Raw genomic sequence first — 55,770 nt, 5'->3', positions numbered from 1 at the left:
GTACAGGGAGGACTGGCCACCCGGCAGGACTTCGATGCGCTCGACGATGTCGATCGGAATGCCGCTGATGTTGTTGAACGCGTCGCCGCCGTTGTACAGCGCCGGGTAGGACATCATCGGGCGGCCGTTGATCAGGTACTTGGTGTAACCCGGATTCAGGCCGAACATGCCAGCGGCTTCAGCGCCCTGGGTGAACGAAGCGGAGGTCTGGCCACCCTGGATGCCGCCGGTGGTCAGCGAGGACTGCTGCAGCACCTCGGCGACGCTGTTGAAGCCGCGCGACTGGATGGCTTCAGCGCTGATGGTCATGACCGGGGTCTGGGTCTCGACCTGGGTCTGCGGGATCAGCGAGCCGGTGACGGTGATCTTGTCCAGATTGGTGGCCTTGTCCTGGGCCATTGCCGGCGAGGCGGCAACCAGGGCGGAGATCAAGGCGACAGCGAGGGTGTTGCGACGTGCAGAATTGCGAAGGTCTTTCATGTAGTTCCGTTCAGAGAGCAAATACGAGTACGGCACTGCGCATGCGCCATCGTGCGTGCCGTAGATCCAGCAACGCAGCCCAAAACCAGTGCTTAGCGAACGTAACATGAACTTAACAATCTGTGCACGAATCTGTAGCAATCCTGAATTTCAGTCAGCGTACGTCCAGCTAGTATGATGTTGGGTTCTTCTTGTCGATTCACCCGGAGCCCGCAGTGAACAGTTCTTCCCGTCGTCCGCATGCCAGCCAGGTGCAGAAGGGACTGGCGCCGCATGCGCGCATCCGCAACGTGATCGCGGTGGGCTCGGGAAAGGGTGGCGTGGGCAAGTCGACCACGGCGGTCAACCTGGCCGTCGCACTGCAGCAGCTGGGGGCGCGCGTRGGCGTGCTTGATGCCGAYATCTACGGCCCSAGCGTGCCGGCGATGCTCGGCCTGTCCGGTCGCCCGGAAAGCCCGGACAACAAGAGCATCGAGCCGATGCGGGCCTTCGGCGTGGACACCATGTCGATCGGTTATCTGGTCGAGGACGAAACGCCGCTGATCATGCGCGCACCGCGCGCGACGGCGGCGTTGACCCAGCTGTTCGAAGACACGCTGTGGGACGACCTGGACTATCTGCTGATCGATCTGCCGCCGGGCACCGGCGACATCCAGCTGACCCTGGTGCAGAAGATCCCGCTGGCCGGCGCGGTGATCGTCACCACGCCGCAGGACATCGCTACGCTGGATGCGAAGAAGGCGCTGAAGATGTTCGAGAAGGTCGAGGTGCCGGTGCTGGGCGTGGTCGAAAACATGGCCGTGCATACCTGCAGCAACTGCGGGCATGTGGAGCACCTGTTCGGCGAAGGTGGTGGCGAGCGCATGGCGGCGCAGTACGGCGTGCCGCTGCTGGGGTCGCTGCCGCTGCAGATCGGCATCCGCGAGCAGGGCGATGCCGGTACCCCGATCACCGCCGCGCAGCCGGAATCGGCGGCGGCCCAGGCCTACCACCGTGCCGCCCAGCGTCTGGTCGAGGAAGTGGGCAAGCGCCCGCGCGCTTCGATCCCGATCCTGTCCTCGCTGCTGTAAGGGCCCGCTGGGGGCTGCGGCGGCGACGCCCGGCCCCCTGCTAGAATCCTCGCGCCCCCTCGCACCCAGGACAGAGCATGAGCATCAAGAGTGACCGTTGGATCCGCCGGATGTCCGAACAGCACGGCATGATCGAGCCGTATGAGGCCGGGCAGGTCAAGCAGGCCAACGGCGAGCGCATCGTCAGCTACGGCACTTCCAGCTACGGCTACGACGTGCGCTGCTCGCGCGAGTTCAAGGTGTTCACCAACATCAACTCGACGATCGTGGACCCCAAGCATTTCGATCCGGGCAGCTTCGTCGATATCGTCGGTGACGAGTGCATCATTCCGCCGAACAGCTTCGCGCTGGCACGCACGGTCGAGTATTTCCGCATTCCGCGCGACACCCTGGTGGTGTGCCTGGGCAAGAGCACCTATGCGCGCTGCGGCATCATCGTCAACGTGACCCCGCTGGAGCCGGAGTGGGAAGGCCACGTGACCCTGGAATTCAGCAACACCACGCCGCTGCCGGCGCGCATCTACGCCAACGAAGGCGGGCCATGCCCGGCGTTTCCGTTTGTGGGTCCGCGCGCTGCGTTCGCCGGGCATGGCCCGGCGCTACCTTATTTGCCGCGACCGAACAGGATCGCGATGCCTACGGCCACCAAGCCGAGCGGCCACCAGGTCAACAGCAGGCGCGACAGGTTCAGGTTGGTCCAGCCCAGGTTGCTGGCCAGCATGAACAGGCCGATCAGGATCAGCAGGATGGCGGCGACGATATTGAATCGCATCGGGTCGGCACTGGCTCAGGAATGGGCTGGATATCCTAGCCGTTCCTTCCAGTAGGCGACATGCTGGTCCAGCGTGGCCGGCTCATAGCGGTGCGCCGGGCCACTGCCCCAGACCGGTCCCGGCCACGCCGGATCGCCGTCGTGGCGGCCGATCACGTGGAAATGCAGCTGGCGCACGATGTTGCCCAGCGCGCCGATGTTGATCTTCTCCACCCCGTCCGAACCGTGCAGGGCCTTGCAGGCGCGGTTGAGCTCGGTGCGCAGCTTGTCCTGCTGCTCGCCGTCCAGCTCGATCCACTCGGTCACCCCGGCCAGACGCGGCACCAGGACCAGCCAGGGGAATCGTTCGTCGTTCATCAGTCGCACTTGCGACAACGGGCCTTCGGCCACCAGTACGCTATCGGTGGCCAGGCGTGAATCGAGTTCGAAATCGCTCATCCAAGATGCTCCGAGAAGAAGTCCAGGGTGCGTTGCAGCGCCAGGGCGGCGCTGTCTGGATCATACGCATGTCCGACCTCGCGGTTGAAGGCATGGTCGGCCGGATAGACGTAGGTCGCCATCTGCGGCAGCTTCTCACGGTGTGCCTGGATCGCCTCCGGCGGGATGCTCTTGTCCTGCGCGCCGAAGTGGAACATAACGGGGGCCTTCGGCGTCTCGTCCAGGAACTGCACGTTGCGCGCGCCGTAGTAGCTCACCGAGGGCAGGCCCAGGCGCAGCGCGGACAGCAGGGCGACGCTGCCACCCCAGCAGTACCCAACCGTGCCGACCTTGCCGTGCGGGGCCAGCCGGGTTGCCGCGGCGCGGACCACTTCCAGTGCCTTTTCCATGCCCAGCGCGGTAACCCGTTCCAGCCCATCCTTCACGCCCTCGGGGGTGTAGGGCAGGGCATCGGGGTCGGCCTCGGGGCCGTCGACCAGGTCGAAGAACGAGGGGGCCAACACGGCGTAGCCCTGGGCGGCGAAGCGTTCGGCGACGCCGCGGATATGCGGGTTGGCGCCGAAGATCTCCTGCACCACCACCAGCGCGCCGCGGGGTTTGCCCTCGGGCAGTGCCTGCCAGGCGCGGACCGGGCCGTAATGCGTATCCAGGATGATCCATTCGGACATCGGGGTGTACCTCGTTGCAGGGAACAGAACGGTATTGTCGACGTTGTGAGGGTTAGCGCGATGTCAGCGGCTGTGCCGCATCGGGCGGCTATGGTGGGRCTGGCTGTGGTTTCCCAAGGCGGTGCAGGTACCGGTTTCCGTATTGACCGGTGCACACCCGAAGCCTAAGCTTTCAGCCACGATGACATACAAGCCTCCGGCGCGAGCCGGGGGCTTTTTTGTTGTCTGCGCGTTGCCCGAGGGCGACGTGGAAACAGGCGGCTGTGCCGGGCCAACCGCGACGAAGACATCCAGGCCGACCCGAGCCTGACAACCCCGAAACCCAGCCGCCGCAAGGCGGCTTTTTCATTTCCAGGAGATTCAACACCATGTCCATCAATCAAGCCATTTCCGCCCAGGACTCCGCGCTGTACGTGAAGGCCGGCACCGCCCCGACCGCGCCGAACAATCCGGCAGGCTATACCGAAATCGACGGCCTGACCGCCTTCCCGTTTGGCCGCGGCCAAGCCAACACTCTCGACGCCACCAACCTGCGTTCGAAGCAGATGGAGAACATCGCGGGTCTGTCCGGCGGCCAGGCCGTACAGGTGTCCGGCCATCGCTGGCCGGTGGGCAGCTCGGCGGGCCAGGAAATCCTGCGTGACGCCGATCCGGATGCCGACCTGCACTTCCTGATGGTGCTGCCCACCGGCGATGCCGCCACCTTCGTGGCCAAGGTCGCAGCCTTCAACGTCGCCCCAGGTACCAACCAGGTGCTGACCTTCACCGCCGATCTGTTGCCGCGTGATTTCGCCATCGTCACCGCTGCTGCCGGCGGCACCCCGTGATGCTGCTGGGCAAGCAGCAGATCCTGGACGCACAGGAWCGCCGCCACGAAGACATCGCCGTGCCCGAATGGGGCGGCAATGTGCGTGTGGCGATGATGTCGGCCAGCGACCGTGACCGCTGGGAGCAGGAGACCTATGGCGGTGATACGCCCAAGGTGGATGACTTCCGTGCGCGCTTCGTCGGCCTGTGCCTGGTCGATGAAATGGGGGCGCGCCTGTTCTCCGACCATGAGGTGGCCCAGCTGGGCGCGAAATCGGCGGCGGCGCTGGATCGCGTGTTCCGTGTCGCGCAGACGCTCAATGCGCTCGGCGATGCGGCCGTGGGAGAGCTGGAAAAAAACTGATCCGCCGGCCTGAGCGCCGGCTTCAGTTCCGGATCGCGTGGCGGCTGGGCCTCCCGCATCCGGACCACCTGTTGGCGGGAGTGACGTCCCGCCAGCTCTCGGAGATGTACGCGTTCGCACGGCTGGAACCGATGGATCAGCCACTGCAGGGGATGCTTGCGCAGCTGACCAGTGTGCTGGCCCAGGTGCATGGCAACGCGACCACGGCCGAGGACTTCCTGCTGGTGCGGCCGCGCGCCTCGCCGGAGAAGGCTGCCAAGGAACGCTCGCAGCAGCTGCTGGAGATGTTCGGCAGCGCATCGCGCCGCAACGCTGCGCCGTGATCCCAGGCGGGGCAGGGCATGGCTTCTCCGAGGTGTGGCATGCAATCGAACCTGGGGCCCTGCGGGGCCCCTCATCATTCTTGGAGGAACGCATATGGCGTCCACTAACCAGAATCTAGACGTAGTACTGCGGGTCAATACGACGGGCTTCCGTAACGCAATGGCGGAGGCCAGCCGCCTGGCAACGCAGAATCTCAAGACAATGCGGGCGGAGGCCGAGCGGACGGCAGCCGCGCTGGCGCGCGTGCATGCCGCACCTGAAGGCGCGGCGGCAAAGGCAGGGGCAAGCGCAAAAGGCGGGGAAGATGTACTCCGCAGCGGCGTGAAGGAGCTTGGCAACGGCCTGCTGACTGCTGCAGGCGGCCCATGGGGCATCGCCATCGCGTCGGTGCAGAAGCTCGGCGAAGCGTACATGGACATGGTCAAGGCATCCGAACGTGCCCGTGCCGAGTTCAATGAACAGATGCAATCGCTGAAGCTGATGTCGTTCACAATGGATGAAGTCGGCAAGGGTCTGCGGGATCGCAGCATGCCGATGGATGTCGCCGTCGCTTCGCTGCATGAGCAGGCAAAGGCCATGCGCGAGCTCGAAGCGCGCAAGCGCGCGCTGGAGGGGGCCGTCACCCATTGGGAAGGGCGCGTGGCCTATGGCCAGCAGTCGGGGCGGGAGGGCGCCGGCATGAGCGCGGGGGCCGACTACGCAGGGCTGAAGGCCGCGCAGGACGCCTTGAAGGAGTTTGAAGGCAAGACCGATCCGGTGCGGCGCCAGTTCCAGGAGCTGCAGGAACAGATCCGTGGCTCAATGGATCCAGAGCTGTTCAAGAGGGTCCAGGACGCCATCAACAATCTCGACATCCAGACGTTGGTCCAGCTCAAGGCAGAGGTAGGCTTGACGCGCTGGGAGGCACTGCAGGCCGGTTCGGCGATCTCGGGCATGCTCGGTGGCATGCGCGGAGAAGCGTGGCGAGACGAGGTCGAGTGGATCCGTCTAACCCGTGGCGAGTACGCGGCATGGTTGGCTGAACGCGGTGCGGAAATAAATGCCAACGGCGGGCCGGACAAGATGGACCCGGCCCAGCGCGCCGAGTTCAACAGGGACGCCGCACGCAAGAAGGCCGACATCGAACGCAAGGCCCAGTTCCGCGAACAGCAGCAGGCAGCCCAGCAGTCGGTCAGAGGCGTGAATGAACAGGCCGATGCGTACGCAGCACTGATGGATCGCATCGAGAAGCAGATGGCCCAGGACCGAGTGCGCCAGAAGCTGAAAGAGGGGATGACAGAGACGGAAAAGCTGCAAGTCACCCTCCTTGACGAGATGGAGCATGCCGAGAAGAAACTCGGCGAGCAGAAGCAACTGCGGGTGAAGGCCTCGCTGGTTGCAGCGGTGGCCCTGGCCAAGGAGGCGGCAGCTGCTGAAGCGTCGAAGAAGGCCCAGCAGGACCTGCTGAAGCTGCAGCGGGAGCTCCAGCAGGCGGCGCAGGCACAGCAGCGCGGCAACGACCAGGAACTGTTCGGCATCGGCCATGGCGCAGCGAGCGTGGATCGCATGCAACGCCGTTCCGCGCTGGATGAGGACCGCGACAACCGAAAGCGTGCGTTGGACGACGAGTCGCGCAGTGAAGACGGCAAGGTCATCGAATCGGAGCGCTACAGGACCCTGCTGGCCGAGCTCGATGCGTTCCATGAGCAGTCCCTGCAACGCGAGGCCGCGTTCCAGGAGAGCAAGAAGGCATACCAGTCCGATTGGAAGAACGGCGCGATGCGGGCCTTCGAGGACTACGCCGACGCTGCCGCCAACGCTGCCGAGCTGAGCCACGGCGTGTTCAGCAATGCCCTGGGGGGGCTGGAAGAAAGCCTGGTCAAGTTTGCCCAGACCGGCAAGCTGTCCTTCTCCGACCTGGCCGACTCGATCATCGCCGATCTGGCGCGCTTGGCAGCCAAACAGATGGTCAGTGGACTGATCAGGTCGGTCGGGCAGTTGTTCGGGCCGAAGATCACCGGCTTTTCCATCGGCGGTTACACCGGCCCTGGCGGCAAGTACGAACCGGCCGGCATCGTCCACAAGGGTGAAGGTGTACTCAGCCAGGAGGACATGGCGGCACTCGGCGGCCCATCGGCATTCTTTGCTCTGCGCACGTCGCTGCGAACCGGCAACGGCCTGGGCGGCGGCGAAAGCGGAGGCTATGCGCAGGTGCCGATCGCCCGTGCCGGCGAGGGTGGGATGAACGTGGAAATCAACAACTACGGCGAAGGCCGGGTCAACACCCGGGAAGAACGCCAGCGCATGCCGGATGGCAGCGAAGTGAGGCGACTGGTGATCGACATCGTGGGCGACAGCCTCAACGGTGGCGAGCTGGGCGCCATTGGACGGGCCCGATATGGATGGACGGAGGCAGTGGGATGAGCAGTTGGCCAGAGTATGCAGAGATTCGTTTCGCCGACTATGGCGAGGAGATCGTCGCGTCCGAAGAGCGGACCGACATGGAGCGCGGGCCGAGCAAGATGCGCGCGCTCAACAGCCGGGTGATGAAGAATGTGTACGCCTCGGTGCAGTTCCGCAGTGCGGCCGACGCCGAGGCGTTCGAGGAGTGGTACCTGCGCGATGTCGGTCGTGTCGGCTGGTTCACGATGGAGCACCCACGGACCGGGCAGCCGATCAGCGCCCGCTTTCCGCAGGGGATCGGTCGCCTGGTGCCGCTCAACACCCAGTTCCGTTTCTCCAAGCGTGATCTGGTGCTGGAGTACATGCGATGAGCTCGTTCCATGAACGTCGCCAGCGCCTGGCTGATACCCAGGGGCCGCTGATGCTGCTGGAAGTGTCGGCGCCATCGATGCCGGAAGTGCTGCGGATCGTCAACGACAACGTGAACTGGACCAGCAATGGCAGCGAGTTCATCGCCGCGCCATTCGGCTTTCAGCTTCCCGACGACGTCAGCGGGCAGGCTCCGCGTGCGCAGCTGGTGATCGACAATATCGGCCGCGCACTCACCGAAGACCTGGAAGCACTGGCCCCGGGCGAGATGGTGACCGCCCGGTTGATGCTGACCGACCGTGCCAACCCGGATGCCATCGAGGCCGAGTACGACCTGCCGATGACCCAGGTATCGGTCAACACGCGCACGGTCAGCGCCCAGTGCGGCGTCGATTTCCTGATGCGCCAGCAGGCCGTGCTGCTGCACGCCAATCCGTTCACGTTGCCGGGGATCTTCTGATGCGCCTGGTCGACGTCGAGCGATGGGTGGGCATTCCCTATGACGAAGCCGCGTGCGACTGCGCCGACCTGGTGGTGCAGGTGCAGCGGGCGCTGTTCGCCCGTGAAGTGGCGCTGCCCGGACGGCGCCCGCGCGGGCGGCGCGGCTCGGCCGAACTGGGCGCGCTGTCGCGCGCGCAGGCGGTAGCCCGCGAGGGCCCACCGCAGGACGGCGACCTGGTACTGATGATCGAACGCGGACAACACAACCCCGGCCATGCCGGGGTTTTCTTTTTCCTGGCCCACGAGGGCTGGGTTCTGCACAGCAATGAAACGAACGGCTGCAGCGTGCTGCACCGCGTTCGTGACCTGCCCGGATATGGGCTGAGGATCGAGGGATACTACGCATGGAACTGACCCCACAACCGGCGACCGACGGTCGCCTCATCATCACCCCGCATCCGGTGCTGCTGGATGGCCAGCGCAACGTGCCGGTCGACCTGCGCCCGGGCGAAAGCCTGTACGCCTTCCTCATGCGCCATATCGATGGCCTCGATGGGCAGGCCTGGCAGGTCTGCGTGGATGGTATCGATGTCCCGCGTGAGCAGTGGATGCAGGTGCGGCCGCGGCATGGGCAGCTGATCGAAGTCCGCAGCGTGGTCGGCAAAGCGGTGATCCCGTTGGTGGCGATGATCGCGCTGACCTACTTCACCTTCGGCATCGGCACGCTGGTGGCAGGCTCGGCCTGGGGTGCGGGCGCGGTAGCGGGGCTCAGCGCCACCTACGGCACTGCTCTGGCGTCAGCGGTGTACGTGGCCGGCAGCGTGCTGATCAACAAGGTGTTGGGCCCGAAGCCTCCCCGGCCCGGTGGTGGTGGCGTTGCCGATACCGCCTATTCGCTGGCTGCGCCTCGCAACCGCGTGCGCGCCTATGAGCCGCTGGGCCTGCTGTTCGGCTCCACGCGCGTGGCGCCCGATCTGATCAGCCGTCCCTATACGTGGTTCGAGGACGACGAACAGTTCGTCGGYATGACCCTGAGCCCAGGCATCAATGTCGGCCGTGTCGAGGCCCTGCAGAACGGTGAGTCACCGCTGTCCAGCTATGAGGGGGTGCGCACCTGGTTCCGAGGCTTCCCGCAGATGCCGGACGAAGCGATTCCGCTCTACAGCAACGCGGATGTGATCGAAGGCGCTCTGTTGCTGGATACCGGCAGCGACGCCAAGCATGTGGCCAGCCCGTGGGTGGAGCGCACCAGTTCGGCCGAGACGCTGCGCCTGCAGGTGAACGTGGAATTCCGTCTGTGGGACACGACCTCCAAGGGCAAGGACAAGGACAACCGCGAGCAGCTCCAGATCCAGTACCGCCCGGTAGGCACCACCAACTGGCAGTTGTTCGGCAACTACAACCTTGTGGGGCGCACGCAGAAAGCCCGTCGGGTGAGCTACGGTCGCGATGTGGAGCTTGGCCAGTACGACGTGCGTGTGCGCGTGGCTGGACAGAACACCGATGGCAGCGGTGCGCAGGCGAACTTCACCTGGACCACGCTGGTCAGCGTTCAGCGTGACGATGCCAGCCATGCCGGCATTCCCGCGATCGGCCTGCAGATGAAGGCCTCCGGCCAGCTCAACGGCACCCCGGATGAAATCCGCTGCGTGGCCCATTCGCGGCCGATCCCGGTGTGGAAGGGCGATGCGGTTGGCTGGGTGACCGAGGAGACCAGCAACCCGGGCGCGCAGATTCTGGCCTACGTGCGTGGCATCAACGACGAAAATGGCAAGCGCATCGCAGGCCTGGGCATGGCGGATCGACGCATCGACATTGAAAGCCTGAAGGCCTTCATGTTGCATTGCGCAGACAATGCGCTTGGCTATGACTACTGGCTGACAGAAGTACGCAGCCACCAGGCGGTGCTGGATGCCATCGCCCTGGCCGGCTTCGGCCAGGTGACATGGGCAAAGGGCCGCCTGGGCGTGGCATGGGCCGCCGACGAGCAGCCGCTCTCCGGCGTCGTCAACATGGCGACGATCAAGAAGGGCCAGTTCCAGGTCGACTACACCCTGGCCAATGCCGCCGACGGCATCGAGTACAGCTATCTGGACCGCCGCACCTGGAAGGCGGCGACGCTACGCGTGCCGGCACCGGGTGTGGAAGTGATGCTCAACCCGGCCAAGATCACCGGCGAGGGCGTCAGCACCGAAGCCCACGCCGCGATGCTGGCGCGTTGGCATCTGGCGCAGAGCGTCTACCAGTACAAGTCGATCAGCTACAGCACCGACATCGAGCACCTGGCCTACTCGCGGTTGTCCGTGCTGGCGTTGCAGCACGACCTGACCCAGTGGGGCTTCGGTGGCCGCCTGATCGGCGCCACGGTCGATGCCGAAGGTGTGACCACGCTGCAGTTGGACGAGCCGGTGCCGCCGCCCGCGGTGGGCAGTGCGTTCATTGGCCTGCGCGTCCCGGGCGAGCGCGTCTACCGCGTACTGCGCGTGGTACCTGGCAGCGAGCCGAGCGACACCCTGGTGTTGGCGGACCCGTGGCCGGCCGACGCGTCGCTGCCTGGCAGCAGCGAGACCAATCCTGCGCACGACACCATCTGGATCTATGATTTCAAACAGACGCCGGGTACACGCGTGCGCGTGACCGGCATCCGTCCGGAGGGCGACCTCAAGGGTGCGTCAGTGGACGTGGTGCAGGAAGGGCCTGCGTTCTGGCACTACGTGCGCACCGGCCAGTACGTACCGCCGTCGAACGAATCGTCGCTGCAGACCCGCCCCATCGCCAGCAACCTGAAAGTGATCGAACGGCAGGTCAGTCAGGGCGGCAGCGTCCATACCGAACTGCAGGCCAGCTTCGACATCAGCGGGCCGGTGGGTGACACGCTGGTGTTGTCCGATCCAGACGGCAATGCCGCTTTGGAGGAAGTCGCACGTACCACGACGCGCTCGGCAAGCTGGTCGATCCCCGGCGCGGGTACCTATCCCATCGTCGTGCGTCCGTACAGTCCGGAGGGACGCGCCGGCGTGGCGGTGTCTGCCCAATACACGACGTTGGGCGCTGACGCGCCGCCTGTCCTGGTCGACCTGTTCGACATCGAGGAGCTCAGTGGCGGCGTGCGTCGCTACGTATGGGGCTTCTTCAGCGATACGGTGCAGTCGGCCGACTTCGCTGGTGTGGAGATCCGCTACACCGCGGGCAGCATCGACAACCCGCTTTGGGAGCAGATGACCCCGCTCGGCGATGCAGGTGGCTTCTTCACTGCTGCGATCGAAGCGGTGCTGCCGGCGTCGGGCAGTTGGACCTTTGCCTGCCGCAGTCGCAACACCTCGGGTGTACTCTCGACGGCCGCCCGCTACCTGCGACGTTCGCTCGGCCGCAACGTCGGGCAGACGCTGGAGGGGATCGGTGGCGTGGTGGAGTCGGTCAAGCAGGATCTGGGCAAGGAAATCACTGCCCGCATCGACAACGACCTGGCCAATGCCACCCAGGCGGCCGAAGCACTGCGCAGCGAATCGCTGCGCCTGCAGGAACAGATCACGGCCGGGGCCGAACGGCTTGCCGGGCAGGCCGAAAGGCTCGACCAGCAGGCGCTGGCGATCAAGGCAGGCACCGATGGCCTGGCGCGCGAAGTGCTGGACCGCGCTGCAGGTGATCTGAATACCCGCACCGAGCTGACCACGGCGGTGACCCGCGAAACCAGCGAGCGCCGGTCGGATGTCGAGAATCTCACGCGGATGGTGAGCCAGCTGTCGGCAGGCAGTGGTGTGCAGTTCGACAGCAAGCGCATCTGGTACTTCGACAACAGCGTGGAAGGTTGGGGCGCGAACGGCGGCAGTCCAACGTTGGTGGATGGCTGGTTGCGTCCGGCCAACCATGCCAGCGATGCCTTCGTGGCCAGCCCGCGCGGCCAGGACGTCCAGGGCGCGGCGCACCGCTTCGTCAAGCTGCGTATCCGCAAAGTGGGTAGTCCTGCCTGGGACGGCCGGCTGCTGTGGAACGGCCCCGGCCAGTCGTGGGACAACGCTCGCATGGTGCAGTTCGCAGAGCCGGGCTATGACAGCAATGGCATCGCGACGCTGGATGTGGACAACATTCCGTGGAACGGTACCGTGGTCGACCAGATCCGCCTGGATCTGTCCAAGGCGCAGACCGATGCCCACTACTTCCTGCTGGACTGGGTGGCGATCGGCCGACCGACACCGGGCGCGTCGGTGGCCATGCTGCAGGACGAAGCCAGTGCACGCATCGCGGCCGATTCCAGCGAGGCCAGCCGTCGAGAGACGCTCGGCGTGCAACTGCGAGGCAGTTACGAAGGAAGCGATCTGGCGGGCGTCAGCCAGGGCCTGATCGCGGCGGAGAAGTCCGCGCGGCTCAGCGGCGACCAGGTCAACGCACAATCGATCCAGGCACTGCAGGCACGCATGCCAGCAGGTACCGGCGCGCTGGCGACCAATGCCAGCGTCAGCAGCCTGCAGCAGGCAATGGTCACCGCCGATACCGCGCTGGGGAGGCGTGTGGACAGCCTGGACGCTACGATGGGCGACAAGGTTGGCTCCAGTGCCTTCAATGCGCTGAAGACGGAAGTGGGGCAACTCGATGGCAAGGTCACCACCAGCAGCCAGGACCTGGTCCAGCTGAAGAGCCGCATGGAGGCGGTGATGGGCGCAGGCAGCAACCTGGCGCTCAATGGTGACTTCAACCTGGCCTCCGAAGGTTGGACATTCTTCAATACGACGGCTGCGTCGGTGGTGCGCGAGGGGCGTGGCAACACCCTGTGCTGGAAAGCCGCGCCCTATGCAGGGGGCAGCAACGCGGTGGTCAGCGCGGCGGTCAACGAAGGGCGTGTCATCGCTCTGACCGCTGGCCGCCGCTATCGCGTTTCCTGCTGGACGCGGACCAGCGAGGACTTCGACGGCACGGCCGACAATACCAAGCTGCGTATTGGCGACCAGAACGGCAACCTGATGGCGGCTGCGACAGCGTCGTTCCCCAGGTCCGTGGATTGGGTGAAGACCGAGACCTTCGTGAACCTGCCGTCCTCCGGCACGGTGCAGGGCATCAAGGTCACGATCAATCGCAACGGCACGGCCGGCACGCTGTGGCTGGATGACCTGTGGGTGGAGGAAGTGACTGACGCCGATGYGAATGCCTCGGCGATCACGGGTCTGTCGACCAAGGTGGAGCAGATCGATGGCAGGCTGACGACCGCTGCCGAGGATGTGACACGCCTGGCGTCCGGTATCGGCAACATGGTGGCTTACAACATCATTGCCAATGCGCACATCAACGCCTGGCCCACCGGCGGTCCGCGGGCATCGGGTGTGTATCGCGCCAACGGCAGCATCGTGGCCGGCATGGGCGCCAACCGCGGCCTGCGGGTAGGGGTGATCAATGCGGACAACAGCATCAGCAGTACCGCCGTATTCGACACGTACGGCAATCTGCAAGCTGAATCGGCCCGTTTCAACTCCTGGTACGACGAAACCCTGAAGGACAACCAGTACTTCATCGCCTATACGTCGGACGCGGTGGGGGCGATCAGCAGCGGCACCAACGCCGACACCATCGGCCTGCGCACCCGCCTGCTTGATGCCGGTCTTTCGCAGGAGAACCTTGCGGCGCTTTCCGGCGGACGGATGCTGGTGATGGTCGGGCGCAGGAAGAGTGGCGCCGGTGGCGGCAGGCAGATCCTGTCTCCGCCCCCGCTGGATGCCAGCCGCGTTGGCCTATGGGTGGAAATGACCATCACCCTGCTCAATGGTGTACCGACCGGATCGCAGGACTCGTCGGCGCTGGATCGTGCGTCGCGGGCCAATGCCGAAGCGCTGACCGGGCTGCGCACCGACGTGGGCAAGCTCGGTACCGACCTGGCATCTGCGGCAGACAGCATCACCAGCCTGGGTGCACGGATCGATACCTCCGTGGTGAGCAATGACAACCTGCTGCGCAACAGCACCTTCGCCGGCAGTGCCGCGTGGTGGACGTTGACCCGCACGCTGCCGGCAAACACCGTGGAATGGGTTAAGGCCTCTGGCCAAGGCGGCGATGCGTTGTTGATGACGCACGGCCCGCAGGCCGGCCAGAACCCGGTAATCACAGCCAATGACTCCCGGTGGCTGCCGGTGGCTGCCGGCAAGTCACGCCGGTACCGGATGGTGATGATCGCCCGCGCCTTTGATGGCGCAACGGCGACGCTGGTATGCCGCCTGAGGGTGCGCACCACGGGTGTTGGCGAAAGCCATGCGGACGTGACACTGAACCTGACCGACGGTGCCTGGAGAACCTACACAGCGGAGTGGTCGGCTGGGCTGGATCGCAATGAAGTGATGCCGCAGGTGCACCTGACCAATGCGAATGGCAAGGTGTTGTTCGACCGCGTCGAGCTCTATGACATCACCGATGCACAGGACATCGCAGGTAATGCCACGGCGATCTCCAACCTGCGCACCGACGTGGTGCAGCTTGGCGACCGCATCACCAGCAGTGCGGCCAATGTGGTCAAGCTGCAGTCGGATGTGCAGTCGGTTCTCAACGGAAGCGACAGCCTGTTCCCGCTGGGGGCGTTCGAAACCTTCCAGGACGGCCAACTGCTGGGTAGTGCGGCGGGCACGATCTACACCGCCCGCACCGATGCGCGCCGGACCGGTGAGCGTGGCCTGGATGTGAATGTCGCAGCCAACACCAGCCCGAACACGAATGCGGACATGTACGTTGGCCAGTGGACCCCAATCACCGGCAATCGTCGCATCTACGTGGAGTACTACGCGCGCCTGCATCCGGACAGCATCCAGCCGACCGGAGGCTCCATCAGGGTGGGCTGGCAGACCAYGAACGAAGCCAACGCGGAAAGCTCGTGGCCATTGCAGGCCTACGCCCTTGCCTCCCTGCGCAAGGATGGGTGGACCAAGGTCAGCGGCTACATGAATACGGCGGTCTCTGCCGCGAAGTGGCGGATGCTCGTCAGCATCCCGGGTGGAAACGGCACACGGGAAGTGGGGGTGCGCGTCCAGGTTGATGACATCCGCATGATCGATGTCACCGATGCCTACGCTGCCCAGCAGAGCGCCGCTGCCAACGCAACGGCGGTGACTGCGCTGACCACGAAGGTGGATCAGCAGGGGGCGAAGGTCGATGCGCAGGCACAGCAGCTCACCGACCTGTCCAGCGGGCTGAAGGGCGTACTCAACACCGGCAGCGGTCTGCTGCCCAATCCCGATTTCGCAGAGGGCCTGGGAGGCTGGACCGCATCGGCAGCCGCCAACGGTGCAGTGTGGAGCACGGTCAATGGCGACGGCCGTCCGGGCGTGCTGCTCAATCGATATACCAGTGTGAATCCAACACTGCAGCCCAATGGCGGCAAGTGGGTGCCAATCAATGGTGCACGTCGATTGCGCGTGGTCGTACGTGCCTGTGGCGCAGGTGGGGCGAACAACCTGATGGTGCGGATGTATCGCAGGAGCGTCGCCGGGCAGCAGTCCAACCAGGACCTGCGTGCCGTGTTCGCTGTGGAGGCATTCGAGACCCGCACGTTTGATTTCGATGCGTTCAACAGCGGCATCGATGCGTGGCGGCTGAATGTGTACGCCTATCCGGACAACGGCCAGGTACGCGTGGACAGCGTGCAGGTGTACGACATCACCGATCAGTTGGCCAATGATGCCAATGCCTCGGCGATCAGCGGGCTCAGCACGTCCGTTGCGCAGCAGGGCAGCAAGCTGGACACCACCGCACGTGACCTGACCCAGCTCAAGACCCAGGTGGGGGATGTATCGGCCAGCGGCTTCTCGCAGCTGAAAAGCCAAGTGAGCCAGCAGGGAACGCAGATGACGGCGCTGTCCGGGCGCGTGGATGGCGTGCAGGCATCGTTGGGCGGCAAGGCGGATGCGGCGGTGGTTACCAGCATGCAGGCGCAGGTCAAGAACCTCGGATCGGGCGGCAACCTGCTGATGAACACCACCTTCCCGTTCTGGCAGCGCTCGGGTTGGGGCTGGGGAAGCAATCCCGGCGCACGCTGGTCCGAGCTGGGCAATCCCACCGGTGATGACAATTGGCATCCGAAGGGCATATTCGGGCTCGGATCTGTCACGGGTGGTGTTCTGGCCGCTGGTGCGATGGCTTGGTGGGGTACCGAGTACGACATCGCCATCGAGGGTGGCAAGACGTACTGCGCCTCTGCATGGATCAATGCCCATCGAGTGGAGGTCAAGCTGGAGCTGACGTTCTTCGATGCGTCCGGTAACCACCTTGGGCTTGTACACAGTCCGGGCGTCCGCAACAACACGGGAATCCCAATCACGCTGGACAGGGTGTCGCGGCCATTCCTGATAACGCAGGCGCCCGCTAATACGGCATCCGCGCGCTTCCGCGTCATCGTGATCGGTACCGGTGAGGACACGCCTTATTTCTGGATGTTCCGCCCGATGCTCAGCCAGGTGGATGCGGCAGCAACCACGCCGCCGACCTGGTCGGCCGGTGGCACCGAGTCATCCGCGCAGTGGTCGGTCAATGTCCGCGCCGACGGCAGGGTGGGGGGCGTGCAGCTGGCCTCCAATGGACAGGTCTCGCGCTTCGACGTGGTGGCCGATGCGTTCAGCGTCAGCGCACCGGGCGGCGGCCGGCGTACCGAGTACAGCGACGGCAACTGGCGTGTCTTCGACGAGGCCGGACGCCTGCGCGTGCGTATGGGTGTGTGGTGACACGGTGCCTGCCGTCCCCGGCAGGTGCCGCGGGTTTCAACCGTATCGGCCGCCGGTGAAAGCGGCCGCTTTTTTTCCTGGAGTTCTCATGAAATTCAATGCCCGACTTGTCCTGCTTACCCGCGCCGTGGAGCAGCCCGGCGTGGTCAACCTGCACTTCCGTGCGGAGGGGGAGGCGGTTCTGCCGCAGATGGTGATTCCGGTAGCGCCGGYCGATGCCTATGCCCTGAAGTTCGGCGCTCTATACCGGTTCGAGCCGGTGGAAGTGGACGAATTGCCCGTCGCCTTGCCCTGAAAGCTCGGCCTGGGGCGGAGAAGGGACTGTCGCGGCAGTTCAGGGACCGTGGCCCAACCCCGGTATACTGGCGCCCTTTCAGGCCCCGGCCCCCAGGTCCCCCTGCCATGCCGGCAGGGGCCCAGGCCCCCAGAGTCCCGCGATTCCATGTCCCAGCTGAACCCCAAAGTCGGCTTCGTCAGCCTTGGCTGCCCGAAGGCCCTCGTCGATTCCGAGCGCATCCTCACCCAGCTGCGCTCGGAAGGCTACGACATCGTCCCGTCCTATGATTCGGCCGACGTGGTGGTGGTCAACACCTGTGGCTTCATCGATTCGGCGGTGACCGAATCGCTGGATGCCATCGGCGAGGCGATGAACCAGAACGGCAAGGTCATCGTCACCGGCTGTCTGGGCAAGCGCCCGGAGCAGATCCGCGAGGCGTACCCGAACGTGCTGGCGGTGTCCGGGCCGCAGGATTACCAGAGCGTGATGGAAGCAGTGCATGCGGCGCTGCCGCCCAAGCACGACCCGTTCGTGGATCTGGTGCCGGACTACGGCATCAAGCTGACCCCGCGCCACTACGCATACCTGAAGATTTCCGAAGGCTGCAACCACCACTGCAGCTTCTGCATCATTCCGTCGATGCGCGGCAAGCTGGTCTCGCGTCCCGTGGACGAGGTGCTGCGCGAAGCCGAGCGCCTGGTGCGCGGCGGTGTGCGCGAACTGCTGGTGGTTTCGCAGGACACCTCTGCCTACGGCGTGGATGTGAAGTACGCCGAGAAGATGTGGCGCGACAAGGCCTACCAGACCCGCCTGAAGGCGCTGTGCGAAGGCCTGTCCGAACTGGATGCGTGGGTGCGCATGCACTACGTCTATCCGTATCCGCACGTCGATGACGTGGTGCCGCTGATGGCCGAGAACCGGATCCTGCCGTATCTGGACATCCCGTTCCAGCACGCCAGCCCGCGCATCCTGCGCCTGATGAAGCGCCCCGGCGCGGTCGAGAAGACCCTGGAGCGGGTGCAGAACTGGCGCCGCATCGCACCGGACATCACCGTGCGTTCGACCTTCATCGTCGGTTTCCCGGGCGAGACCGAGGCCGAGTTCGAAGAGCTGCTGTCCTTCCTGGACGAAGCGCAGCTGGACCGCGTCGGTGCGTTCGCCTACTCACCGGTGGAGGGCGCTACGGCCAACAACCTGCCGGACCCGGTGCCGGAAGAAGTGAAGCAGGAACGACTGGCGCGCTTCATGGAGAACCAGGCGCAGATTTCGGCTTCGCGTCTGGAAGCCAAGATCGGCACGGTGCAGCAATGCCTGGTCGATGCCATCGAAGGCGATATCGCGGTGGCCCGTTCCAAGGCCGATGCGCCGGAGATCGACGGCCTGGTGCATATCCAGAACGCAGACCAGGTGGCGTTGCGCGTGGGTGAGTTCGTCGACGTGGAAATCACCGAGAGCGACGAGCACGATCTCTACGGCGACGCACTGCCGCCGACCACGCGCCCGGCATTCGACCTCAAGGTGCTGTGACCGGGGCGGAGGCTGCTGATGGCGGCCCCCGCCGCTTCGTGCCGCCGCTGCGTGCGGCGGTGGACAGGGCTGCCTTCGATCATCCGCTGTTTGCCGGTATCGCCGGGTTCGGTGATCTGCTGACGGCAGCGGACTGGCCACGCGTGGTCGATCTGGACGCGCGCCTGGCGCTGCCGGGCAAGCGCGTTGTTGAACAGGATGCGGCGTTGCTGGCCGACGGCCTGCACTACGAAACGCGCATTGCCGAAGGGCGCATCGCAACCCGCGCGGGCAACTGGCACGACCTGTTCAACGCCCTGGTCTGGGCACGCTACCTGCCGATCAAGTGCGCACTCAACGCGCAGCAATGCCGGCACATCGAGGGCATGGCCGCAGGACAGCGCAACCGCGCGCAGGCCGCGCTGACCCAGTTCGATGAAACCGGCGTGGTGGTACGCGTGCGCGACCCGGCATTGCTTGCAGCCTGGGATGCTCACCAGTGGCGCGTGCTGTTCCAGCCGATCCATTGGCAGTCAGGACGGATCGCCATCGCCGCGGTATTCGGTCATGCCTTGATGGAACAGGCGCTGCTGCCGGGCCGGCTGCTGGTCGGCAAATGCGTGGTGCTGCAGGGCGATGACGATGCGGGCTGCATCGACACGGTCGCGCGCGCCATCGAGGAGGGCAGGGTGCTGCTCGATCCCTTGGAACTGCGTCCGCTGCCATTGGCGGGTATTCCCGGCTGGCACACCGACCAGGCGCCAGCCTTTTACGCGAACGACGATTACTTCCGTCCGCTGCGCGAAGGGCGCCGCTATCCGCCGCCGCTTCTGTAGAACCGGGCCCATGCCCGGCTGAGCGCCGCTGCCCGCCACAGGCTCAGCCGTTGGCCGCGGTCTCGTACTCCACACCGATCACCGCAAAGGTGTGGTTGCCACTGGGTAGTTCCACTGAAAACTCATCATCCAGGCGCTTCTTCAACAAGGCCCGCGCCAAGGGCGAATCGATGCTGATCCAGCCCAGCCCCGCATCGGTCTCATCCGGCCCGACGATGCGGTAGCGGCTGGTCTGCCCGCTGTCCACGTTCTCCAGCTCAACCCACGCACCGAAGAACACGGCTTGCGGATCAGTCGGCGTGGTGTCGACCACGCGCAGCGATTCCAGGCGCTTGGTCAGGTAGCGCACGCGACGATCGATCTCGCCCAGCTGCTTCTTGCGGTAGGTGTATTCGGCATTCTCCGAGCGATCGCCTTCGGCCGCGGYCGCCGCCAGTGCCTTGACCACCTCGGGTCGACGCACCCGCCACAACTCATCCAGCTCGGTTTTCAGGCGTGCATGGCCGGCGGCGGTGATCAGCGCGGTGCTCTTTTCTGCGGGGGGACGCCAACGCGACATGTAATGCGGATTCTCGTGCGGAATGAAACAACTACGGCGCGCCGTCGCCGGCGCGCCGCAAAGGAACTGCCGGGGGCTCTCAGCGCTTGCCGCCGAAGATGCCACCGAGGATGCCGCGCACGATCTGGTTGCCCAGCTTGGTGCCGACCGTACGCGTGGTCTGCTTGGCCATCGTCTCGATCATGCCCTGGCGGCGCTTGGTACCGAAAATGGCGTCCTTGATCGACTGCCCGAAACCGCCTTCCTGCGCCTCGTCCTGCTCACGGCTGCGTGCGGCCGGCGCATCGGTTTTCTCGACGGCCTTCTGCGCGCGCTGCGCCAGCAGTTCGGCTGCCGATTCGCGGTTGACGGCAGTGTCGTAGCGCGTGCCGACCGGGCTGCCGGCACGCACCTGCGTACGTTCGGTGTCGGTGACCGGTCCCATGCGGCAGCGGGGTGGCGCGATCATCGTCTGCTGCACCGGCATCGGCACGCCCTTGTCCTGCAGCGTGGAGACCAGCGCTTCGCCGGTACCGAGCTGGCTGAGCACCTTCACCACATCCAGCTTCGGGTTCGGCACGAAGGTCTCGGCGGCGGTCTTCACCGCCTTCTGGTCGCGCGGGGTGAATGCGCGCAGCGCGTGCTGTACMCGGTTGCCGAGCTGGCCRAGGATGTTGGCCGGCACGTCGTCCGGGAACTGCGAGCAGAAGTACACGCCCACGCCCTTGGAACGGATCAGCCGCACCACYTGTTCGATGCGCTGTACCAGAGCGGGCGGTGCATCGTCGAACAGCAGGTGCGCTTCGTCGAAAATGAAGACCAGCTTCGGCTTGTCGAGGTCGCCCACTTCGGGCAGCTGCTCGAACAGCTCCGACAACAGCCACAGCAGGAACGTGGAGTACAGCTTGGGCTTGAGCACCAGCTGGTCGGCGGCAAGGATGCCGATGACACCGCGGCCGTCATGGTTGACCCGCATGATGTCGGCCAGTTCCAGCGCCGGTTCGCCGAAGAAATGCTCGCCGCCGTCCTGCGCCAGCCGCAGCAGGGCGCGCTGGATGGCGGCCACCGACTGCGCACTGACCAGGCCGTACTCGGTGGAGATGTCCTTGCGCTCCTCGGCCACCAGGCCGAGCAGGGCGCGCAGGTCGTCCATGTCCAGCAGCAGCAGGCCGCGGTCGTCGGCCAGCTTGAACACGATGTCGAGCACGCCGGCCTGGGTGTCGTTCAATTCCAGGATGCGGGCCAGCAGGGTCGGGCCCATCTCGCTCACGGTGGTGCGAACCGGGTGGCCGAGCTTGCCGTACAGGTCCCAGAACACGGTGGGGCTGGCGGCCGGGGCATAGTCGCTCACGCCGATCTCGGCCGCGCGCTTGAGCAGGTTCTCGGCGCCGGTGCCCGGCACGGCCAGGCCGGAGACATCGCCCTTCACATCGGCCAGGAACACCGGTACCCCGATCCGCGAGAAGCCCTCGGCCAGGGTCATCAGGGTCACGGTCTTGCCGGTGCCGGTGGCGCCGGCGACCAGCCCATGGCGGTTGCCGAGTTTCGGCAGCAGGGTGACAGCCACATCGTCGGTGATGCCTTTGCCGAGCAGAATCGGATCCATGGTCCAGCCCTTGTGATGAATGTGCCAATGTTAACCGCCGACGGTGACGGGCCGAAGGTCGGCTTGCCCCGACCTTGGCAGCGCCGCTACTCTGCCTGCCTGTTTCATACACAGTGCCACCAATGCCCGTTCCTGTCCTGATTTCCCGCACCTGGCCGCTGCTGGCCCTGGCTGGCCTGGTTTCCCTGGCACCGGAGGCCCACGCACAGCGGGTTTCGGCCCGGGACAAGGTGAAGGTGGATGCCCTGCAGCAGCGCATGACCGCAGCCGAGAAGCGCTACAGCGATGCCGTTCTGCTGGTGGCCAACGCCGATCCGAAGGGGCGCAACGAGGCCGATGCCGCGCTGGAGGACATGGAAGATGTCATCAGCGAATGCGTGAAGCAGAAGGGCTGCCAGATGAGCAACATGCTGTCGACCTACAAGCGCCTGCTCAAGCACGATGCCGATGCCGCCGCCGATGATGACGTGGCCGATGAAGCCGGCGACCGCCTGGAAGCCGACCCGGACCATGTCGGCCCGCTGGCTGCCGACGTGCCCGAGGCGGCCCGCGCAGCGGCGCTGCTGAACGACAAGCGCCATGCCTTCGACAACATGGTCGAGTACAACCCCGCCGTGCAGGCCGGCATCCGCCGCTGGCTGACCGACATGCGCCCGGCGCTGATGACCACTTACGAGAACTACCAGAACCTGCGTGCGGTGATGTGGCCGGAATGGGAGAAGCGCGGCCTGCCCGAGGCGCTGCTGTTCGGCRTSATGGCSAAGGAATCCAACGGCCGTGTACATGCGTCCTCGCGTGCGGGCGCCGCGGGCCTGATGCAGTTCATGCCGGCTACCGGCCGCCGCTTCGGCCTCGGCCCGGACGATACCGGTTTCGATACCCGCTTCGATGCGCGCAGCGCCGCTGAAGCCAGCGCGACGTACCTCAACGAGCGGATGCGTGAGCTCAACAACAACGTCGAACTGTCGCTGGCCGGCTACAACGGCGGTGAGGGCCGCGCAGCGCGCGTCTACAAGCAGTACCCGGGCCAGAGCTTCTGGGTGGACAGCGTCTACAACCAGTTCCCGGGCGAAACCAAGGACTACGTGCCGATGGTGATCGCCGCGTCCTGGATCTTCCTGCACCCCCAGCAGTACGGCGTGGAGTTCCCGAAGATCAACGCGCAGCCGGCCACCATCCGCCTGGCCCGCTCGACCACGATCTACGAACTGACCATCTGCCTGGGCAGCCATGGCACCCGCGATGGCTACATGCGCGCATTGCGCAACCTCAACCCGCGCTATGAGGCCGATGGCTGGATTCCGGCAGGAACCCTCATCAACGCCACCAACCGCATTGCTGGCCTGTACGCGCGCAACTGCGTCAGCGGCCCGCGTGCCGATCTGGCCCGCACCCTGATCACCGCCGACCTCAATGCCGCGATCGTGCGCCCGAGTGCTGCCAGCTACACCGGCAGCGTGGCCGTGGGCGGGGTTGTGCCGGTGGTCGATCCCAATGCCGCCAGCAGCGTGCCGACCACGCCCGCCGCGCCGGTGGCTGCGCCGCGCCCGGCGCCGGCCCCGCGCGCCAAGCCGGCCCGCAGCTACAAGGTCGGCAAGGGTGAGACCTTGGGCCGGATCGCCGCGAAGTTCCAGTGCGATGTGCCGGTGCTGGCCCGCGCCAATGGCCTCAAGGCCCCCGGCTACAGCCTGCGCCACGGCCAGGTGCTGAAGCTGCAGGGCTGCGACAAATAATCTTTCCGCAATCTGGATATCGCATGGACCTCGAAGACACCCGCAACCTGTTCACCAACCTTCGCGAGAACACCGACTGGGACCTGGACGCCCCGCTGCTGTGGGGGTACTTCTTCGTGCACTCCACCGCCGAGCCGCTGCACGCACTGGCCACCCACCTGCAGGCACAGGGTTATGTGCTGGTGGAAGTGTTCGAGCAGGAGCCGGAAGACGGTGAGGCTGCATTCCACGTGCTGCATGTGGAGCGCGTGGAAGTGYACGACGAAACCTCGCTGGACAAGCGAAACCAGGAACTGAGCGCGCTGGCCACGCAGATGGGCGTGGAAGACTACGACGGCATGGACGTCGGCCCGGCGCCGACCCTGCAGTAAATGCGTTGGATCAACGGAGATGCCGGCCAGCGGCCGGCACTACCGCAGGATCAGCGCAGCTTGGCCAGTGCCTGGCCCAGCTGTACCGGATGCTCGGCATCCAGATGCGGGGCGAATTCGGCCACGCCCGGCGGCAGCAGCACGATCACGGTCGAGCCGTAATTGAAGCGCGCCATCTCTTCGAAGCGCTGCAGCGTGATGCCGCGGCCCCGGTAATCCTTGCGGGTGATGCGGTCGCCGTAGTGCGGAATCTCTTCGCCGCTCCACACCGTTTCCACGCCCGACACCAGCAGCGCACCGACCATCACGCTGACCATCGGGCCGAAGCTGGTATCGAAATGGCAGACCAGGCGTTCGTTGCGTGCGAACAGGCCAGGCACGTTGTTCACCGCGGCCGGGCCGACGCTAAACAGGCGACCGGGCACGTGCACGGTTTCGCGCAGGGTTCCGGTCCACGGCATGTGCACGCGGTGGTAGTCGCGCGGCGACAGGTACACCGTRGCATACAGGCCCTCGTTGAACGGCTTGGCGTCCTCGGCGCTGCCCAACAGCTCGGCGGCGGTGAACGACTGCCCCTTGGCCTGGAAGATGCGCCCGGCGTCGATCTTTCCGAGCTGGCTGATGCGGCCGTCCGCCGGCATCACCAGGCTGCGCGGATCGGCATCGGCCACGCGCGCGCCGGGTTTCAGCGCGCGGGTGAAGAACTGGTTGAAGGTCGGGTAGCTGCGCGGGTCCGGATTGGCCGCTTCATCCAGGTTGACGTTGAACTTGCGGGTGACCGTGTCGATCAGCCAGCGCGATACGCGCGGGTTGTCCGAGTACGCCAGCGAACGCGCCATCGAGGACAGCAGGCGGTGGGGCAGGACGTACGTCAGGGCGGTGGTCAGACTCATGGGGCGGATTTCTCGGTCAGCTTCTGCAGGTCGCGGGCGATCGCCGGCGCATTGAACGGGGGCCGCACCAGGCCGGCGAGCCGGCCCTGCGGATCGAGCACGGCCAGGCTGGCGGAGTGCTCGAGGGTGTAATCCTCGGGATTCTCGTCGAAGTGCTTGCCCGGCACCTTCTGGAACACGAAGCCCAGCGAGGTGGCAAAGCGCTCCAGCGAGGGAATGTCGGCGGTCGCTGCCAGGGTGTCCTTGTGGAAGCCATGGGCGTACTCGCCCAGGCGCGTGGCGGTGTCGCGCTCCGGGTCGACCGAGACGAACAGCACGCGCGGGCGCAGGCCGTCGGGCAGGGCTTCCCACTGGTTCTGCGCCCCGGCCAGCTCGGCCAGGGTGGTCGGGCAGACGTCTGGACAGAACGTGAAGCCGAGGAACACCAGGGTCCAGTGGCCCTTCAGTTCGCCGGGAATCAGGCGCGTGCCGTCGGACTGGGCCAGGTTGTAGTCGGGCAGGGTGCGCGGCTGCGGGTACAGGGTGATCGCTTCGGTGGCCGGCTGCCCGGCCGGCGGCTTCGGCGCGAACACCTGCTGGGCGGCGAGCAGGCCAAGGCCCGCCGCCAGGGCGATCAGCAGGATGATGCCGACGTTGCGATTGAACATGGGATTCCGCCGCAGGAAGTGGCCACCATCATACCGGCTGCGGCTGGATCGTTTCTGCCGCAACGGATGCCGGCGCAGGCGGCAACCCCTATAATCGGGGGCCACTTTGCCCGCAGTACCGCCATGACCGCTGAAACGGCCGCCGAACTCCATACGATCATCGATCTGATCCGCTACGGCACCAGCCGTTTCAATGCTGCGGGCCTGACCTTCGGGCACAGCTACGACAATGCCCTGGACGAGGCCACCCAGCTGGTGCTGCACGGCCTGCACCTGCCGCACGACCTCGGCCCGGCCTACGGCCAGGCGCGCCTGCTGCGCGAAGAGAAGCTGGCGGTGCTGGAGCTGTTCCAGCGCCGCATCGACGAGCGCATCCCGGCTGCCTACCTGACCGGTGAAGCCTGGTTCGCCGGCCTCAGCTTCAAGAGCGACACGCGCGCCCTGGTGCCGCGTTCGCCGATCGCCGAACTGATCGAGTGCGGCTTCGAGCCGTGGCTGGCCGGCCGCGATGTCAACCGCGCGCTGGACCTGTGCACCGGTTCGGGCTGCATCGCCATCGCCATGGGCCACTACTACCCGAACTGGGAAGTGGACGGCGTGGACCTCAGCGATGAGGCGCTGTCACTGGCCGAAGAGAACAAGGAACGCCTGCAGGCGCACAACGTGACCCTGCTGAAGTCGGACCTGTTCAACGGCCTGACCGGTCGCCACTACGACCTGATCGTCACCAACCCGCCGTACGTCACCAACGACGAGACCGACGCCCTGCCGCAGGAATACTCCTGCGAGCCGGAGATGGGCCTGCGTGCCGGCGACGACGGCCTGGACCTGGTGCTGAAGATCCTGCGCGACGCGCCGCTGCACCTGAGCGAGGACGGCCTGCTGATCTGTGAAGTGGGCGAATCCGAACAGCACCTGATCAAGCTGCTGCCGGAAGTGGATTTCGCCTGGGTCGAATTCAAGGTCGGCCAGATGGGCATCTTCGCGGTCGAGTGCCGCGAGCTGATCGCCCACAGCGCGCGCATCACCGAACTGGCGGCGCAGCGCCCGTGAGCTCCAATTCGTTCGGCAAGCTGTTCACCGTCACCACGTTCGGCGAATCGCACGGGCCGGCCATCGGCTGCGTGATCGATGGCTGCCCGCCGGGGCTGGCGCTGGACGCGGCCGAATTCAACCATGACCTGCAGCGTCGCGCCACCGGCAAGAGCCGGCATACGTCGGCGCGGCGCGAGACCGACGAGGTCGAGATCCTGTCCGGGGTGTACGAGGGCCTGACCACCGGCACTCCGATCGCGCTGCTGATCCGCAACACCGACCAGCGCAGCAAGGACTACAGCAACATCGGCCAGCAGTTCCGTCCGGGGCATGCCGACTACAGCTACTGGCACAAGTACGGCATCCGCGACCCGCGCGGCGGTGGCCGCTCCTCGGCGCGCGAGACCACCATGCGCGTGGCTGCTGGCGTGGTCGCCAAGAAATGGCTGGCCGAGCGTTTCGGCATCACCGTGCGCGGCTACCTGTCGCAGCTGGGCGGGATCACTCCGGCCGGTTTCGACTGGTCGGTAGTCGAGGAGAATCCGTTCTTCTGGCCGCACGCCGCACAGGTGCCCGAGCTGGAGGCGTACATGGATGCGCTGCGCAAGTCCGGCGATTCGGTCGGTGCCTGCGTGGACGTGATCGCCGACAATGTACCGCCGGGCTGGGGCGAGCCGATCTACGGCAAGCTTGATGGCGAGCTCGCGGCCGCACTGATGAGCATCAACGCGGTSAARGGCGTGGAGATCGGCGACGGTTTCGCCAGCGCCATGCAGAAGGGCACCGAACACCGTGACCTGCTGACTCCGCAGGGTTTTGCCAGCAATCATGCCGGCGGCATTCTCGGTGGCATTTCCACCGGCCAGCCGGTGGTCGCCTCGATGGTGCTCAAGCCGACTTCCAGCCTGCGCCTGCCCGGTGAATCGCTGGATACGGCCGGCAATGTGGTGGAGGTGGTCACCACCGGCCGCCATGATCCCTGCGTCGGCATCCGCGCCACGCCCATCGCCGAGGCGATGATGGCCCTGGTGCTGATGGACCAGGCGCTGCGCCACCGCGCGCAGTGCGGCGATGTCGGCACCATCACTCCGCGCATTCCCGGCCAGCTTGATGGCTGATACGCGGCCGACGGTATGGGTGAGCCAGCCGCTGATCGACGCGGCCATCGCGCCGTTGCGCGATCGCGTGCAGCTGCGCACCACCGATACCGTCACCGCCTGGTCGCCACAGCAGATCGCCGCGCAGCTGGCGGACGTTGACGGGGCGATCATCACCCTCAACGAACGCATCGGTGCGACCCAGGTCGCCGATGCCGCGCAGTTGAAGTTGATCGCCAATGTCGGCGTCGGCTACAACAATCTGGATGTCGACGCGCTCAGCGCCGCCGGCATTCTCGCCAGCAACACCCCGGACGTTCTCACCGAGACCACCGCCGATCTCGGCTTTGCGCTGTTGATGGCCACCGCGCGCCGGATCACCGAATCCGAGCGCTGGCTGCGCGAGGGCCAGTGGGGGCAGTGGTCGTTCCAGACCATGCTGGGGGCCGACATCCATGGCAGCACGCTGGGCATCCTCGGCATGGGCCGCATCGGCCAGGGCATCGCCCGTCGCGGCGCGCACGGCTTCGGCATGAAGGTGCTCTACCACAACCGTTCGCGGCTGCCGGCCGATACCGAAGCCGCGCTCGGAGCGACCTACGTGGATCTGGACACGCTGCTGGCGCAGTCCGACCATCTGTTGACCGTGTTGCCATACACCGCCGCCTCGCACCACATCATCGACGCCGCCGCGCTGGCCAGGATGAAGCCGTCTGCCACCCTGGTGAACATCGCCCGCGGCGGCATCGTCGACGAACTGGCGTTGGCCGATGCACTGGCCAACGGTCGCCTGGCGGCGGCCGGCCTGGATGTCTACGAAGGCGAACCGAACGTGCGGCCGGAACTGCTGGCCCTGCGCAACATCGTGCTGACCCCGCATATCGGCAGCGCATCGCTGGCCACGCGTACGGCCATGGTGCAGATGGCCGTGGACAATCTGCTGGCCGGGCTTGGCCTGGATGGCAGCCCGTCGCGCATGCCGAGCGCGATCAACGCCGACGCGGCCCTTGCCGCGCGCGCGACCTCGGACAAAAAAAGCGGGAAACGATAGGGAACCTCCGCGCATCCATCCGAGGAGGCTCCCCGAACCCAGCTGTCGTGCGTGAGTTTTCCCCCTTCCCGTTTTCGTGAGAGTTCCCCCATGAGCAATGCACAACGCAGCTTCCACGTCGCCATCGTCGGCGCCACCGGCGCGGTCGGCGAGACCATGCTGGCCATCCTGGCCGAGCGCGATTTCCCGGTCGGCACCCTGAGCCTGCTCGCTTCCGAGCGCTCGGCCGGCGGCGAAGTCGAATACAACGGCAACAAGGTCAGGATCCAGGACCTGGCCACTTTCGACCCGAGTGGCGTGGAAATCGCCCTGTTCTCGGCCGGTGGCAGCGTGTCCAAGGAATACGCCCCGAAGTTCGCTGCCGCTGGCGCGGTGGTGATCGACAACTCCTCGGCCTTCCGTTACGACGATGACGTGCCGCTGGTGGTGTCGGAGGTCAATCCGGACCAGGTCGCCAACCGTCCGCGCGGCATCATCGCCAACCCGAACTGCTCGACCATGCAGATGCTGGTCGCGCTGGCACCGCTGCACCGCAAGTACGGCATCGAGCGCATCAACGTGTCCACCTACCAGTCGGTATCCGGTGGTGGCCGTTCGGCACTGGAAGAACTGGGCAAGCAGACCGGCCAGCTGCTGAGCTTCCAGGAAATCGATCCGCAGCGTTTCCCGGTGCAGATCGCCTTCAACCTGATCCCGCACATCGACGACTTCCTGGACAACGGCTTCACCAAGGAAGAGATGAAGCTGGTCTGGGAGACGCGCAAGATCCTGGGCGACGACAGCATCCTCGTGAACCCGACCGCGGTGCGCGTGCCGGTGTTCTACGGCCACTCCGAATCGGTGGCGATCGAAACCCGTGACAAGGTGACCGTCGCCGAAGCGCGCGCGCTGCTGGAACAGTCGCCGGGCATCGAGGTGGTGGATCGTCACGAGGCCGGTGGCTACCCGACGCCGGTCACCCATGCCTCGGGCACCGACGCGGTGTACGTCGGCCGCATCCGCGAGGACCTGTCGCATCCGCGCGGCCTGAACCTGTGGATCGTGTCGGACAACGTGCGCAAGGGCGCAGCCCTCAACGCGGTGCAGCTGGCCGAGCTGGTCGCCGCCGAGAAGCGCTGATCCCCGCTGTTGCCTGACCGGTAGTGCCGGCCGCTGGCCGGCACTAGCGCAGTCCGCCTCCCCGGTGGGTGCGGACCGTGGTCCGCACGCTTTATAGTGTCGCCCATGAATAAACGAGCCAAGGGCGCACGGCGTCCGCTCACCTGTCTTTCCGCCGCGCTGCTGGCCCTGGTCAGCAGTTCGGCCATGGCCCTGGGCCTGGGCGACATCCGGGTCCTGTCCAAGCCGGGACAGCCGTTGCTGGCCGAGATCCCGGTGATCTCGGCCGATCCGTCCGAACTTGAGAACCTGCGCGTCGCGCTCGCTTCGCCGGTCACCTTCGAGCGCGTTGGCCTGCAGCGCCCGGCRGGTCTGGTCAGCGAACTGCAGTTCGAGCTGACCCGCAATGCGCAGGGCAGGGCGGTGGTGCGGGTGACCTCGCAGACGCCAGTGGAAACACCCTCGTTGAGCTTCCTGGTCGAGGCCGACTGGGGCCAGGGCCGGCTGGTGCGTGAGTACTCGGCGCTGGTCGATGCACCGGCCAGTGCACTGGCCGTGGCCGAACCGGAAATCGTCGCGCCGGCCGGCGTGCTGTCGGACACCATCGTCCGTGATGCGCCTGCCGCCGCTGCAACCGCACCCGAGCCGGCACCGGTCACGCCGGCTGCCGCACCTGCTGCACCGCGTCCACGGGCTGCGTCACCTGCACCTGCACCTGCACCTGCACCAGCGCTCGCTGCAGACGGCAGTGTGACCGTGCAGCGCGGACAGACGCTTTCGCAGATCGCCGGCTCGCTGGCCCGTGGCAATCAGATCAGTCGCGACCGGGCGATGATCGCGCTGTTGCGTGCCAACCCCGAAGCCTTCATCCGTGGCAACGTCAACCTGCTCAAGCAGGGCGCGGTGCTGCGCATGCCGGGCGATACCGCACTGGCCGCGGTGGATGCGGCCGAGGCCACCGCGCTGGTCCGCGAACATGCCGCGCAGTGGCGGCAGGCACGCACCGTGCCACAGCCGGCTGGCGCCGCGATGCCGGTGGCCAAGGCCGATGGCGCTGCTTCTTCCCCGGCTGCGGCCACCGGGGCACGACTTGAAATCGCTCCGGCGCTGGCATCCGACGCCGCGCACGCGGGCACAACCACCGGCACCAGTGCCGGCAGCGAGGGTGACATGCTGGGCAACGAACAACTGCGCCAGGCCAAGGAGGACATCGCCACCCGCGATGCCGAAATCGGCGATCTGAAGCAGCGCGTGGCGGAGCTGGAGAAGCTCAAGGAGCAGCAGCAGTCCCTGATCGCGATGAAGGACAACGACCTGGCCGCCGCGCAGCAGCGTTTGGCCCAGGCGCCCGGTGCGCCCGGCGCTGGCACGCCCTGGTACTGGCTGGGCCTGCCGCTGCTCGTGCTGGCTGCCCTGGGCGCCTGGCTGCTGCGTCGTCGCAAGCCCTCGCCGCTGCCGCCGCTGCGCGATGAACACGATGCCGCCGGCCTGGCAGCAGCGCTGCCGGCAGGTGCCGCGCTGGATACCCTGACCGAACAGGACGCCGGGGTGAACTTCGCTGCCGATGGCGGTCGCCAGGAACCGGCGATGCCGGCCTGGGCTGCCACTGCCGACCATGACGTGCCGGCTGCGGACATCCATGAGGATGCCTCGCCGGCCGAGTGGCGGGCGGGTGAGCTTGATGAAGACGAACGGGTTGAACTGCCTGCTGCGGTGAACGATCTGCCGCGTTGGGACGATCCTGCCGGCGCGGCTGCGGTGGCGCCCATCGAGCCAGCCGAGGTGGCCGTGCCCGAATACGCGCTGCAGGCCGAACAGGAGCCGCAGTTCCGCGGTGTGTTCGATCTGCCGGCCGAACCGCATGAGCATGAGACGGCTGCACCGGTCGACCTGCACGACGACCGTGCTGCCGCCGAGGACGCCGTCGGGTCTGCTGCAGACAATGGCCATGACTGGGCACCGCGTATCGGCCAGGAGCGGCTGGAACTGGCCATCGCCTATCTGGACCTGGGCGACGCGCAGACCGCGCGCACCCTGCTGCAGGAGGTTGCCGAAGGGGGTGACCTGCATTGCCAGGCGCAGGCCCGCGAACTGCTGGCGCGTCTGCCCTGACACCCTTTCGACAAGGACCTGCGATGACCCGCGAACGCCGTCTCGACTATGTTGAATTCGCCTCGAGCGACCCGGCTGCGAGCCGCGCGTTCTTCGAGGTCGTGTTCGGCTGGTCGTTTGTCGATTACGGCAGCGACTACACCGCTTTCGATGATGGCCGCCTGCAGGGAGGCTTCTTCCGTGGCCAACCACAACGTGCCAGCGAAGGCGCGCCACTGCTGGTGCTGTATGCCGACCAGCTGGCGCCGATGGAAGCGGCGGTGCGTGCGGCCGGTGGTCAGATCGTGCGGACCGTGTTCTCTTTCCCTGGCGGCAGCCGTTTCCAGTTCGTCGAGCCCGGTGGCAACGAACTGGCGGTCTGGTCCGAGCGCGACCCGGCCTGAGCGCCGCCCCACCCGCAATATCGAGGTAGCACATGCGTTACGCGCTCGGCGTCGAGTACGACGGCAGCGATTTCAGGGGCTGGCAGAACCTGGGCGAGGGCGGACCCAGCGTCCAGGCCAGCCTGGAACAGGCCCTGTCATCGGTGGCCGATACCCCGCTGCAGGTGGTCTGCGCCGGCCGCACCGATGCCGGCGTGCACGGCCAGTGCCAGGTCGTGCACTTCGACACCGACGTAGTACGTGATCCGCGCGCGTGGATGCTCGGCACCACCACCCGCCTGCCGCGTTCGATCGCCGTGCGCTGGTGCGTGCCGGTGGCCGACGATTTCCATGCCCGTTTCTCCGCCCGCGCACGACGTTATCGCTACCGCCTGCTCAATCGCGAAGTGCGCCYGGCGCTGGGCCGGCAGACCCTGAGCTGGGAGCGGCGCCCGCTCGATGCCGAGCGCATGCACCTGGCCGGACAGGCCCTGCTGGGCGAGAACGATTTCAGCGCCTTCCGCTCGGTCCAGTGCCAGGCCCTGCATGCCCGGCGAGAGCTGCAGTCGCTGCAGGTCAGCCGCCACGACGACGTCATCGAGGTGGCGGTGCGCGGCAATGCATTCCTTCATCACATGGTCCGCAATATCGTCGGTTCGTTGATACTGGTCGGCAGTGGCGAGCAGCCGGTGGAGTGGATCGCCGAACTGCTGGCCGGGCGCGACCGCACCGTGGCCGGTCCCACCGCTCCTCCGCAGGGACTGGTGTTCCTGGGGCCGCTGTACCCCGACAACTGGCATCTGCCCGCCGAGGTAACGCTATGAGCCGCTCCTACTACCGTACCCGCATCAAGTTCTGTGGCATGACCCGTGCCGGCGACGTGCGCCTGGCCGGCGAGCTGGGCGTGGATGCGGTGGGCTTCATCTTCGCCCGCGAGAGCAGCCGCCGGGTCGCGCCGGCCGAAGCGCGCGCGATGCGCCAGGCCATCGCACCGATGGTCGACGTGGTGGCGTTGTTCCGCAACAACAGCAGGGAAGAAGTGCGCGAGGTGCTGCGTACCGTGCGGCCGACCCTGCTGCAGTTCCATGGCGAGGAAGACGAGAGCTTCTGCCGCAGCTTCAACATGCCTTACCTGAAGGCGATCGCCATGGGCGGGCGCGAGGAGATCAATGCGCGCACCCTGCAGCTGCGCTACCCCAGCGCCGCCGGCTTCCTGTTCGACAGCCATGCGCCGGGCGGCGGCGGCGGTACCGGCGTGGCCTTCGACTGGTCGCGTATCCCCACCGGCCTGCACCGGCCGTTCCTGCTGGCCGGAGGCCTGACGCCGGAGAACGTGCATGACGCCGTGCTGGCGACCCTGCCGTGGGGCGTGGATGTCTCCAGTGGCATCGAACTGGAGCCGGGCATCAAGGACGGCTACAAGATGCGCACGTTCGTGGAAGAAGTCCGGCGCTCCGATTGCGCCGTGCTGGATTGAGACACGGTCACTTCCGAGGTGTCCGGTCTTCACATTTGAGCCTGCACACCCTCTTCACATAGGATGATCCCCAAGCGTGCTGGCCATGAGGGCCGGCACGAGGATCGACGGAGCCGCTGGTGGCGTGCTCCGAACGGGCGCCTGGCGCCCCCGCCCAGGAAGGCAAGCGATGCAGGAATTCCTAACCGTCGTACTCGGTTATCCGACCCTCCCGTACAGCGTCGCGCTGGCGGTGGCGGTTCTGTATTGGGGGATTGCCGCCTTTGGCCTGGTCGATGACGGTTTCGGCGAGGCCGGTGCCGATGGCGCCCTTGAAGGCGATGCCCATCTCAGTGGCCTGTCAGCGCTGCTGGCGCGCTGGGGCCTGGGCGGCGTGCCGCTCATGGTGGTGGTGACGCTGCTGAGCCTGTTCGCCTGGACCCTCACCTACTTCATCCATCTGTACCTGCTGCTGCCGTTGCCCGACCTGCTGCGCTGGTCATTGGGCACCGTCGTGGCGGTGCTCGCACCCCTGCCGGCGGTGCCGGTCACCGCGCTGCTGCTGCGTCCCATCCGCCGCTTCCTGCTGCGCCTGCGCCCGGTGCCGCAGGCCTCGCTGCTGGGCCGGGTCGGCGTGGTCGCTTCGCCGAAGGTCGACGCACGCAGTGGCCATGCCACCGTCGATGACGGCGGTGCCGGCCTGGTCCTGCAGATCCGCAGCGACATCGAACTGCAGCGCGGCGAGCGCATCGTGCTGGTCGAGCACGTGGCTGCACAACACCATTACCGGGTGGTCCGCGCCGACGCGGTCGCCCTCGACTTCCAGGACAACCTGCTTCCGGGCAACAAGGAGAAACATCAATGACGTTGGCATCCGTGCTCCCCTTCCTGATCATCGTGGGCGGCGTCCTCGCCCTCCTGCTCGGCGTGGCGGGCCTGTTCAAGGCGTTCTACCGCAAGGTCGACCAGGGCGTGGCCCTGATCGTCAACGACATGAGTTCCACCCCGAAAGTGCATTTCACCGGTGCGCTGATCATTCCCGTGCTGTACCGCGCCGAGCTGATGCGGATCAGCCTGATCACCCTGCAGATCGACCGCCGCGGCAAGGAAGGCCTGATCTGCCGCGACAACATGCGCGCCGACATCGCCGTGGCGTTCTACCTGCGCGTCAACGAGACCCAGGCCGACGTACTGCGCGTGGCCAAGGCGATCGGCGCCGACCGCGCGTCGGACAAGCATGCCGTCGATGAGCTGTTCAACGCCAAGTTCTCCGAAGCACTGAAGACGGTCGGCAAGAAGTTCGATTTCACCGAGCTGTTCGAGAAGCGCCAGGAATTCCGCGACGAGATCATCGCGGTGATCGGCAACGACCTCAATGGGTATGTGCTGGAAGACGTGGCCATCGACTACCTGGAGCAGACTCCGAAGTCGCTGCTGGACCAGTTCAACATCCTCGATGCGCAGGGCATCCGCAAGATCACCGAGCTGACCGCTGCGCAGAACGTGGTGACCAACGAGCTGGAGCAGAACGAGAAGCTGGCCATCACCAAGAAGAACGTCGAAGCCCGCGAAGCACTGCTGGCCCTTGAACGGCAGCAGGCCGAAGCCGAGGCACGGCAGAAGCGCGAGATCGAGACCATCCGTGCGCGCGAGGAAGCCGAGACCGCCAAGGTGCAGGAAGAGCAGCGCCAGCTGTCCGAGAACGCCCGCATCGAAGCGCAGCAGGTGATCGACATCCGCGAGCAGAACCGCATGCGCGAAGTTGAAGTGGCCGAGCAGAACCGCCAGCGCGCCGTGGCCATCGAAGCCGAGCGCGTCGAGCGCGCACGCCAGCTGGAGCAGGTCACCACCGACCGCGAAGTGCAGCTGCAGGGCGTGGAGCGCGACAAGGTGGTCGAGCAGGGCAAGATGGACGTGGCCAACATCACCCGCGAACGCATCTCCATCGACAAGACCGTGGCGCAGGAAGAAGAGCGCATCAAGGAAGTGCGCGAAGTCTCCGAGGCCGACCGCCAGAAGCAGGTGTTGATCCTGGAAGCCGAGGCGAAGGCGCAGGAATCGCTGGTGCGCGAAGTGAAGGAAGCCCAGGCCCGCGAGACCGCCTCCAAGCATCGCGCGGTGGAGCTGACCACGCTGGCGCAGGCCGAGCACGAAGCCGCCGGCAAGCAGGCCGAGGCCAAGCGCCTGCTGGCCGATGCCTTCCGCGCCGAGCAGGCCGCACCCGGCCTGGCCGAAGCGCAGGTACGCGAAGCGTCGGCGCTGGCCATCGAGAAGGTTGGCATCGCCGAGGCGCGCGTGATCGAAGCCAAGGCCGAAGCGAACCTGAAGCAGGGCAGCAACGAGGCGCGCGTGCTGGCCGAGACGCTGCAGGCCCAGGCACAGGGCGAGGAGAAGATGGGCCTGGCCCGCGCCACCGCCACCGAATCGCTGGGCAACGCCGAAGCCGGCGTGGTGCAGAAGAAGCTGTTGGCCGAGGCCGAGGGCCTGGTCCGCAAGTTCGAGGCCATCGCCTCGCTGAGCGACCAGGCGCGCGGCCATGAAGAATTCCGCATGATGCTGGACAACAGCCTGAAGCAGGCGCTGGCCTCGATCGAAGCCGGCAAGGAAGTCTCGCGCGAGAACGCCGGCGTCATCGCCAGCGCGCTGCGCAACGCCGACATCGACCTGGTTGGCGGCGACGGCGGCATGTTCGAGAACCTGATCAAGGCGGTTTCGCTGGGCAAGTCGATCGAGGGCTTCGCCGGCAAGAGTCCGATCGTGCAGGACCTGATGCAGCGCTACCTGGGCGTCAACGTGGCCGACAATGCACCGCGGCAGATCGCCGAGGACGCAGAGACCGTGCCCGTCGCGGCGACCGTCGTGGTCGACAGCGCGCGCTGATCCACCCGGCGATGGCCATCGCCATCGCCCACCCGTGCCGGCCGCATCGACGGCCGGCCGTCCGTGAGCCGGAAACCTGCTGATGTCCGAAACCAAACCGTCCACCGAGTCCGTCGCACCAGAGGCTGCCGGCGATACCGTCGACCAGGCCGTAGCCCAGGGCGGCGCCTATGAAGTCCTGCGGCGCCGTCTCGGCGAACAGGGCCAGCGCCTGCAGGCCGTTGCCGAGCAGCTGAACCGCCAGCGCCTGGCCGAGTTCGGCGACAGCCGCCTGGAGGTGGTCGGCCGTTTCCGTATCCGCAGCGAGAACAACTGTGTCGGCCGCGACATCGTCCAGGTCGGCCCGGATCGCCTGCTGTTCGGCTACAACGTGTTCATCGGGCTCAAGACCCAGACCCGCATCGAAGATGTGTTCGGTCTGTACCGGCTGGTACAGGGCGCCGATGGCTACGACGTTGCTGCCCTTGAACTGAAGGGCAGTTTCCTCGACCAGCCCGGCTTCGTGCATGACTTCAACGAGCTGTACGCCTACTACAAGCATGCGCGCCTGCTGCAGCTGATCGTGGTGGGCGACAAGCTGCTTGCCTCGTTCCAGATCGGCGAGCGCAGCAGCGACGTGCGCGTGTTCCGCTGGGCGTTGTCACGCGAAGGTGAACTGACCTATCTCGATGCGCGCGGCGAGCGTGACATCGCCTTGCCGCCACCCTTCGATTTCGAATGGACCCGCGCCACGCGCGACCTTGCCGTCAACGGCCGCCATTCGCATCTGAACATCCTCGATACCCTGTTCGTGGAAACCACCGGTGGCGATCTCACCATCAAGGTGGAAAACAACACCGAAACCGGGCAGGGCATCTACAGCGAACCGGTGGAGGACAGCACGCAGTCGCTGGACGATGCCCAGTTCGAGTTCGCCCGGGTCGGCTCGCTGGTGCTGCTGAAAGTGCTGCCCTACCGCGAAACCGAATGGCGCGGACTGATCTACAACACGCTTACCGGCGACATCGTGCGCAACGATGCCATCGTCCAGGCCTGCGTGCAGCTGCCCGAAGACCACGGCATCATCTTCCCCGGCGGCTATTACCTGCAGGGTGGCGAGCACAAGGCGTTCGACGCCTCGATGGATGGCATGCAGTTCAAGCGCAGCATCCGTTCGCCCAACGGCGAGGACGTGCTGTACATCTTCTACGAGCGCGAAGGCGGGCGTTCGGCGCTGTTCGTCTACAACACCATCCAGCGCGTGCTGCAGAACCCCGTGTTCGGCCACGGCTATGCCTTCATGCAGGACGGGCGCATGGTGCTGTTCCATGCCGAAGGCACCGAGCCGACCCGCATCCATCCGATGCAGGTCTGGCAGACGCCCTTCAGCAGCGATGAGTTCGCCGCCAGCCGTCCGCCGGGCAATACCTTCATGGGGCGCATCGGCAACGCCGAGCTGGTTCGCGGCATCTCCAACCTGTTCAACCTGGCGCGCGAGATCGACGGCCAGGATGTATCGGTGCAGCGCTACCAGCGCCTGGTAGCCGACACCCGGCGGCTTTTCGATGCGCATCATTGGCTGGGTGACGAGGCCTGCGATGGCGCCGAAGCCCTGCTGCGGCAGATCAGCGCCACCGGCGAATCGGTGCTGGACGAATACGAAAAGGTGCAGTCGATCCGCCAGCAGTCGGCCCAGGCAATGGCCGAGGCCGAGGCCACGCACAAGGCGCTGCTGGGCCGGCTTCAGCCGGAAAACTGGAACGAGGTGCAGGCCTTCGTCGAAGCGCTCAGCGCGATCACCGCACTGCGCGGTCGACTGCTGACCATCCGCGAACTGCGCTACATCGATACCGCGCGCATCGAGGCGATGGCCGCCGAACTTGTGCAGGCGCACGACCGTGTCGGCGCCGCCACCGGTACCTTCCTTGCCGGCGATGCAGCACTGGCCCCCTTGACCGCCCGCATGCAGGCGCTGGACGAAGCCGCACAGCAGGCCGCCAGTGCACGCCAGCTGGATGAGCAGCTGGACGGCCTGCGCGGCATGGCCGGCGATCTGGACATGCTGTCCGAGCTGATGGCCGGGCTGAAGGTCGACGATGCGACCGCGCGCACCCGCGTGGTCGAATCCATCTCGCTGCTGTACGGGCGCCTGAACCAGGCACGCGCACGCGCCGAACAGCGCCGCAAGTCGCTGGGTTCGGCCGAAGCCGTGGCCCAGTTCGCCGCCCAGTTCGCCCTGTTCTCGCAGTCGATCACCAGCGCGCTGGCGATGGCCAGCGACCCTGAGCGGGCCGACGAACAGTTGTCGCGCCTGCTGGTGCAGCTGGAAGAACTGGAAAGCCAGTTCGGCGAGCACGAGCAGTTCCTCGGCGACATCCTGAGCAAGCGCGAAGAGCTGGTCGAAGCCTTCGATACGCACAAGCAGGCCCTGCTGGATGATCGCCAGCGCAAGGCGCGCTCGGTGCTCGATGCCGCCAACCGCATCCTTGATGGCCTCGGAAAGCGTACCGAGCGGTTCGGCACGGCCGACGAGCTCAACGCTTTCTTCGCCGGCGATCCGCTGATCCTCAAGCTGCGTGAACTGGCCGAGCGCCTGCGTGCGCTGCGCGACAACGTCAAGGCAGACGATGTCGAGGCGCGCCTGAAGGGCGTGCGCGACCAGGCCGTGCGCCAGCTGCGCGACCGCAGCGACCTGTACGAGGCCGGCGGCAACGTGGTCCGCCTTGGCCCGCGCCATCGATTCAGCGTGAACACCCAGGCGCTGGACCTGACCCTGCTGCCACGGGGTGAAACCCTTGCCATCCACCTCACCGGCACCGATTTCCTGGAGACCCTGCACGATCCCGAGCTTGATGCGCTCAAGCCGTTCTGGCCGGTGACCCTGGATTCGGAATCGGCAGCGATCTACCGTGGCGAATACCTGGCCGGGTGCCTGTTGCTGGCTGCGGAGGAGGGCCGTGATGGCCTGGACCTGGGCCAGCTGCAGCACGATGCAGCCGAACCGGAAGCGCTGGGCCAGCGGGTCCGCGCCTTTGCCGCGCCCCGTTACCGCGAGGGCTACGAGCGCGGTATCCATGACCATGACGCCGCCCTGATCCTGCGCGCGCTGTTGCCGCTGCAGCAGGCCGCCGGACCGCTGCGGCATTCGCCCCATGTGCGTGCGTTGGCACTGCTGTTCTGGGCCGCGCGCCAACGCGATGAAGCCGTGGCGCAGTGGCCCGGCCGGCAGGCTGGTGCCGAGGCCATCGCGCGCCTGTTCGGTTCCGATGAGGGGCGCCAGGCCCTGCGTGCGGAAATGGCCAAGGCGCTGCATGACCATGCACTCGCGCATGCACTGCCGTTTGACGCCGCCGCCGCCGATGCAGCAGCGGCATACCTGGGCGAAGAACTGGTGGCCGGCGAGCCGGTGTTCAGCACCAGCCGGCACGCGCAGGCATTGCTTGACGCGCTGTCGCAGCAACTGGAGCAGGCGGGCCAGCGTGATGCGCTTGAACGTGCGCTGCAGCGCTCGCAGGATCCGCTGGCCATGCGTTGGGCATTGGCCGGACAATGGCTGCGGGCGCTCGCCGGGCTGCCGGCACAGTCGGCGCATGCCGGCTATGTCGAAGAAGCGGCGGCATTGCTGCTGGTGCAGCGACAGCTGCGCACCCGTGCCAGCGATGCACCGCTGCAGGCGGAGGTCAGCGGCCTGCTGGGTGAACACGCCCGCATCCACAACGGCAGCCTGACCGTGTCGCTGGACGATTTCCTGGCACGCCTGCAGCATCACCTGCAGGCGTTCGTACCGGCCTTCCATGCCTATCAGGCGGTGCGCCAGGGCATCATCGGTCGCGAACGCGAAACCCTGCGGCTGTCGGAGTTCAAGGCCCGGCCGTTGTCGTCCTTCGTGCGCAACAAGCTGATCAACGACGTATATCTCGGCGTGATCGGTGACAACCTGGCCAAGCAGATGGGTACCGTTGGCGAGAACAAGCGCAGCGACCTGATGGGCCTGCTGATGATGATCTCGCCGCCCGGCTACGGCAAAACCACGTTGATGGAGTACGTGGCGCATCGCCTCGGCCTGGTCTTCATGAAGATCAACGGCCCGGCGCTGGGCCACGAAGTGCGGTCGCTGGATCCGCAGCAGGCACCGGACGCCACCTCGCGGCAGGAGCTGGAAAAGCTCAACCTGGCGCTGGAGATGGGCAACAACACCATGCTGTATGTCGATGACATCCAGCACACGCACCCCGAGTTCCTGCAGAAGTTCATCTCGCTGTGCGATGGCACGCGCCGCATCGAGGGCGTATGGCGCGGCCGTACGCGCACCTACGACATGCGTGGCAAGAAGTTCTGCGTGGTCATGGCCGGCAATCCGTACACCGAATCCGGCGAAGTGTTCAAGATTCCGGACATGCTGGCCAACCGTGCCGACATCTACAACCTGGGCGATGTGCTCGGTGGCATGGAAGCAGCCTTCACGCTCAGCTACATCGAGAACAGCCTGACTTCCAACCCGGTATTGGCGCCGCTGGCCACGCGCGAGATGGCCGACCTGTACCTGCTGGTCGACCGCGCGATGGGCAAGGATGTGTCCACCAACGGCCTGAGCCACGCCTACAGCGGCGCCGAGATCAACGAGATCACCGCCACCCTGCAGCGCATGCTGCAGGTCCGCGATGTGGTCTACARGGTCAACCAGCAGTACATCGCCAGCGCTGCCCAGGATGACCGCTATCGCACCGAGCCGCCCTTCCGCCTGCAGGGCAGCTACCGCAACATGAACAAGCTGGCGGAGAAGATTTCGCCGGTGATGAATGACGACGAGCTGCAGCAGCTGATCTCCGACCACTACCTGGGCGAAGCGCAGCTGCTGACCACCGGTGCCGAAGAGAATCTGCTGAAGCTGGCCGAGCTGCGTGGCGTGCTCGATGAGGAACGCGCGCAACGCTGGGCGCAGATCAAGCGTGATTTCCTGCGCAACAAGGCAATGGGCGCCGGCGACAGTGATGTCGGTGGCCGCGTGGTCGCGCAGCTGGCCGACATCGCCAGTGCGTTGCAGCTGCCACCGCCGCCGCCGCCGGCAGAGGTGGCCGTCGTACCGGAGCCTGCGCCATGGCCGGCCCTGCTGGCAGCGCTGCAGCGCCTGGCCGATGCACGTCCGGCCAGCGCGCCGGCTGCCGCCGTACCGCAGGCCGCAGCCACGCCATTGGCCGAAGACCTGCAGGCTGGTCTGGCACCGCTGCTGCAGCTGCTGGTCGCCTCGCAGGAACAGCAGGTGCAGTTGTCGCAGACGTTGGCGGCGTTTGCCGGGTGGGCCCGGCAGCAGGTAACTGCCGATGTGGCCACGACCGACACGCGTCGCCGCCCGCGGGTGCGTCGTGCAGCGACTCCGGAAGAACGTGCGCTGGACGAAGCGCTGATGCGCCACTTCTACGGTGAATCATTGCCGCCGGAAACGGTGGCTGATGACGGCCCACGGCCGCCGCCACTGCCGTGACCTGCGTGCGCTCCCTGCCCGAACCCACGCTTCCGGCGCGTGCCGATGTGGCCACGCTGGCAGCGTACGGCAGCCACTTGCTGCAGGTATTGGCCGAGCCTGCACCGTTGCAGGCCGGCGCGGAAGGCGAGGGACTGGTGGCTGCGCTGGCGCGGATCGCATTGGCGTTGCAGGCCAGCGATCCGGCGCGCCTGCGCCGGCAGGAGAGCTGGTGGGGGCGCCTGCTCGGCCGTGACGTTGAACGCCAGGCACAGGCGCAGGGGCTGCAGGCGCAGCTGGGCGTGCTGGCGCTGCAGGCGCGCGAGCAGGCGCAGGGTCTCGCGCAGCGTGTGCAGCAGCGCGCCCTGGCCATCATCGACAACGATGCGGCTGCCGCCGCGTTGGAGGCCTGGGCCACGTTCGGCGCCGCGCAGCTGGCGACACTGCAGGGAGCTGCGCAGGTCGCGCTGGCCCCACGCGTGGACCATCTGCAGCGACTTGCCACGCTGCGACGCATCGAAAGCGGGCAGTGGCGGCTGCTGCAGGAGCAGGACGAAGCCCTGCTGCAGCGCTTCGTCCGCATCCACGATGTCCTGCTGCCGGCCTGGCGCCAGGCCGCATTGGCGCGCCAGGCACTGGCGCAGGCTGCACGGGCCGAGCAGGCAGCCACGCTGCAGGCCCAGATCGACGACGAAGTAGCCGCTGCTCAGGCTAGACTGCCCTGAGCCGGCCGCCGCTGCCGCTTATCCACCGCAAGGACACTGCCCGATGACCCAGGACAGCCAGAACTCCGGCACGCTCGTGCCCGCCACCACGCCCGCCCCTGAACTTGATGACAGCACGTTGAAGGCCCTCGGCCTGGTCCGCGACGACCTGCCGCGCATCGCCGAAATCGGCCGCGAGCTGGAAGACCTGCGTCCGGGCAACCTGCAGGTGTTCGGCCGCGAAGCCGCCGCACGCACAACGGCCTTCTCCAGCCAGCTACTGGACCAGGTGCGCAACCGTGACCTCGACGCTAATGGCGAGAAGCTCGGCGAAGTGGTGCGCATCGCGCGCGAGCTCAAGCTGGATGGTTTTTCCCAGCGCTCGAAGGTGCCGTTGATCGGTGGCCTCATCGATCGCCTGCGTTCTTCCAAGGGCGAGCTGGTGCAGAAGTTCAGCGATACCAATTCGCAGATCGAACAGCTGCTCGGCGACGTGGGTGCGCAACAGGCGCTGATGGGCAAGCGGGTAAGCGATTTCGACCGCATGCATGACATCGTCCGCGAGGAGCGTCATGCGCTGGGCCTGTATGCCGCCGCCGGCAAGCAGCGCCTGGCCCAGCTGCAGTCCGAGCAGTTGCTGGGGCAGGGCAGCGATGACCCGCAGCAACGCATCCGCCAGAGCGAGATCGACAATGCGATCCGCCTGATCGAGAAGCGCGTCTCCGACCTGCAGCTGATGCAGCACGCGGCTGACCAGTCGCTGCCGATGATCCGCCTGATCCAGGCCAATGCGCTGCAGCTGATCGAGAAGTTCAACACCGTCCGCGACATCACCATCCCCTCGTGGAAGCGTCAGTTCGCGATCCAGTTGTCGCTGGGCGAACAGAAGAACGCCGCCGAACTAGCCAATGCCATCGACGATGCGACCAATGAGTTGATGCGACGCAATGCCGACCTGATGCGCCAGGCGTCGGTGGACACCGCACGCAGCAACCAGCGCGGCGTGATCGACGTGGCCACGCTGCGCCACGTTCACGATCAGCTGATCGCTACCGTCGAGGAAGTGCGCAGCATCCATCGCGAGGGCATGCAGCAGCGGCAGCAGGCCGAAGTCGAGCTGTCGCGCCTGCGCGAGGACCTGCAGCAGCGCCTGGCGGCGCCGACGGCGTCGTAATCATGCTTCGCAGCGTCGAGCTTGCTCGATCGCTGCCGGTTGGCCTTGTGTAGAGCCGAGCCCACGCTCGGCTTCCGGGCGAAGCAAGGCGTGTTCTGCAGCTCAACGCAGCCGGGCACGGGTCCGGATCTACAGGAGCCACATCTGCGGCCATTCCCCGCAGCGGCAGGCCGGCAGAACCCGGTTCAACGCAACTGCCCTACCGCCCAATCGGCCAACGCGTCCACGCGCGCATCGACAGGGCCGTCCGGCCGCGCCAGCACCCAGAACCCGCCGGTCGCGGCAAATCCCCACGGTGCCACCAGCCGCCCGGCTGCCAGATCCTCGGCCACCAGTGGCTCCGGCGCGATCGCCGGGCCCAGCCCCGCTACCGCTGCTTCCAGCAGGTAGTACAGGTGTTCGAAGCCGGTGCCGAGCTGCAGCTGGGCCGTGTCCAGCCCGTGCGACTGCGCCCATGCAGGCCACGCCTGCGGGCGCGAACTGGTGTGCAGCAGCGTTTCCCGCAGCAAGGCCGACGGGGGGACATGGCGCAACCGCTGCGCCGCCGGGTGCGAGGGCGCCACCACCACACCCACCCGTTCCGGTGCCAGCTCGCGCACCTGCCAGCCGCGCGGCCATGGTCCCTGTGCCAGCAGCAGCACCGCATCCAGCGTGGCCTGCGCCTCGGTGAAACTGCCATCCAGGGCCGACCACTGCAGGCGCACGCCGGGCAGGGCAGCCTGCAGTGCCGGCAGCCGCGGAATCATCCAGCGCGCCAGCACGCTGCCGCTGCAGCCCAGCACCAGGGCCGGCTCCGCGCTTGGCCGCCGCAGTTCGCGCACGCAGTCTTCAATGCCGCCGAACGCCTCGCTGCAGGCCTGTTGAAGGCGGGTGCCAGCGGCGGTCAGGCGCAGTCCGCGGCCGGCGCGCTGGAACAGGGCCAGGCCCAGATGGTCTTCCAGCAGCTTCAGTTGCCGGCTGATCGCGCCATGGGTCACATGCAGCGCCTGGGCCGCGCGGCCAACGCCGCCCAGACGCGCGGTGGCCTCGAACGCCCGCAGGGCATTCAAGGGCGGCAGCAGTGACGTACTCATGTGAGATTTCCTGACGGGATAGGCCAGATAATATCCATTTTCCGGACACAATCCGTGCGCTAGAGTATCCACCTGTCTGAACGACCGGTCGTCTCCATGCCTGACTCTCCCATCGCCGATTTCCATGCCTTCCCTGACGCCCAGGGCCACTTCGGCCGTTACGGTGGCAGCTTCGTCGCCGAAACCCTGGTCGGCCCGCTGCAGGAACTGGCCCAGGCCTATGACCAGGCCCGCCAGGATCCGGCGTTCCAGCTGGCCTATGACCGCGACCTGGCCCATTACGTGGGCCGGCCGAGCCCGATCTACCATGCTGAACGATTGAGTGACCACGTCGGTGGCGCGCAGATCCTGCTCAAGCGCGAGGACCTGAACCACACCGGCGCGCACAAGATCAACAACACCATCGGCCAGGCGCTGCTGGCGGCGCGGATGGGCAAGAAGCGCATCATCGCCGAGACCGGCGCCGGCCAGCATGGCGTGGCCAGTGCCACCGTCGCGGCGCGGCTGGGCCTGGAGTGCGTGGTGTACATGGGCGCCACCGACATCGAGCGGCAGAAGATCAACGTCTACCGCATGAAACTGCTCGGGGCGACGGTGGTGCCGGTGACCTCCGGCTCGGCCACCCTGAAGGACGCCCTCAACGAAGCGATGCGCGACTGGGTCACCAACGTGCAGGACACCTTCTACATCATCGGCACGGTAGCGGGTCCAGACCCGTACCCGCGCATGGTGCGCRACTTCAACGCCATCGTCGGCCGCGAGGCACGCGAGCAGATGCTGGCCGAGTACGGTCGCCTGCCTGATGCGATCACCGCCTGCGTCGGCGGCGGCAGCAATGCGATCGGCCTGTTCCATGCCTTCCTCAACGACCGCCAGGTCGAGATCGTCGGCGCTGAAGCGGCCGGTGATGGCATCCACACCGGCCGCCACGCAGCTTCCATCGCCGCCGGCCGCCCGGGCGTGCTGCACGGCAACCGCACCTATGTGCTGTGCGACGACGATGGCCAGATCATCGAGACCCATTCGGTGTCGGCCGGCCTGGATTACCCGGGTGTAGGCCCCGAGCATGCGTTCCTGGCCGACAGCGGCCGTGCGCGCTACGTCGGCATCACCGACGAAGAGGCGCTGCAGGCCTTCCATCTGCTGGCCCACACCGAAGGCATCCTGCCGGCGCTGGAGTCCAGCCACGCGCTTGCGCAGGCGATGAAGCTCGCGCGCGGGCGTCCGCGCGACCAGATCGTGCTGTGCAACCTGTCAGGACGTGGCGACAAGGACGTGCATACCATCGCGGCGCGCGAAGGGCTGGTGCTGTGAGCGCACTGATGCRCAGTACGGGCGTGCTGCTGGTGCTGGGCCTGGCCGCGTGCCAACCGCCGGAACCGCCGGTGCTGGCGCCGGCGGCCAAGGCCGCTGCGCAACCGGCGCAGCCGATGGCGGCCAACGATGACGTCGACCCGATAGCGAGCACGCCCATCGATGATCCACCGGCCTCGGCCGCAGTCTCCAGCGATGACGCGCCCGCCGTGGCGTCGGTGGCGCTGGATCATGCCGGCGAGGTGCTGATCGGCCAGCACATGAGCGACCTGAAGGCCTTCGGGCCGTGGAAGGCAATGGGCGCGGTCGAAGCCATCGGCGGCAGCTGCGAGTACTACGACGGCAAGGGGCTGCCGCCCGGCGTGTCGATGATGACCGACGAAGACCGCGTGGTCCGTTTCGATCTTGGTCCGGGCGAGGACGCCAAGGCGCCGGTCGACCAGCCGGGTCCGTTCGGACTGCGCATCGGCATGACGCGGGCGCAGGCGGTGGCGCAGTTCCCCGGCGCGCCGGTCGCCAGCCCGCATGCCTACGACGGCGATCAGGGCGAGTACCTGACCTGGCAGGATCCGGGTTCCGACCTGGGCATCCGCCTGGAAGTGTTTGAAGGGAAGGTCATCCTGATGTACTGGGGGACCAGCGAAGCGATTGAACTGATTGAAGGATGTGCCTGAGATGCCTGTTTCCCGACTCGATGACTGTTTCCAGCGCCTGCGCCAGCAGCAGCGCAAGGCCCTGATCCCCTTCATCACCGCCGGTGATCCCTCGCTGGAAGCCACGGTGCCGGTCATGCACGCGCTGGTCCAGGCCGGTGCCGATGTGATCGAACTGGGCGTGCCGTTCTCCGATCCGATGGCCGACGGCCCGACCATCCAGCGCAGTTCCGAGCGCGCGCTGGCCCGCGGTGCCGGCAACCGTTACGTGCTGCAGGCGGTGGCGCAGTTCCGGCAACAGGACACGCAGACGCCGGTGGTGCTGATGGGCTATCTCAACCCGGTGGAGATCCACGGTTACGTGGCGTTCGCCGAAGCGGCGGTGGCGGCTGGCGTGGACGGCGTGCTGCTGGTCGACCTGCCGCCGGAAGAGGCCAGCGAAGCCCAGCAGGCCTTCGACGCTGCAGGCCTTGCGCTGGTTCTGCTGGCATCGCCGACCACCAGCGAGGCACGCGCTGACAAGCTGCTGGCGCTGGCCCGTGGCTATCTGTACTACGTCAGCTTTGCCGGGGTCACCGGCGCCTCGGAACGACTGGACAGCGACGCGGCCAGCGCACGCCTGCAGGCGCTGCGGGCCAGGGCCAGCGTGCCGGTGGTGGCCGGCTTCGGCATCAAGGACGCAGCCAGTGYGGCGGCCATGGCGCGCCAGGCCGACGGCGTGGTGGTCGGCAGCGCACTGGTGGCGGTGCTGGCCGAAGCGACCTCCACCGAGGATGCGGCGCAGCGCGCCGCAGGCCCGGCGGTGGGGCGCGCAAGAATATCCGCCGGGCATGGCCCGGCGCTACCCAGCACCTAAACGTACGTCCCAGCATGGTTTTTTCCAGCGGGCCCAAGGCCGGGCAGGGGGTGCACGGGCAGGGAAAGCGGAGCTAGACTGTCCGCCTTTGCGGCCCCCGGGCCGCCCTGAACGGAAGTGTCCTCCCGCATGAGTTGGCTCAGCAAGTTGATGCCGTCTGGCATCCGCACCGACAACACCCCCAGCAAGAAGCGCAGCGTCCCCGAGGGCCTGTGGGAAAAGTGCAGCAACTGCGGCAGTGCGTTGTACCGTCCGGAGCTGGAAGAGAATCTGGAGGTCTGCCCGAAGTGCGGCCACCATATGGCCATCCGCGCGCGCGCCCGTCTGGCTGCGCTGTTCGACGCCGACAGCACCACCGAGATCGCTGCCCGCCTGGGGCCGACCGACCTGCTGAAGTTCAAGGACCAGAAGAAGTACAGCGAGCGCATCAAGATCGCGCAGAAGAACACCGGTGAGTACGACGCGCTGATCGCCATGCGCGGCCTGCTCAAGGGCCGTCCCCTGGTGGCCTCGTCCTTCGATTTCGCCTTCATGGGGGGCTCGATGGGCTCGGTGGTCGGCGAGCGCTTCGCCCTTGCCGCCGAAACCGCCGCCGAGATCGGCGCACCCTACGTGTGCTTCTCCGCCAGTGGCGGCGCGCGCATGCAGGAGGGCCTGTTCTCGCTGATGCAGATGGCCAAGACCTCGGCCGCGCTGGGCAAACTGCGTGAAGCCGGACAGCCGTACATTTCGGTGCTGACCCACCCGACCACCGGCGGTGTGTCGGCATCGTTCGCGATGCTGGGCGACATCAACATCGCCGAACCGCGTGCACTGATCGGCTTCGCCGGCCCGCGCGTGATCGAGCAGACCGTGCGCGAGAAGCTGCCGGAAGGGTTCCAGCGTTCGGAGTTCCTGCTCGAGCACGGCGCCATCGACCAGATCTGTGACCGTCGTGAACTGCGCGACCGCCTGGCCGACCTGCTGGCGATGCTGCGGCGCGAGCCGGCACCGGAGGAAGCTTGATGGGGAGCCGCAAGTACTTCGGTACCGACGGCATCCGCGGTCGAGTCGGCCAAGGGGCGATCTCGGCTGATTTCGTGCTGCGCCTGGGCAACGCCCTTGGCCGCGTGCTGGTCGCCCAGCGCGGCCAGGAGGGGCGCCGTCCGATCGTAGTGATCGGCAAGGACACGCGGATCTCCGGCTACATGTTCGAAGCCGCGCTGGAAGCCGGGCTGGTCGCTGCGGGCGCTGACGTGCAGCTGCTCGGCCCGATGCCGACCCCGGCCGTTGCCTTCCTGACCCGTACCCTGGGCGTGGACGCGGGCATCGTCATCAGTGCGTCGCACAACCCGCACTACGACAACGGCATCAAGTTCTTCTCCGCCCAGGGCGAGAAGCTCGACGATGCCACCGAGCTGGCGCTGGAAGCCGCATTGGACGTGCCGTTCACCACGGCCGTTTCGGAAAAGCTCGGCAAGGCCTCGCGTGCACGCGAGGCCGTCGGCCGTTACATCGAGTTCTGCAAGTCCAGCGTGCCGCGCGCGTTCGATCTGCGCGGTGTGCGCCTGGTGCTCGACTGCGCGCATGGCGCCACCTACCAGATCGCGCCGCTGCTGTTCCGCGAACTGGGCGCGGAGGTCATCGGCATCGGTGCCGAACCCAATGGCGTCAACATCAACGACGGCGTCGGGTCGACCCACATCGACAACCTCGCTGCCAAGGTGCGTGAGACCCGCGCCGACCTGGGCATCGCCTTCGACGGCGATGGTGACCGGGTGTTGATGGCCGATGACCGCGGCAACCCGGTCGATGGCGATGACCTGGTGTACATCCTGGCGCGCGCATGGCAGGCCGAAGGGCGCCTGCGCGGCCCGGTGGTCGGCACCCTGATGAGCAACTTCGGTCTGGAAAAGGCCCTTGCCGAACTGCAGATTCCGTTCCAGCGCAGCAACGTCGGCGACCGCTACGTGCATCAGGCACTGGTGGAGGGAGGCGGCGTGCTCGGTGGCGAAGCGTCCGGCCATCTGCTGTGCCTGGACCGGGCCACCACCGGCGACGGCATCGTCAGTGCCCTGCAGGTACTGGTGGCGCTGAAGCAGCAGGGAAAGAACCTGCGCGAAGCGTTGCAGCCGTTGTCCAAGGTGCCGCAGAAGACGGTCAACGTGCGCCTTGGCGATGTCTCGGCCAAGGCCACCGTGCAGGCCGAGAGCGTGCAGGCTGCGCTGCTCGAAGCGCAGCAGGCGGTATCCGGTCGCGGGCGTGCCTTCCTGCGTCCTTCCGGCACCGAACCGGTGGTGCGGGTCACGGTCGAGGCCGATGACGCGACGCTGATGCAGGACACCCTGGACCGGCTTTCGGCGGCGGTCAGGACAGCGGCCGCGGCCTGAACCCTGTCGCTGGATCGAACCGACAACATGGCCGCTTGTGCGGCCATGTTGCTGTCTGCCGCAAGCAAGGCATCAGGCGCTGCGCGGCATCTCCGTCTGCCATCTCCAGGTGTCGCGGCACATGTCCGCCAGGCCATGGCGCGCGGTCCAGCCCAGCTCGCGCAGGGCSAGGGACGGGTCGGCAAAACTCACCGCGATRTCGCCGSTACGRCGACCGGTGATCCGGAAYGGAATCGGCCGGCCGACGGTCTGYTCGAAGGCCTTGATCAGTTCCAGCACGCTGTGGCCCTGKCCGGTGCCCAGGTTCAGGGTGATGCTGCGGCGCTTGTCGCGCAGGTACTGCAGCGCCAGCACATGGGCCCGCGCCACGTCCTGCACATGGATGTAGTCGCGTACGCCGGTGCCGTCACAGGTCGGATAGTCATCGCCGAATACCTGCACTTCGGGCAGCAGGCCGGCGGCCACCTGGGCGATGTAGGGCATCAGGTTGCTGGGCGTTCCGTGCGGCAGCTCGCCGATCAGCGCGCTTGAATGCGCCCCCACCGGGTTGAAGTAGCGCAGCGTTGCCACATGCAGCGCCATATCGGCGCCGACCAGGTCGGACAGCAGCTGCTCCACCACCAGCTTCGAACGGCCATAGGGCGTCATCGCGCAGGTCGAGGCCGTTTCGGCCACCGGGCAATGGTCCTGGTCGCCGTACACGGTTGCCGACGAGCTGAACACGAACGTGCCCACGCCGGCATCGCGCATGGCGCCGAGCAGGGCGAGGGTGCCGCTGATGTTGTTGTCGAAGTAGTCCAACGGCATCTGCCGCGATTCGCCAACCGATTTCAGCGCGGCAAAATGCAGTACCGCATCGATCGAATGCTCGCGCAGCACCGCGGTGATCCGCGCACGGTCACGCACGTCGGCCTGTACGAACAGCGGCGCRATGCCGGTGATGTCGCCGATCCGGCCGATCACCCCGGCGTCGCTGTTGCACAGTGAATCGACGACGACCACCGCATGGCCCTGCTGCTGCAGTTCCACGCACGTGTGGGAGCCGATGAATCCAGCGCCGCCGGTAACCAGAACGTTCATTTCCTGTAATCCTTCCACTCTGTTGGAGCTTCCTTGCCGAAGCTGTGCCAGCCCAGTGCTGGCAGCGCCATCACGGCCCCGGCACCATCTTCTTCTGCCGCGCCTTGAAGCCGTTGAACAGGGGGGCGATCAGCGGGTTGTAGCTCCACGCGATGCGCTTGCGCAGCCAGCTTGCCGGCCGGTTGCGGATGGCGAAGCGGTAGATGCGCTCGGGATCGCCGCCGACCACGTTGCGGCCGAACGGATGGGTGGTATGCAGGTAGCGGAAACCCTGCTCACGCGCCACTTCGATATAGTCCTGGTCAAAATCGCCGTAAGGCCAGCACAGGGTGTCCGACACTTCGCCCAGTTTCTCCAGCAGCACTTCCTTGGCCATCGAGAGGTCTCCACTGATGCCGGCGCGGCGCTGGGCGCGATCCAGGTCCTGGCGGCGCAGCCAGCGCGTATGGGTGTGGGTGTGGCAATGGATCTCGAAGGTGCCCGCCTCGATGGCCGCACGTGCTTCGCTCCAGCGCATCATCACCTCGTCACTGCGGCCCTGTTTGTAGATCAGGTCTTCGCAGGCGCGATGTTCGGGCGTTTCCGGCAGCGTGGCGCCGGCGATGCCGGCATGCGGGCGCATCGGCCCCTCGTGCATCCAGCCGGTCACCACGAACACCACCGCGTGCATGCCGTACTTCTGCAGGATCGGATGGGCGTAGACCCAGTTGTCCAGGTAGCCATCATCGAAGGTGATCACGATCGATTTGCGCGGCACCGGCTTGCCGGCCAGGAAGCCGGCGTACTGGTCCAGCGTCAACGAGGTCCAGCCGGTGCGCGCCAGCCAGGCGATCTGGCTTTCGAAATTCTCCGGCGACACCGTGATCATGCCGGGCGAGTTGCTGACGTGGTGATGCATCAGCACCGGTACGGTTCTGGCATTAGCCATGACCCAGCTCCTTCATCCATTGGTGGTAATAGTGTTCGGTGGCTTCAGCGTGGCCTTCGGGGCTGAAACGCTTGGCGCTGCGGATCCAGTCCCAGCCGGAACGTCCCATCTGCCGGCGACGCTCGGGATCGTCCACCAGCAGCCGCAACGCCCCGGTGAGGGCGCCGCCGTCACCCAGTCGAGTGAGGATGGCATTGCTGCCTTCCACCAGCATTTCAGGCACGCCGCCGACCCGATGCGACACGATCGGCAGGCCGGCCTGGGCCGCTTCCAGGAACACCGTGCCCGATGCTTCCTTGTGTGTGGCCAGGGCGAAGATGTCAAAGCCGGGCATCAGCTGGCTGGCATCACTGCGGAAGCCCAGCAGATGGACCTGGTGCTGCAGGTCGTGCTCGGCGCACGTGGCCTGCAGGCGCTGCATCACTGCCTGGCCATCGCCGACCACCACCAGATGCAGGCGGGGATTGGCCTTGCACAGCGGCACCATGGCCTGCAGCAGTTCGGCGTGGCCCTTGGGTTCGCGCAGCACGGCCACGCAGCCCACTACGATGTCCTGTTCGTCGAATCCGAGCTCGGCGCGCACGCGTGCGCGCGCCTCCTGCAACGCCTGCCAGGAGGGCTCATGCGTGGCGTCGGTTGGCGCAACCGCCATCGGCGGCACGATGCCGATGTGATCGGCGGGAATTCCCCGGTCGGCCAGCAGTTGCTTGACGAAATTGCTCACCGTGATGACCCGGTGCGGCAGGCCGGTGTAGGTCAGCAGYGAATTCACCGGGCTCATCAGGTGGCGCGAGCGCACTACCAGCGGTGTGCCGCCCAGGCGTGCGCCCGCGGCGGCAATCAATGCATCGCGACGGCTGGTGGTGTTGACCACGTCGTAGCGCTCGCGGCGGACCAGCCGTGACACCGACCAGATGTTCATGGTGGATCGGTCCTTGGATTCAGCGGTTGCGGAAGCGCGTCAGCGCTTCCCATGCCGCGCGGATGCTGGCGGCGTCGGGGGTCTGTTGCGGCAGGGGGCGGTAGCGCGCATCGAGCGCGGTGGCGTTGCCGAATTTGTCGAACACGTAGATCGCCTCGCCATTGCGCACCGCACGCTGCGACCAGCTTTCCACCACCAGCGCACGCTTGCCGGTCGGTGCAGCCAGCAGGTCGTGGCCGGTGCTGTAGTCGGTCAATGCGTTCTCGCAGCCCAGGCCGTGGCGCATCAGCGTCGGCACCCAGTCTTCATGCGAACTGACCCGCGCGTCGCGGCCGCCACCCTGGCCGGGCCAATGCAGCACGAAGGGCACCTGCAGCTGGTGGTTGGAGAAGTTGCCGTTGTGGCCCCAGTAGTTGAGTTTGAGGTCGTTGAATTCCTCGGCGTGGTCACCGGTCACCAGCACGATCGTGTCCTGGTCCAGTCCCTGCGCACGCAGGTCATCCAGCAGCGATCCAATCAGGCTGTCGGCGTAATGCACCGCGGTGTGATAACGGTTCAATTCCGGCGTTGGATCGTGCTCGGGGCCGAACTTGAGAAAATCGATGGCATCGGCCATCGGCGTAGCGAGCGGCGGATAGCCGGCCGGCATGTGGTAGGGCGCGTGGGTGGAATCGAGGAACACGAAACCAAACCACGGGCGCTGCGCAGCCTGGCTGGCGCGGATGTCCTTCTGCAGTCCAGCGACGATGGCGGCATCACGGCCGTCGGAGGTCAGTTCGGACGGCCCCTGGTGCAACTGGTCGCGGACATCGGCGAACGCTGTGCGATCGAACTCCGGGCTGTACAGCGGCGCGCTGCCATACAGATGCAGGTCATAGCCCTGCTGTCCCAGCACCTTGAACAACTGCGAGCCGCGCTGCTCGTCGAGCATGCTGGGCCAGTAGCCACCCGGCAGGCCGTACAGCAGCCCGAACAGACCATAGCGGGTGGCGTTGCCGGTGCTGAAATGATGTTCGTACACCCGCGAGGACCGGGCCAGCGCCGAGGCGTTGGGCATGAACTGCGGGGTGAGCACGTCATGGCGCAACGACTCCAGTACCACCATCAGCACGTTCGGCCGCTGGTGGCTCTGGCAGCGAAGGGGCTGCAACGGATAGTTGAGCTGGGCATGGCGCGGATCGGGCAGGCCGACCTGGTGCTGGCTGACCACGCCGAAGCGGCGCATCGCGCTCTTGGCGGTGATCGGCTGCGCCAATGGCAGGTAGTTCCATTGGCTGATCACTGCGCGTTCGCCGAGCGCGTCGTAGTAGGCAGTGGCGACCTGGCCGCCGCCCATCAGCAGGGCAACCACCGCCCAGGCCTGCAGTACCCGCCGCCGCCGTGGCGCTGCGGGCAGCAGCTTCCAGCACGCCCAGGCCAGCAGGCCCTGCGCGGCGAAAATCGCCGATACCAGAGCCGCCGCCTGCAGCCAGGTCTTCCAGGACAGGCTGACCTGATCCTGCAGGGCGCCGCCGAACACCATGTTGGCAACCATCGCGTTGAGGTGGAAGCGATACAGCGCGAAGACCTTGGCATCCACCAGCAGCAGGCACAGCCACAGGCCCTGGCAGATCACCGCCGAGACGCTCAATGCGCGCGCGCTGCGCGGCCACAGGCCGRTGGCCAGCGGCAGCAGGCCAGCCAGGGCACCGAACGCGAGCAGGTGGCCGGGCAGGGCGAACGCCAGATAAGCCAGGCCGAGCGTGCCGCCGGGGTTGTCGCGTAGCGGCACGTTGCCCAGTGCGATGAGCGCGGCCAGCACGGCGTTGGCGGCCACGAACATGGACCACCAGGCCAGCCGGCGCCAGCGTCGGGCAGGGCCGGAAATAACAGCGGCAGTGGCGTCGGGCAGGGCGGCATCCATGGCGGGGCGGGTTCAGGTGGGCAACGGGGCGATTTCCGGCGTGACGAAGTCGTTAAACCGCGCGCGGGTGGCGCATTGTATCGGTTTGTTTCAGTGTGTCGGTGGCGTGTTCCGATCTATCTGTCACAATGTTCAGATCGGTCGCCATTGCATGGCGGGCCCGTACCGACTCAACGACAAGCCAGGAACCGCTGTGAGCCAGATCCCCACCCTCGACATCACCCGTTTCGACAGTGACCGCGACGCCTTCGTGGCCGAGCTGGGGGCGGCATATCGCCAATGGGGGTTTGCCGGCATCCGCAACCACGGCATCCCGCAGGCCGACATCGATGCGGCCTACGACGTCTTCAAGGCCTTCTTCGCACTGCCGGATGAGACGAAGCGGAAGTACCACGTGGCTGGCAGCGGCGGCGCCCGTGGCTATACCCCGTTCGGTGTGGAGACCGCCAAGGGCTCCAAGCACTTCGACCTGAAGGAGTTCTGGCACATCGGTCGCGAGATCGCCGACGACTCCAAGTACCGGGACGTGATGGCGCCGAACCTGTGGCCGTCCGAGGTCGAGGGCTTCCGTGAGCGTGGTTACGGCCTGTACCAGGCGTTGGACAACCTGGGTTCGCGCGTGCTTTCGGCCCTGGCCCTGCACATCGGCCTGCCGGAGCACTTCTTCGCCGACAAGACCAATTTCGGCAATTCGATCCTGCGCCCGATCCATTACCCGCCGATCACCACCGACGACATTCCCAACGTGCGCGCTGGTGCGCATGGCGACATCAACTTCATCACGCTGCTGGTCGGTGCCAGCGCGGCAGGCCTGGAAGTGCAGTCGCATGACGGGGACTGGGTGCCGTTCACCTCGGACGCGGACACCATCGTGGTCAACATCGGCGACATGCTGCAGCGCCTGACCAACCACGTGTATCCGTCGACCATCCACCGGGTGGTCAATCCCCCGGGTGAGCTGGCCCGCCAGCCGCGCTATTCGGTGCCGTTCTTCCTGCACCCGAACCCGGATTTCCTGATCGACGTGCTGCCCTCGTGCATCACCGAGGAG

The 55,770-nt window shown here is 66.5% G+C and carries 45 protein-coding genes and 2 pseudogenes; 34 read left to right on the top strand and 13 right to left on the bottom strand.

Translation table 11 applies throughout. The annotated features are described in order from the left end of the window. Positions 1 to 480: TonB-dependent receptor plug domain-containing protein (locus AC1DJN_RS09625; protein WP_478039139.1), on the bottom strand; the 480-nt coding region annotated here is incomplete at its 3' end. Positions 481 to 695: 215 nt separating this feature from the next. Between AC1DJN_RS09625 and apbC the strand changes: the two genes are divergently transcribed. Both apbC and dcd read left to right on the top strand, forming a co-directional pair. Then, complete coding sequence (gene apbC / locus AC1DJN_RS09620; RefSeq protein WP_025876115.1) at positions 696 to 1,550, top strand: iron-sulfur cluster carrier protein ApbC; 855 nt, start codon at positions 696 to 698, stop codon at positions 1,548 to 1,550. 77 nt (positions 1,551 to 1,627) lie between these two features. After that, a pseudogene (gene dcd, locus AC1DJN_RS09615) lies at positions 1,628 to 2,086 on the top strand (dCTP deaminase); the annotation flags it as partial. 68 nt (positions 2,087 to 2,154) lie between these two features. Here dcd and AC1DJN_RS09610 read toward each other — a convergent pair. The 3 genes from AC1DJN_RS09610 to AC1DJN_RS09600 are packed head-to-tail and all read right to left on the bottom strand — an operon-like array spanning position 2,155 to position 3,428. Then, on the bottom strand, positions 2,155 to 2,322 hold the full coding sequence (locus AC1DJN_RS09610; protein WP_025876120.1) for a LiaI-LiaF-like domain-containing protein: 168 nt from the start codon (positions 2,320 to 2,322) through the stop codon (positions 2,155 to 2,157). Between the two features lie 15 nt (positions 2,323 to 2,337). Then, positions 2,338 to 2,760, bottom strand: a complete 423-nt coding sequence (locus AC1DJN_RS09605; RefSeq protein ID WP_442252205.1) for an HIT domain-containing protein — start codon at positions 2,758 to 2,760, stop codon at positions 2,338 to 2,340. Beyond that, positions 2,757 to 3,428, bottom strand: coding sequence for a dienelactone hydrolase family protein (locus tag AC1DJN_RS09600; RefSeq protein ID WP_313115113.1), 672 nt, complete (start codon positions 3,426 to 3,428; stop codon positions 2,757 to 2,759). The genes AC1DJN_RS09605 and AC1DJN_RS09600 overlap by 4 nt, the downstream gene beginning before the upstream one ends. Before the next feature lie 368 nt (positions 3,429 to 3,796). Between AC1DJN_RS09600 and AC1DJN_RS09595 the strand changes: the two genes are divergently transcribed. The 11 genes from AC1DJN_RS09595 to AC1DJN_RS09545 all read left to right on the top strand — a co-directional run bounded on the left by AC1DJN_RS09595 (position 3,797) and on the right by AC1DJN_RS09545 (position 19,424). Next, entirely contained in the window at positions 3,797 to 4,255 is a 459-nt protein-coding gene (locus tag AC1DJN_RS09595; protein WP_032975030.1) for a hypothetical protein, read from the top strand. Further along, positions 4,255 to 4,599 (top strand): hypothetical protein, encoded by a 345-nt coding sequence (locus AC1DJN_RS09590; RefSeq protein WP_478039140.1) that lies wholly within the window; start codon positions 4,255 to 4,257, stop codon positions 4,597 to 4,599. The genes AC1DJN_RS09595 and AC1DJN_RS09590 overlap by 1 nt, the downstream gene beginning before the upstream one ends. Before the next feature lie 80 nt (positions 4,600 to 4,679). Further along, positions 4,680 to 4,922 carry a phage tail assembly protein T gene (locus tag AC1DJN_RS09585; RefSeq protein WP_235189890.1) on the top strand — a complete coding sequence of 81 codons (243 nt, stop codon included), beginning with the start codon at positions 4,680 to 4,682 and terminating at the stop codon, positions 4,920 to 4,922. A 322-nt stretch (positions 4,923 to 5,244) separates the two neighbouring features. Further along, positions 5,245 to 7,326 (top strand): phage tail tape measure protein, encoded by a 2,082-nt coding sequence (locus AC1DJN_RS09580; protein WP_478036466.1) that lies wholly within the window; start codon positions 5,245 to 5,247, stop codon positions 7,324 to 7,326. Further along, the gene (locus tag AC1DJN_RS09575; protein WP_032975026.1) at positions 7,323 to 7,676 is read left to right on the top strand and encodes a hypothetical protein; all 354 of its coding nucleotides are present in this window, start codon (positions 7,323 to 7,325) and stop codon (positions 7,674 to 7,676) included. The genes AC1DJN_RS09580 and AC1DJN_RS09575 overlap by 4 nt, the downstream gene beginning before the upstream one ends. Next, positions 7,673 to 8,134 (top strand): DUF1833 family protein, encoded by a 462-nt coding sequence (locus AC1DJN_RS09570; protein ID WP_032975025.1) that lies wholly within the window; start codon positions 7,673 to 7,675, stop codon positions 8,132 to 8,134. The genes AC1DJN_RS09575 and AC1DJN_RS09570 overlap by 4 nt, the downstream gene beginning before the upstream one ends. Beyond that, complete coding sequence (locus AC1DJN_RS09565) at positions 8,134 to 8,529, top strand: hypothetical protein (RefSeq protein WP_032975023.1); 396 nt, start codon at positions 8,134 to 8,136, stop codon at positions 8,527 to 8,529. The genes AC1DJN_RS09570 and AC1DJN_RS09565 overlap by 1 nt, the downstream gene beginning before the upstream one ends. Further along, complete coding sequence (locus AC1DJN_RS09560) at positions 8,520 to 16,805, top strand: host specificity factor TipJ family phage tail protein (protein ID WP_478039138.1); 8,286 nt, start codon at positions 8,520 to 8,522, stop codon at positions 16,803 to 16,805. The genes AC1DJN_RS09565 and AC1DJN_RS09560 overlap by 10 nt, the downstream gene beginning before the upstream one ends. An 88-nt stretch (positions 16,806 to 16,893) precedes the next feature. Next, the gene (locus tag AC1DJN_RS09555; RefSeq protein ID WP_478039137.1) at positions 16,894 to 17,100 is read left to right on the top strand and encodes a hypothetical protein; all 207 of its coding nucleotides are present in this window, start codon (positions 16,894 to 16,896) and stop codon (positions 17,098 to 17,100) included. Between the two features lie 147 nt (positions 17,101 to 17,247). Continuing rightward, positions 17,248 to 18,609, top strand: a complete 1,362-nt coding sequence (rimO, locus tag AC1DJN_RS09550; RefSeq protein ID WP_442252203.1) for a 30S ribosomal protein S12 methylthiotransferase RimO — start codon at positions 17,248 to 17,250, stop codon at positions 18,607 to 18,609. Next, positions 18,606 to 19,424, top strand: a complete 819-nt coding sequence (locus AC1DJN_RS09545) for a DUF3025 domain-containing protein (protein WP_032975019.1) — start codon at positions 18,606 to 18,608, stop codon at positions 19,422 to 19,424. The genes rimO and AC1DJN_RS09545 overlap by 4 nt, the downstream gene beginning before the upstream one ends. Before the next feature lie 43 nt (positions 19,425 to 19,467). Here the strand turns inward: AC1DJN_RS09545 and greB are convergent, their stop codons facing one another. Continuing rightward, entirely contained in the window at positions 19,468 to 19,983 is a 516-nt protein-coding gene (gene greB / locus AC1DJN_RS09540; RefSeq protein WP_478039136.1) for a transcription elongation factor GreB, read from the bottom strand. Between the two features lie 79 nt (positions 19,984 to 20,062). Further along, positions 20,063 to 21,568, bottom strand: a complete 1,506-nt coding sequence (locus tag AC1DJN_RS09535) for a helicase HerA-like domain-containing protein (RefSeq protein WP_025876133.1) — start codon at positions 21,566 to 21,568, stop codon at positions 20,063 to 20,065. 122 nt (positions 21,569 to 21,690) lie between these two features. Here AC1DJN_RS09535 and AC1DJN_RS09530 point away from each other — a divergent pair, with 122 nt between their 5' ends. Next, a complete protein-coding gene (locus tag AC1DJN_RS09530) occupies positions 21,691 to 23,301 on the top strand; it encodes a transglycosylase SLT domain-containing protein (RefSeq protein WP_478039135.1) in 1,611 nt (536 codons plus the stop codon). Positions 23,302 to 23,324: 23 nt separating this feature from the next. Beyond that, the gene (locus tag AC1DJN_RS09525) at positions 23,325 to 23,672 is read left to right on the top strand and encodes a ribonuclease E inhibitor RraB (protein ID WP_478039134.1); all 348 of its coding nucleotides are present in this window, start codon (positions 23,325 to 23,327) and stop codon (positions 23,670 to 23,672) included. 50 nt (positions 23,673 to 23,722) lie between these two features. Here AC1DJN_RS09525 and asd read toward each other — a convergent pair whose 3' ends face one another. Together asd and AC1DJN_RS09515 are read right to left on the bottom strand one after the other, a co-directional pair. Next, entirely contained in the window at positions 23,723 to 24,565 is an 843-nt protein-coding gene (gene asd, locus AC1DJN_RS09520; protein ID WP_025876139.1) for an archaetidylserine decarboxylase, read from the bottom strand. Then, positions 24,562 to 25,212 carry an SCO family protein gene (locus AC1DJN_RS09515; protein ID WP_032975016.1) on the bottom strand — a complete coding sequence of 217 codons (651 nt, stop codon included), beginning with the start codon at positions 25,210 to 25,212 and terminating at the stop codon, positions 24,562 to 24,564. Before AC1DJN_RS09515 ends, asd begins: the two co-directional genes overlap by 4 nt. 123 nt (positions 25,213 to 25,335) lie before the next feature. Between AC1DJN_RS09515 and prmB the strand changes: the two genes are divergently transcribed. The 13 genes from prmB (at position 25,336) to AC1DJN_RS09450 (ending at position 43,621) form a co-directional block, all read left to right on the top strand. Beyond that, on the top strand, positions 25,336 to 26,265 hold the full coding sequence (gene prmB, locus AC1DJN_RS09510) for a 50S ribosomal protein L3 N(5)-glutamine methyltransferase (protein WP_442251657.1): 930 nt from the start codon (positions 25,336 to 25,338) through the stop codon (positions 26,263 to 26,265). Then, positions 26,262 to 27,365, top strand: coding sequence for a chorismate synthase (aroC, locus tag AC1DJN_RS09505; protein ID WP_032975015.1), 1,104 nt, complete (start codon positions 26,262 to 26,264; stop codon positions 27,363 to 27,365). The genes prmB and aroC overlap by 4 nt, the downstream gene beginning before the upstream one ends. After that, positions 27,358 to 28,395 carry a 2-hydroxyacid dehydrogenase gene (locus AC1DJN_RS09500; protein WP_032975014.1) on the top strand — a complete coding sequence of 346 codons (1,038 nt, stop codon included), beginning with the start codon at positions 27,358 to 27,360 and terminating at the stop codon, positions 28,393 to 28,395. The genes aroC and AC1DJN_RS09500 overlap by 8 nt, the downstream gene beginning before the upstream one ends. 90 nt (positions 28,396 to 28,485) lie before the next feature. Then, positions 28,486 to 29,514: an aspartate-semialdehyde dehydrogenase gene (locus AC1DJN_RS09495; RefSeq protein WP_032975013.1), complete on the top strand. Its 1,029-nt coding sequence runs from the start codon at positions 28,486 to 28,488 to the stop codon at positions 29,512 to 29,514. A 105-nt stretch (positions 29,515 to 29,619) separates the two neighbouring features. Next, positions 29,620 to 31,605: a FimV/HubP family polar landmark protein gene (locus AC1DJN_RS09490; protein ID WP_442251656.1), complete on the top strand. Its 1,986-nt coding sequence runs from the start codon at positions 29,620 to 29,622 to the stop codon at positions 31,603 to 31,605. Between the two features lie 23 nt (positions 31,606 to 31,628). Next, on the top strand, positions 31,629 to 31,988 hold the full coding sequence (locus tag AC1DJN_RS09485; RefSeq protein WP_025876153.1) for a VOC family protein: 360 nt from the start codon (positions 31,629 to 31,631) through the stop codon (positions 31,986 to 31,988). A 32-nt stretch (positions 31,989 to 32,020) separates the two neighbouring features. After that, positions 32,021 to 32,791 (top strand): tRNA pseudouridine(38-40) synthase TruA, encoded by a 771-nt coding sequence (gene truA, locus AC1DJN_RS09480; protein WP_478039133.1) that lies wholly within the window; start codon positions 32,021 to 32,023, stop codon positions 32,789 to 32,791. Continuing rightward, positions 32,788 to 33,444: a phosphoribosylanthranilate isomerase gene (locus tag AC1DJN_RS09475; RefSeq protein WP_025876155.1), complete on the top strand. Its 657-nt coding sequence runs from the start codon at positions 32,788 to 32,790 to the stop codon at positions 33,442 to 33,444. Before truA ends, AC1DJN_RS09475 begins: the two co-directional genes overlap by 4 nt. Positions 33,445 to 33,613: 169 nt before the next feature. Continuing rightward, a complete protein-coding gene (locus AC1DJN_RS09470; RefSeq protein ID WP_032975011.1) occupies positions 33,614 to 34,288 on the top strand; it encodes a DUF1449 family protein in 675 nt (224 codons plus the stop codon). Next, positions 34,285 to 36,303: a flotillin family protein gene (locus tag AC1DJN_RS09465; protein WP_025876158.1), complete on the top strand. Its 2,019-nt coding sequence runs from the start codon at positions 34,285 to 34,287 to the stop codon at positions 36,301 to 36,303. The genes AC1DJN_RS09470 and AC1DJN_RS09465 overlap by 4 nt, the downstream gene beginning before the upstream one ends. 82 nt (positions 36,304 to 36,385) lie before the next feature. Further along, entirely contained in the window at positions 36,386 to 41,764 is a 5,379-nt protein-coding gene (locus tag AC1DJN_RS09460; protein WP_478039132.1) for a DNA repair ATPase, read from the top strand. A 5-nt stretch (positions 41,765 to 41,769) separates the two neighbouring features. Further along, positions 41,770 to 42,468: a hypothetical protein gene (locus tag AC1DJN_RS09455; protein ID WP_282279973.1), complete on the top strand. Its 699-nt coding sequence runs from the start codon at positions 41,770 to 41,772 to the stop codon at positions 42,466 to 42,468. A gap of 43 nt (positions 42,469 to 42,511) precedes the next feature. After that, entirely contained in the window at positions 42,512 to 43,621 is a 1,110-nt protein-coding gene (locus tag AC1DJN_RS09450) for a toxic anion resistance protein (protein ID WP_032975007.1), read from the top strand. 185 nt (positions 43,622 to 43,806) lie between these two features. On the opposite strand, the gene AC1DJN_RS09445 is transcribed toward AC1DJN_RS09450, so the two are convergent. Continuing rightward, positions 43,807 to 44,694 (bottom strand): LysR family transcriptional regulator, encoded by an 888-nt coding sequence (locus AC1DJN_RS09445; RefSeq protein WP_032975006.1) that lies wholly within the window; start codon positions 44,692 to 44,694, stop codon positions 43,807 to 43,809. 96 nt (positions 44,695 to 44,790) lie between these two features. Between AC1DJN_RS09445 and trpB the strand changes: the two genes are divergently transcribed. The 5 genes from trpB (at position 44,791) to glmM (ending at position 49,886) form a co-directional block, all read left to right on the top strand. Next, complete coding sequence (gene trpB, locus AC1DJN_RS09440; protein ID WP_478039131.1) at positions 44,791 to 46,008, top strand: tryptophan synthase subunit beta; 1,218 nt, start codon at positions 44,791 to 44,793, stop codon at positions 46,006 to 46,008. Further along, complete coding sequence (locus tag AC1DJN_RS09435) at positions 46,005 to 46,682, top strand: hypothetical protein (RefSeq protein WP_478039130.1); 678 nt, start codon at positions 46,005 to 46,007, stop codon at positions 46,680 to 46,682. Before trpB ends, AC1DJN_RS09435 begins: the two co-directional genes overlap by 4 nt. Before the next feature lies 1 nt (position 46,683). Next, positions 46,684 to 47,517, top strand: a complete 834-nt coding sequence (gene trpA, locus AC1DJN_RS09430) for a tryptophan synthase subunit alpha (RefSeq protein ID WP_478039129.1) — start codon at positions 46,684 to 46,686, stop codon at positions 47,515 to 47,517. Between the two features lie 129 nt (positions 47,518 to 47,646). Beyond that, a complete protein-coding gene (gene accD / locus AC1DJN_RS09425) occupies positions 47,647 to 48,522 on the top strand; it encodes an acetyl-CoA carboxylase, carboxyltransferase subunit beta (RefSeq protein WP_032975002.1) in 876 nt (291 codons plus the stop codon). Beyond that, the gene (gene glmM / locus AC1DJN_RS09420) at positions 48,522 to 49,886 is read left to right on the top strand and encodes a phosphoglucosamine mutase (protein ID WP_032975001.1); all 1,365 of its coding nucleotides are present in this window, start codon (positions 48,522 to 48,524) and stop codon (positions 49,884 to 49,886) included. Before accD ends, glmM begins: the two co-directional genes overlap by 1 nt. 72 nt (positions 49,887 to 49,958) lie before the next feature. Here the strand turns inward: glmM and galE are convergent, their stop codons facing one another. From galE to AC1DJN_RS09400, 4 genes and pseudogenes are all read right to left on the bottom strand, one after another. Further along, entirely contained in the window at positions 49,959 to 50,966 is a 1,008-nt protein-coding gene (gene galE / locus AC1DJN_RS09415) for a UDP-glucose 4-epimerase GalE (protein WP_478039128.1), read from the bottom strand. A 70-nt stretch (positions 50,967 to 51,036) separates the two neighbouring features. After that, positions 51,037 to 51,894, bottom strand: a complete 858-nt coding sequence (locus tag AC1DJN_RS09410) for a polysaccharide deacetylase family protein (RefSeq protein ID WP_025876181.1) — start codon at positions 51,892 to 51,894, stop codon at positions 51,037 to 51,039. Next, a pseudogene (locus tag AC1DJN_RS09405) lies at positions 51,887 to 52,825 on the bottom strand (glycosyltransferase family 4 protein); the annotation flags it as partial. The pseudogene AC1DJN_RS09405 and the gene AC1DJN_RS09410, both read right to left, overlap by 8 nt. Positions 52,826 to 52,835: 10 nt before the next feature. After that, positions 52,836 to 54,719 carry a sulfatase-like hydrolase/transferase gene (locus tag AC1DJN_RS09400; RefSeq protein WP_478039127.1) on the bottom strand — a complete coding sequence of 628 codons (1,884 nt, stop codon included), beginning with the start codon at positions 54,717 to 54,719 and terminating at the stop codon, positions 52,836 to 52,838. Positions 54,720 to 54,870: 151 nt separating this feature from the next. Here AC1DJN_RS09400 and AC1DJN_RS09395 point away from each other — a divergent pair. Beyond that, the coding region (locus AC1DJN_RS09395) for an isopenicillin N synthase family dioxygenase (RefSeq protein WP_478039126.1) at positions 54,871 to 55,770 on the top strand (900 nt) is incomplete at its 3' end.

Source organism: Stenotrophomonas sp. 05L414_2 (assembly GCF_056397905.1).
Note: the sequence above shows the minus strand (reverse complement) of the source record. Positions and strands in the feature narration are given on the sequence as shown.

What these genes read in the sequence shown, in the direction of transcription:
- AC1DJN_RS09445 (WP_032975006.1), bottom strand. Translation starts at nt 44,694, where the DNA reads ATGAGTACGTCACTGCTGCCGCCCTTGAATGCCCTGCGGGCGTTCGAG.
- AC1DJN_RS09575 (WP_032975026.1), top strand. Translation starts at nt 7,323, where the DNA reads ATGAGCAGTTGGCCAGAGTATGCAGAGATTCGTTTCGCCGACTATGGC.
- AC1DJN_RS09565 (WP_032975023.1), top strand. Translation starts at nt 8,134, where the DNA reads ATGCGCCTGGTCGACGTCGAGCGATGGGTGGGCATTCCCTATGACGAA.
- glmM (WP_032975001.1), top strand. Translation starts at nt 48,522, where the DNA reads ATGGGGAGCCGCAAGTACTTCGGTACCGACGGCATCCGCGGTCGAGTC.
- AC1DJN_RS09570 (WP_032975025.1), top strand. Translation starts at nt 7,673, where the DNA reads ATGAGCTCGTTCCATGAACGTCGCCAGCGCCTGGCTGATACCCAGGGG.
- AC1DJN_RS09500 (WP_032975014.1), top strand. Translation starts at nt 27,358, where the DNA reads ATGGCTGATACGCGGCCGACGGTATGGGTGAGCCAGCCGCTGATCGAC.
- AC1DJN_RS09410 (WP_025876181.1), bottom strand. Translation starts at nt 51,894, where the DNA reads ATGGCTAATGCCAGAACCGTACCGGTGCTGATGCATCACCACGTCAGC.
- AC1DJN_RS09495 (WP_032975013.1), top strand. Translation starts at nt 28,486, where the DNA reads ATGAGCAATGCACAACGCAGCTTCCACGTCGCCATCGTCGGCGCCACC.
- AC1DJN_RS09600 (WP_313115113.1), bottom strand. Translation starts at nt 3,428, where the DNA reads ATGTCCGAATGGATCATCCTGGATACGCATTACGGCCCGGTCCGCGCC.
- AC1DJN_RS09605 (WP_442252205.1), bottom strand. Translation starts at nt 2,760, where the DNA reads ATGAGCGATTTCGAACTCGATTCACGCCTGGCCACCGATAGCGTACTG.
- AC1DJN_RS09450 (WP_032975007.1), top strand. Translation starts at nt 42,512, where the DNA reads ATGACCCAGGACAGCCAGAACTCCGGCACGCTCGTGCCCGCCACCACG.
- AC1DJN_RS09515 (WP_032975016.1), bottom strand. Translation starts at nt 25,212, where the DNA reads ATGTTCAATCGCAACGTCGGCATCATCCTGCTGATCGCCCTGGCGGCG.
- AC1DJN_RS09475 (WP_025876155.1), top strand. Translation starts at nt 32,788, where the DNA reads ATGAGCCGCTCCTACTACCGTACCCGCATCAAGTTCTGTGGCATGACC.
- AC1DJN_RS09595 (WP_032975030.1), top strand. Translation starts at nt 3,797, where the DNA reads ATGTCCATCAATCAAGCCATTTCCGCCCAGGACTCCGCGCTGTACGTG.
- accD (WP_032975002.1), top strand. Translation starts at nt 47,647, where the DNA reads ATGAGTTGGCTCAGCAAGTTGATGCCGTCTGGCATCCGCACCGACAAC.
- AC1DJN_RS09485 (WP_025876153.1), top strand. Translation starts at nt 31,629, where the DNA reads ATGACCCGCGAACGCCGTCTCGACTATGTTGAATTCGCCTCGAGCGAC.
- rimO (WP_442252203.1), top strand. Translation starts at nt 17,248, where the DNA reads ATGTCCCAGCTGAACCCCAAAGTCGGCTTCGTCAGCCTTGGCTGCCCG.
- AC1DJN_RS09465 (WP_025876158.1), top strand. Translation starts at nt 34,285, where the DNA reads ATGACGTTGGCATCCGTGCTCCCCTTCCTGATCATCGTGGGCGGCGTC.
- prmB (WP_442251657.1), top strand. Translation starts at nt 25,336, where the DNA reads ATGACCGCTGAAACGGCCGCCGAACTCCATACGATCATCGATCTGATC.
- AC1DJN_RS09470 (WP_032975011.1), top strand. Translation starts at nt 33,614, where the DNA reads ATGCAGGAATTCCTAACCGTCGTACTCGGTTATCCGACCCTCCCGTAC.
- AC1DJN_RS09610 (WP_025876120.1), bottom strand. Translation starts at nt 2,322, where the DNA reads ATGCGATTCAATATCGTCGCCGCCATCCTGCTGATCCTGATCGGCCTG.